Annotated in this window: 55 protein-coding genes, 1 tRNA gene, 1 riboswitch and 1 other annotated feature (2 of these 58 running past the window's edge); of the genes, 51 read left to right on the top strand and 5 right to left on the bottom strand. The window is 40.5% G+C overall.

From position 1 onward, the window contains the following. From polA to FIU87_RS15410, 17 genes are all read left to right on the top strand, one after another. A protein-coding gene (polA, locus tag FIU87_RS15490) for a DNA polymerase I (RefSeq protein ID WP_152445420.1) crosses the window boundary here: on the top strand, positions 1-1,774 show its 3' portion. The gene continues 857 nt to the left of window position 1, outside the view; 1,774 of the gene's 2,631 nt are visible here — the last part of the coding sequence; its start codon lies off the left edge, out of view; its stop codon occupies positions 1,772-1,774. Positions 1,775-1,793: 19 nt separating this feature from the next. Continuing rightward, positions 1,794-2,621 (top strand): DNA-formamidopyrimidine glycosylase, encoded by an 828-nt coding sequence (gene mutM, locus FIU87_RS15485; RefSeq protein WP_152445419.1) that lies wholly within the window; start codon positions 1,794-1,796, stop codon positions 2,619-2,621. A gap of 67 nt (positions 2,622-2,688) precedes the next feature. Beyond that, entirely contained in the window at positions 2,689-3,327 is a 639-nt protein-coding gene (ytaF, locus tag FIU87_RS15480) for a sporulation membrane protein YtaF (protein WP_152445418.1), read from the top strand. 197 nt (positions 3,328-3,524) lie between these two features. After that, positions 3,525-4,127 carry a dephospho-CoA kinase gene (gene coaE, locus FIU87_RS15475; RefSeq protein WP_152445417.1) on the top strand — a complete coding sequence of 201 codons (603 nt, stop codon included), beginning with the start codon at positions 3,525-3,527 and terminating at the stop codon, positions 4,125-4,127. Positions 4,128-4,239: 112 nt separating this feature from the next. After that, positions 4,240-5,271 carry a glyceraldehyde-3-phosphate dehydrogenase gene (locus FIU87_RS15470; RefSeq protein ID WP_152445416.1) on the top strand — a complete coding sequence of 344 codons (1,032 nt, stop codon included), beginning with the start codon at positions 4,240-4,242 and terminating at the stop codon, positions 5,269-5,271. Positions 5,272-5,724: 453 nt separating this feature from the next. Continuing rightward, positions 5,725-6,099, top strand: coding sequence for an adenosylmethionine decarboxylase (gene speD / locus FIU87_RS15465; RefSeq protein ID WP_010195679.1), 375 nt, complete (start codon positions 5,725-5,727; stop codon positions 6,097-6,099). A gap of 123 nt (positions 6,100-6,222) precedes the next feature. Next, the gene (locus FIU87_RS15460; RefSeq protein ID WP_152446603.1) at positions 6,223-6,621 is read left to right on the top strand and encodes a cytosolic protein; all 399 of its coding nucleotides are present in this window, start codon (positions 6,223-6,225) and stop codon (positions 6,619-6,621) included. Between the two features lie 24 nt (positions 6,622-6,645). Continuing rightward, complete coding sequence (nrdR, locus tag FIU87_RS15455) at positions 6,646-7,110, top strand: transcriptional regulator NrdR (RefSeq protein WP_152445415.1); 465 nt, start codon at positions 6,646-6,648, stop codon at positions 7,108-7,110. A gap of 81 nt (positions 7,111-7,191) precedes the next feature. Further along, entirely contained in the window at positions 7,192-8,625 is a 1,434-nt protein-coding gene (locus tag FIU87_RS15450) for a replication initiation and membrane attachment family protein (RefSeq protein ID WP_152445414.1), read from the top strand. 285 nt (positions 8,626-8,910) lie between these two features. Continuing rightward, positions 8,911-9,810 (top strand): diacylglycerol/lipid kinase family protein, encoded by a 900-nt coding sequence (locus FIU87_RS15445; RefSeq protein WP_152445413.1) that lies wholly within the window; start codon positions 8,911-8,913, stop codon positions 9,808-9,810. Positions 9,811-9,908: 98 nt separating this feature from the next. Continuing rightward, positions 9,909-10,745 carry a sporulation protein YtxC gene (gene ytxC / locus FIU87_RS15440; protein ID WP_152445412.1) on the top strand — a complete coding sequence of 279 codons (837 nt, stop codon included), beginning with the start codon at positions 9,909-9,911 and terminating at the stop codon, positions 10,743-10,745. A 555-nt stretch (positions 10,746-11,300) separates the two neighbouring features. Further along, complete coding sequence (gene thrS, locus FIU87_RS15435; RefSeq protein ID WP_152445411.1) at positions 11,301-13,232, top strand: threonine--tRNA ligase; 1,932 nt, start codon at positions 11,301-11,303, stop codon at positions 13,230-13,232. Between the two features lie 330 nt (positions 13,233-13,562). Next, positions 13,563-13,713: a sequence feature (ribosomal protein L20 leader region), on the top strand. Positions 13,714-13,760: 47 nt separating this feature from the next. Then, a complete protein-coding gene (infC, locus tag FIU87_RS15430) occupies positions 13,761-14,279 on the top strand; it encodes a translation initiation factor IF-3 (protein WP_152445410.1) in 519 nt (172 codons plus the stop codon). Positions 14,280-14,300: 21 nt separating this feature from the next. Then, positions 14,301-14,501, top strand: a complete 201-nt coding sequence (rpmI, locus tag FIU87_RS15425; RefSeq protein WP_010195692.1) for a 50S ribosomal protein L35 — start codon at positions 14,301-14,303, stop codon at positions 14,499-14,501. Between the two features lie 26 nt (positions 14,502-14,527). Beyond that, complete coding sequence (gene rplT / locus FIU87_RS15420) at positions 14,528-14,887, top strand: 50S ribosomal protein L20 (protein ID WP_152445409.1); 360 nt, start codon at positions 14,528-14,530, stop codon at positions 14,885-14,887. 72 nt (positions 14,888-14,959) lie between these two features. Beyond that, positions 14,960-15,268: a DUF1294 domain-containing protein gene (locus tag FIU87_RS15415; protein WP_253905438.1), complete on the top strand. Its 309-nt coding sequence runs from the start codon at positions 14,960-14,962 to the stop codon at positions 15,266-15,268. Positions 15,269-15,330: 62 nt separating this feature from the next. Next, entirely contained in the window at positions 15,331-15,918 is a 588-nt protein-coding gene (locus FIU87_RS15410; protein WP_152445408.1) for a TVP38/TMEM64 family protein, read from the top strand. 25 nt (positions 15,919-15,943) lie between these two features. Here FIU87_RS15410 and FIU87_RS15405 read toward each other — a convergent pair whose 3' ends face one another. Next, positions 15,944-16,330: a sigma-w pathway protein ysdB gene (locus FIU87_RS15405; protein WP_152445407.1), complete on the bottom strand. Its 387-nt coding sequence runs from the start codon at positions 16,328-16,330 to the stop codon at positions 15,944-15,946. Between the two features lie 113 nt (positions 16,331-16,443). On the opposite strand from FIU87_RS15405, the gene FIU87_RS15400 reads away from it, so the two are divergent. The 3 genes from FIU87_RS15400 (at position 16,444) to FIU87_RS15390 (ending at position 19,314) form a co-directional block, all read left to right on the top strand. Beyond that, positions 16,444-16,932, top strand: a complete 489-nt coding sequence (locus FIU87_RS15400) for a dUTP diphosphatase (RefSeq protein WP_152445406.1) — start codon at positions 16,444-16,446, stop codon at positions 16,930-16,932. Between the two features lie 70 nt (positions 16,933-17,002). After that, positions 17,003-18,088, top strand: a complete 1,086-nt coding sequence (locus FIU87_RS15395; protein ID WP_152445405.1) for a M42 family metallopeptidase — start codon at positions 17,003-17,005, stop codon at positions 18,086-18,088. Between the two features lie 263 nt (positions 18,089-18,351). After that, on the top strand, positions 18,352-19,314 hold the full coding sequence (locus tag FIU87_RS15390; protein WP_152445404.1) for a nuclease-related domain-containing protein: 963 nt from the start codon (positions 18,352-18,354) through the stop codon (positions 19,312-19,314). A 38-nt stretch (positions 19,315-19,352) separates the two neighbouring features. Here FIU87_RS15390 and sspI read toward each other — a convergent pair whose 3' ends face one another. Beyond that, positions 19,353-19,559 (bottom strand): small acid-soluble spore protein SspI, encoded by a 207-nt coding sequence (gene sspI, locus FIU87_RS15385; RefSeq protein ID WP_152445403.1) that lies wholly within the window; start codon positions 19,557-19,559, stop codon positions 19,353-19,355. A gap of 119 nt (positions 19,560-19,678) precedes the next feature. On the opposite strand from sspI, the gene FIU87_RS15380 reads away from it, so the two are divergent. From FIU87_RS15380 to pheT, 3 genes are all read left to right on the top strand, one after another. After that, positions 19,679-20,431, top strand: coding sequence for a TrmH family RNA methyltransferase (locus FIU87_RS15380; RefSeq protein WP_152445402.1), 753 nt, complete (start codon positions 19,679-19,681; stop codon positions 20,429-20,431). Positions 20,432-20,966: 535 nt separating this feature from the next. Then, positions 20,967-22,001: a phenylalanine--tRNA ligase subunit alpha gene (pheS, locus tag FIU87_RS15375; RefSeq protein ID WP_152445401.1), complete on the top strand. Its 1,035-nt coding sequence runs from the start codon at positions 20,967-20,969 to the stop codon at positions 21,999-22,001. Between the two features lie 15 nt (positions 22,002-22,016). Further along, positions 22,017-24,431 (top strand): phenylalanine--tRNA ligase subunit beta, encoded by a 2,415-nt coding sequence (pheT, locus tag FIU87_RS15370; protein ID WP_152445400.1) that lies wholly within the window; start codon positions 22,017-22,019, stop codon positions 24,429-24,431. A 661-nt stretch (positions 24,432-25,092) separates the two neighbouring features. Here pheT and rnhC read toward each other — a convergent pair. Further along, positions 25,093-26,049 carry a ribonuclease HIII gene (gene rnhC, locus FIU87_RS15365; protein WP_152445399.1) on the bottom strand — a complete coding sequence of 319 codons (957 nt, stop codon included), beginning with the start codon at positions 26,047-26,049 and terminating at the stop codon, positions 25,093-25,095. An 84-nt stretch (positions 26,050-26,133) separates the two neighbouring features. On the opposite strand from rnhC, the gene zapA reads away from it, so the two are divergent. From zapA to FIU87_RS15300, 13 genes are all read left to right on the top strand, one after another. Continuing rightward, the gene (gene zapA, locus FIU87_RS15360) at positions 26,134-26,412 is read left to right on the top strand and encodes a cell division protein ZapA (RefSeq protein ID WP_152446601.1); all 279 of its coding nucleotides are present in this window, start codon (positions 26,134-26,136) and stop codon (positions 26,410-26,412) included. A gap of 7 nt (positions 26,413-26,419) precedes the next feature. Next, positions 26,420-26,962: a CvpA family protein gene (locus tag FIU87_RS15355; protein ID WP_152445398.1), complete on the top strand. Its 543-nt coding sequence runs from the start codon at positions 26,420-26,422 to the stop codon at positions 26,960-26,962. A 127-nt stretch (positions 26,963-27,089) separates the two neighbouring features. Next, positions 27,090-28,817, top strand: coding sequence for a DNA polymerase/3'-5' exonuclease PolX (gene polX, locus FIU87_RS15350; RefSeq protein ID WP_152445397.1), 1,728 nt, complete (start codon positions 27,090-27,092; stop codon positions 28,815-28,817). 21 nt (positions 28,818-28,838) lie between these two features. After that, the gene (locus FIU87_RS15345) at positions 28,839-31,196 is read left to right on the top strand and encodes an endonuclease MutS2 (protein ID WP_152445396.1); all 2,358 of its coding nucleotides are present in this window, start codon (positions 28,839-28,841) and stop codon (positions 31,194-31,196) included. Between the two features lie 14 nt (positions 31,197-31,210). Then, a complete protein-coding gene (locus FIU87_RS15340; protein ID WP_152445395.1) occupies positions 31,211-31,618 on the top strand; it encodes a DUF350 domain-containing protein in 408 nt (135 codons plus the stop codon). A 296-nt stretch (positions 31,619-31,914) separates the two neighbouring features. Beyond that, the gene (locus tag FIU87_RS15335) at positions 31,915-33,603 is read left to right on the top strand and encodes an AMP-binding protein (protein ID WP_152445394.1); all 1,689 of its coding nucleotides are present in this window, start codon (positions 31,915-31,917) and stop codon (positions 33,601-33,603) included. A gap of 171 nt (positions 33,604-33,774) precedes the next feature. Next, a complete protein-coding gene (locus FIU87_RS15330; protein WP_152445393.1) occupies positions 33,775-34,362 on the top strand; it encodes a fatty acid metabolism transcriptional regulator FadR in 588 nt (195 codons plus the stop codon). Positions 34,363-34,395: 33 nt separating this feature from the next. Further along, on the top strand, positions 34,396-35,169 hold the full coding sequence (locus FIU87_RS15325; RefSeq protein ID WP_152445392.1) for an enoyl-CoA hydratase: 774 nt from the start codon (positions 34,396-34,398) through the stop codon (positions 35,167-35,169). A gap of 63 nt (positions 35,170-35,232) precedes the next feature. Continuing rightward, entirely contained in the window at positions 35,233-36,006 is a 774-nt protein-coding gene (locus FIU87_RS15320) for an electron transfer flavoprotein subunit beta/FixA family protein (RefSeq protein ID WP_152445391.1), read from the top strand. A 207-nt stretch (positions 36,007-36,213) separates the two neighbouring features. Next, on the top strand, positions 36,214-37,191 hold the full coding sequence (locus tag FIU87_RS15315; RefSeq protein ID WP_152445390.1) for an electron transfer flavoprotein subunit alpha/FixB family protein: 978 nt from the start codon (positions 36,214-36,216) through the stop codon (positions 37,189-37,191). A 238-nt stretch (positions 37,192-37,429) separates the two neighbouring features. Beyond that, positions 37,430-37,744, top strand: a complete 315-nt coding sequence (trxA, locus tag FIU87_RS15310; protein WP_060664845.1) for a thioredoxin — start codon at positions 37,430-37,432, stop codon at positions 37,742-37,744. Between the two features lie 206 nt (positions 37,745-37,950). Beyond that, a complete protein-coding gene (uvrC, locus tag FIU87_RS15305; RefSeq protein WP_152445389.1) occupies positions 37,951-39,723 on the top strand; it encodes an excinuclease ABC subunit UvrC in 1,773 nt (590 codons plus the stop codon). A gap of 69 nt (positions 39,724-39,792) precedes the next feature. Next, positions 39,793-39,978, top strand: a riboswitch (Lysine riboswitch). 138 nt (positions 39,979-40,116) lie between these two features. Then, positions 40,117-41,358 (top strand): aspartate kinase, encoded by a 1,242-nt coding sequence (locus FIU87_RS15300; protein WP_152445388.1) that lies wholly within the window; start codon positions 40,117-40,119, stop codon positions 41,356-41,358. Positions 41,359-41,714: 356 nt separating this feature from the next. Here the strand turns inward: FIU87_RS15300 and FIU87_RS15295 are convergent, their stop codons facing one another. Beyond that, positions 41,715-42,146: a YslB family protein gene (locus FIU87_RS15295; RefSeq protein WP_152445387.1), complete on the bottom strand. Its 432-nt coding sequence runs from the start codon at positions 42,144-42,146 to the stop codon at positions 41,715-41,717. Between the two features lie 352 nt (positions 42,147-42,498). Between FIU87_RS15295 and FIU87_RS15290 the strand changes: the two genes are divergently transcribed. The 14 genes from FIU87_RS15290 (at position 42,499) to clpX (ending at position 55,289) form a co-directional block, all read left to right on the top strand. After that, entirely contained in the window at positions 42,499-43,107 is a 609-nt protein-coding gene (locus FIU87_RS15290) for a succinate dehydrogenase cytochrome b558 subunit (protein WP_152445386.1), read from the top strand. Positions 43,108-43,136: 29 nt separating this feature from the next. After that, positions 43,137-44,894, top strand: a complete 1,758-nt coding sequence (gene sdhA / locus FIU87_RS15285; protein ID WP_152445385.1) for a succinate dehydrogenase flavoprotein subunit — start codon at positions 43,137-43,139, stop codon at positions 44,892-44,894. A gap of 2 nt (positions 44,895-44,896) precedes the next feature. After that, positions 44,897-45,661, top strand: a complete 765-nt coding sequence (gene sdhB / locus FIU87_RS15280) for a succinate dehydrogenase iron-sulfur subunit (RefSeq protein ID WP_172971171.1) — start codon at positions 44,897-44,899, stop codon at positions 45,659-45,661. A gap of 254 nt (positions 45,662-45,915) precedes the next feature. Next, on the top strand, positions 45,916-46,383 hold the full coding sequence (locus tag FIU87_RS15275) for an acyl-CoA thioesterase (RefSeq protein ID WP_152445383.1): 468 nt from the start codon (positions 45,916-45,918) through the stop codon (positions 46,381-46,383). A 112-nt stretch (positions 46,384-46,495) separates the two neighbouring features. Beyond that, positions 46,496-46,720, top strand: a complete 225-nt coding sequence (gene gerE / locus FIU87_RS15270; RefSeq protein WP_047972062.1) for a spore germination transcription factor GerE — start codon at positions 46,496-46,498, stop codon at positions 46,718-46,720. Positions 46,721-46,967: 247 nt separating this feature from the next. Next, positions 46,968-47,423, top strand: a complete 456-nt coding sequence (locus FIU87_RS15265; protein ID WP_253905437.1) for a MarR family winged helix-turn-helix transcriptional regulator — start codon at positions 46,968-46,970, stop codon at positions 47,421-47,423. A 9-nt stretch (positions 47,424-47,432) separates the two neighbouring features. Then, the gene (gene racE, locus FIU87_RS15260; protein ID WP_152445382.1) at positions 47,433-48,242 is read left to right on the top strand and encodes a glutamate racemase; all 810 of its coding nucleotides are present in this window, start codon (positions 47,433-47,435) and stop codon (positions 48,240-48,242) included. A gap of 299 nt (positions 48,243-48,541) precedes the next feature. Further along, positions 48,542-49,612: a GerMN domain-containing protein gene (locus FIU87_RS15255; RefSeq protein ID WP_152445381.1), complete on the top strand. Its 1,071-nt coding sequence runs from the start codon at positions 48,542-48,544 to the stop codon at positions 49,610-49,612. 95 nt (positions 49,613-49,707) lie between these two features. Continuing rightward, on the top strand, positions 49,708-50,292 hold the full coding sequence (locus FIU87_RS15250; protein WP_152445380.1) for an XTP/dITP diphosphatase: 585 nt from the start codon (positions 49,708-49,710) through the stop codon (positions 50,290-50,292). A gap of 21 nt (positions 50,293-50,313) precedes the next feature. Further along, entirely contained in the window at positions 50,314-50,817 is a 504-nt protein-coding gene (locus FIU87_RS15245) for a metallophosphoesterase (protein ID WP_152445379.1), read from the top strand. Positions 50,818-50,973: 156 nt separating this feature from the next. Next, a tRNA-Arg gene (locus FIU87_RS15240) sits at positions 50,974-51,050 on the top strand. A 165-nt stretch (positions 51,051-51,215) separates the two neighbouring features. Further along, complete coding sequence (locus tag FIU87_RS15235) at positions 51,216-52,214, top strand: tetratricopeptide repeat protein (RefSeq protein WP_152445378.1); 999 nt, start codon at positions 51,216-51,218, stop codon at positions 52,212-52,214. A 182-nt stretch (positions 52,215-52,396) separates the two neighbouring features. Further along, entirely contained in the window at positions 52,397-53,683 is a 1,287-nt protein-coding gene (tig, locus tag FIU87_RS15230) for a trigger factor (RefSeq protein WP_152445377.1), read from the top strand. A 340-nt stretch (positions 53,684-54,023) separates the two neighbouring features. After that, a complete protein-coding gene (clpX, locus tag FIU87_RS15225) occupies positions 54,024-55,289 on the top strand; it encodes an ATP-dependent protease ATP-binding subunit ClpX (RefSeq protein ID WP_152445376.1) in 1,266 nt (421 codons plus the stop codon). Positions 55,290-55,340: 51 nt separating this feature from the next. On the opposite strand, the gene FIU87_RS15220 is transcribed toward clpX, so the two are convergent. Beyond that, a complete protein-coding gene (locus FIU87_RS15220) occupies positions 55,341-55,910 on the bottom strand; it encodes a tubby C-terminal domain-like protein (protein WP_152445375.1) in 570 nt (189 codons plus the stop codon). 153 nt (positions 55,911-56,063) lie between these two features. On the opposite strand from FIU87_RS15220, the gene lonB reads away from it, so the two are divergent. Then, positions 56,064-57,671 carry the 5' portion of an ATP-dependent protease LonB gene (gene lonB / locus FIU87_RS15215; protein ID WP_152445374.1) on the top strand. It continues 75 nt past the right edge of the window, so 1,608 of the gene's 1,683 nt are visible here — the first part of the coding sequence; the start codon lies at positions 56,064-56,066; the stop codon falls past the right edge of the window.

Here is a 57,671-nt window from a genome sequence, read left to right as displayed (position 1 = left end):
TGAAACGGATGAAGAAGTAACAGAGGATTTAGAAGACATTAAATTTGATGTGTTAGAAGAGGTAAAAGAAGAGCATTTTGCCAAGGAAAACTTCCTGTTGGTGGAGGTGCTTGACGAAAACTATCACCGAGCCGATATTCAAGGTGTTGCCCTTGTGAATGAAACAGGAAACTACTTTATCCCAACAGAGGTTGCCTTAAAATCGGAAGCATTTGCATCTTTTGCAGCGGATGCAAAGAAAAAGAAAGCGGTCTTTGATGCCAAACGGGCAATCGTGGCATTGAAATGGAAGGGAATTGAGTTGAATGGAATTGATTTTGACTTAATAATCGCTTCCTACATTGTAAATCCTTCAGAAACATCTGCGGATCTTGCAGACATTGCTAGAAAGCAAGGATACTATCAAATTGAGACAGATGAAGCAGTATACGGAAAAGGGGCAAAGCGGTCGATTCCTGATCAGGATAAGGTAGCCAATCACCTTGTTCGTAAAACCCTGGCCATGCAGGAAATGAAGGAGAACTTTATACATGAATTAAAGGATAACGAGCAGCTAGAGCTATTTGAAGAGCTTGAGATGCCACTGTCCCTAGTGTTAGCTGAAATGGAAGCCATGGGAATCAAGGTGGACAAAGATCGCTTAGAAGAGATGGGCAAGGACCTTTCTGAAAAACTGGACGAAATAGAGCAGAAAATTCATGAGCTTGCTGGTGAGCCGTTTAATATCAATTCTCCGAAGCAGCTAGGCGTTATTCTTTTTGAAAAGCTGGAGCTGCCGCCAGTCAAAAAAACAAAAACAGGCTATTCAACCTCAGCAGATGTTTTGGAAAAGCTAGCAGATAAACATGAAATCATTCAGCAAATCTTACATTATCGCCAGCTTGGAAAATTGAAGTCTACCTACATCGAGGGCTTGCTTAAGGTTATTCATACCAACACAAACAAAATTCATACCCGCTTTAATCAAGTATTAACACAGACAGGAAGACTAAGCTCCATTGACCCGAATTTACAAAACATTCCTATCCGTCTTGAGGAAGGCAGAAAAATCAGAGAGGCGTTTATTCCCTCCAATGAGGACTGGCTCATTTTTGCTGCAGACTATTCCCAAATTGAGCTTCGTGTACTCGCTCATATCGCAAATGACGAAAAGCTAATCCAGGCATTTAAAGAAGACGCTGATATTCATACAAAAACCGCCATGGATGTGTTTCATGTTTCAAAGGATGAAGTAACGTCGAATATGCGACGTCAAGCTAAAGCAGTTAATTTTGGAATTGTTTATGGCATCAGTGATTATGGACTTTCCCAAAGTTTGGGGATTACTAGAAAAGACGCCAAAACCTTTATTGACCGATACCTTGAAAGCTTCCCTGGGGTAAAAGAGTATATGGAAGAGAGCGTCAGGGAAGCTAAGGATAAAGGATATGTAACCACCCTTTTACATCGACGCAGGTATTTACCAGAAATTACAAGCAGCAACTTTAATTTGCGTAGCTTTGCCGAACGAACGGCAATGAATACCCCAATACAGGGAAGCGCTGCGGATATTATTAAAGTGGCGATGATTCGCATGGCTGAGAGATTGGAAAAGGAAAATATGAAAGCAAATCTGCTGCTGCAAGTACACGATGAACTTGTTTTTGAAGCACCACAAGAGGAAGTGGAAAAGCTCAAAAAAATAGTGCCTGAAGTAATGGAACAAGCAGTGGAATTAAAGGTACCGCTGAAGGTAGATTACTCCTACGGTTCCACATGGTACGACGCTAAATAGATGGCAGGAGGTGTCACGGATGCCAGAACTTCCAGAGGTCGAAACAGTGAGAAAGACGTTGGTACACCTTGTACAAGGAAAAAAAATCAAAGAAGTAAAAGTCCTTTGGCCAAAAATGATCAAAGAACCAGATGACGCCGCCATTTTTGAACAGATGCTCATTGGACAAGAGATACTTGAAATCGGCAGAAGAGGGAAGTTTCTGCTATTTTACACAAATCATTATTGCATGGTTTCCCATCTCAGAATGGAAGGAAAGTATGGTTTGTTTCAAAAGGAAGATCCTTCTAATAAACATACACATGTCTTCTTTTATTTTGAAGATGGTACAGAGCTGCGCTATCAGGATGTTCGTAAGTTCGGTACCTTACACCTTTATGAAAAAGGGAAGGAATTTACTGCAAAATCACTCGTAGGTCTGGGGCCTGAACCATTTGATGAGACTTTTACTCTTGCGTTGCTTAAGGAACGGCTTGCAAAAACAAATAGAAACATTAAAGCTGCTCTTCTTGATCAAACTATCGTGGTAGGACTTGGCAATATCTATGTGGATGAAGCACTTTTTCGGGCAGGAATTCACCCTGAACGAATTGGGAAACACCTGACGGAGGAAGAGCTAGAAAAGCTGCAAAAGGAAATTGTCCTAACATTGCAAGAGGCAGTCGAAAAGGGTGGAAGCACCATCCGCTCCTATGTTAACTCCCAAGGGCAAATTGGCATGTTTCAGCTCGAGCTTTATGTGTACGGACGCAAAGGAGAGCCTTGTAGAAAATGTGGCAATGCTATTGAAAAAACGGTGGTAGCAGGAAGAGGAACGCATACCTGTCCAACTTGCCAGCCTAAATAAAACTTTCACACACATCGAATGGGCTCCTGCCATATACTATCGTAGTGATAGTTAGGGAGGAGCTTAGATGATACCATACATCTCACTGATTCTATTAGCCTTTGCAGTAAGCCTGGATAGCTTTAGTGTTGGTTTGACTTACGGCCTAAGGAAAATGCATATGCCGCTCAAATCCATCAGCATCATCGCATGCTGCTCAGCTGTTACACTTTTATTTGCTATGTCTGTTGGCACGATCCTGATGAATTTTCTCTCGCCTGCTTTTGCAGAGAAGGTTGGTGGCGGTATTCTTATCATTTTAGGCATGTGGGTTCTGTACCAGTTCTTTAAAGCAGGAACTGCAGAAGAATCGATTACTGTAGATGAGAGAATATTGTTTAACTTGGAAATAAAATCGCTCGGTGTGGTGATTAACATCCTCAGAAAACCAACAGAAGCTGACTTTGACCGTTCTGGTTCCATAAACGGGTTAGAGGCTTTTTTTCTTGGTATTGCGCTCTCACTGGATGCATTCGGAGCAGGAATTGGAGCAGCACTCTTAGGGTATTCTCCTGGGATTATGGCCGTTTCTGTAGCTGTCATGAGCTCCTTGTTTGTGATTACAGGGATCAAGCTCGGCAGAATCTTCTCCACTGTATCCTGGATTAGCAAGTTCTCCATTTTACCAGGAGTGCTATTGATTGTTATTGGTATTATAAAAATTTAACCGATTCGTTGTTTTTAAGTAGAACATAGCTGTTGATTGGAGCAAAAGGCGTAGACTCCTGAGGGGGATGAAACAGCAATCTTGAGACCTCTTAAAGTAAGCCGAGGAGCCTAAAGGTCGCCCCTGAAAGCTTTTGCCTTTTGCGGAAATCAACAGTTTTGCTACTTGACATAAACAATCTCAAAGGAGGGATGGACATGCCAACAATCATTGGCCTTACAGGCGGGATTTCAAGCGGAAAAAGCACGGTAGCTACGATGTTAAAGGACATGAGAATTCCTATTGTTGATGCAGACCTAGTCGCTCGCGAAGTAGTGGAAATAGGGACAAATACATATAAAAAGCTAGTTCAGGAATTCGGGGAAGACATCCTTAACAGCGATAAAACGCTGAATCGACCTAAGCTTGGAAGTATTATTTTTCAAAATCAGGAAAAACGAGAAAAACTCAACAGCATTATGCATCCTGCAATAAGGAAGAGTATGATAGATCAAACTGCTTCGTACATAGAAAACGGTCATCAAGCAGTGGTCATGGATATTCCATTATTATTTGAAAGCAAGCTTACGCACCTAGTAGATAAAATCTTACTGGTTTTTGTTAATGAAACAAACCAACTAGATCGCCTGATGAAGCGAAATGATCTAACGGAAAAAGAAGCACTGGATCGAATTCGGTCTCAGATGCCTTTAAAGGAAAAAGTAAAATTAGCCCATGCTGTTATTGATAATAATGGCTCCATTCATCATACGGAAAAACAACTTCAGCAAATTTTAAAAGATTGGCATATCCAAATATAGGGATGTGCCCTTTTTTTATTTTTTGGATGACATATAGAATTTAATTATGTTATACTAATTGCAGGATAATACAACAATAAGTATAACATATATACAGAAAAGGGGAATTGACATGAAGGCAAAGGTTGCAATTAATGGATTTGGACGTATAGGGAGAATGGTATTTAGACGTGCCATCCAGGAAGATGGAATGGATATTGTTGCAATCAATGCGAGCTACCCTGCAGAAACATTAGCTCACCTTATAAAATATGACACTAACCATGGTCGCTTCGATGCCGATGTATATGCACAAGACGATTCTTTAATCGTAAATGGTAAGCGCATACAATTGGTAAATAACCGTAATCCTGAAGAGCTTCCATGGAAAGAAATGAATATAGACATTGTAATCGAAGCAACTGGAAAATTTAATTCTCGTGACAAAGCAGCACTTCATCTGCAAGCAGGAGCAAAGCGTGTGGTGCTCACAGCACCGGGGAAAAATGAAGATGTTACCATCGTGATGGGTGTAAATGAAGAAGTGCTGGATATGAGTCAACACTTTGTCATTTCTAACGCGTCATGTACAACGAATTGTCTTGCACCAGTTGTAAAAGTGTTAGATCAACAATTCGGAATTGAAAACGGTCTAATGACAACGGTTCATGCCTATACAAATGATCAAAAAAATATTGACAATCCGCATAAGGACCTTCGCCGTGCAAGAGCTTGTGCACAATCGATAATCCCTACTTCAACAGGTGCAGCAAAAGCATTATCTCTTGTACTTCCTCACCTAAAAGGGAAGTTGCATGGGATGGCACTGCGTGTTCCAACACCAAATGTTTCACTTGTTGACCTTGTTGTCGATTTGAAAAAACCAGTAACCGCAGAAGAAGTAAATGATGCATTTCAAGCAGCAGCGATTGGCTCTATGGACGGCGTATTAAGTGTTACTATGGAACCATTAGTTTCTGTAGACTTTAACACAAACCCACATTCTGCGATCGTTGATGGACTATCCACGATGGTAATGGGAGAAACAAAAGTAAAAGTTCTTGCTTGGTATGACAATGAGTGGGGTTATTCTTGCCGCGTAGTAGACCTAGTAAACTATGTAGCTGAAAAAATGGCAGAATCCAACGAAGTAATGGCAGGTTAATAGAAAAAGATAGTGAACAGGGAGGGAAATAAAGAATTTTCCTCCCTGTTTTTTTTTGTTCTCAAGCTAAAAATTGGAGCAAAAGGCATAGACTCCTTAGGGAACTTAGCGACAGGCTTGAGACCACACAGGGCGCAGCAAGAGGAGGCTCAAGGCCGCCTCAAGGAAAAGAAGCCTTTTGTGGAAATCAATTGCGATTAATACATAATGCCTTCTTTTGAACTATTCGACACCAACATGTAAATTTTGCAAGAAAAAAAGTCAAAAATGCCTGTTGCAAAACTAAAAAATAACAAGTATACTATTTTTCGTGAACTTCTTGAAACGATAATGTGGCTACTTAAAGGGTTAGGACCTCTCTGGACTAACTTTCCCCCGTGGTGGTAATACATTCATCAATCTTCACCTTCAGGATTCATGTACTTCTAAAACTTGTAAAAGGGGGAACGTGAGATGGAAACAGTAGGTCGTCACGTTATTTCAGAACTATGGGGTTGCGATTTTGACAAATTGAATGACATGGATTACATCGAAAAGACATTCGTTGATGCTGCATTAAAATCTGGTGCAGAAGTAAGAGAGGTTGCATTTCATAAATTTGCACCTCAAGGAGTAAGCGGGGTTGTCATTATTTCTGAGTCTCATTTAACAATCCACAGCTTTCCTGAGCACGGATATGCAAGCATTGATGTTTATACATGCGGAGAATTAGATCCAAACATTTCAGCAGATTATATTGCAACTGCACTAAATGCTCAAACACGTGAAACAATTGAACTTCCACGTGGAATGGGACCTGTTCAAGTAAACAAAGCAAAAGCTCTTTAAAATTATAACTAAATGCATTAAAATAAAAAGAGGTGTATAGCATGCACCTCTTTTTATTATACGCAAAAAACACCATACATATATTTTAGACAAGATAAGGGGTTGGCAGAAAACTTGAGTGCAATGCAGAAATTTAGAGAACTGCTAAGCAATCATGCAGAAACAAGGGAAAATCACCCTAATGAAGAGCTGCGCAGTCGTTATTATAAAGTCACCAGTAAAAATGCGATAAAATCTCTCCAGGAAATGTTTCAAGCAATGGACGGAGTCAAAGTGAAGTCCGTATCAGAGGAGCATGGCGAGCTTGCTGTTCAAATAATCAAAGGAAAAAAAGCTTTTATCATTGTGACCATTATCTCTGTCCGTCCATTTGAAACCGCCGTTGATTTTTCCGTTACAACGGATACTAAGCTCCTACCGTTTGATTTTGGCTATAGCACGAACGTAATTAAAAACATGTATGAACGGATTGATAAAACGATGATCTACATTGGATCTGGCCTTCATTCGGAAACGAAGTAGATTGGAAACGGAGTTGAAGCCATCATGAAATGTCCGACGTGTCACCATAACGGTACAAAAGTATTGGATTCCCGACCTGTTGAGGAAGGCCGTTCCATTAGGAGAAGAAGAGAATGTGAATCTTGCTCCTATCGTTTTACGACTTTTGAAAAAGTGGAAGAGATACCGCTTATTGTTGTAAAAAAAGAAGGAACAAGAGAAGAATTTAGCAGGGAAAAGGTCTTAAGAGGATTGATTCGAGCATGTGAAAAAAGACCGGTCGCATTAAAACAATTAGAAGACATTGTCATAGAAGTTGAAAAGGAATTAAGAAATATCGGAATATCTGAAGTGAAAAGCGATATCGTCGGTGAAATGGTAATGGAGCGACTATCAAAAATTGATGAGGTAGCATATGTCCGCTTTGCTTCCGTTTATCGTCAGTTCAAAGATATCAATGTTTTTTTAGATGAACTAAAAGAAATAATTGAAAAAGAAAGAAACGAATAAAGCGTACAAGCCACGTCCAAGAGAGAGGAGTAGTATTAGCCTCTCTTTTTTACACTAAAAAAAGAAAGGTAAGGTTGTTTTATGTCTGATCGTCATTGGAAAGAGCTCGTCCCTGTAGACCGTTATATTGTTCGGTCTAATGGTGTGTTACAGCCCTTTGATCGCAAAATACTAACAAAGCTATATCAGCCTTTGCTTGGCTATCGTGGTTTCAGCCTGTATATGACCTTGTGGAGTGAGCTAGAAGACGATTGTCTCACGGGAGTAGAAGCTACCCATCATAGCATCATGACTACCATGCAATGCAACCTTAAAGACATTCATCAAGAACGGATGAAGCTTGAAGGGATTGGCCTATTGAAAACTTTGGTAAAAGAAGAGGACCATATTCGTACGTTTATTTATGAATTACAACCACCACTTGCGCCAGAAAGCTTTTTCTCCGAGCCGATGTTAACTATCTACTTATACAATCGGTTAGGCAAAACAAAATATGCCAATGTCAAAAAATACTTCTCCGATCAAGCGATTCCACCTGATGAATTTATGGAGATTACACGAAGCTTTAGTGACGTTTTTCAATCCGTTCAATCAGAGGGTCTTGCCTTTGCATCTAGAGAAGAAACAATGGAAGAGCTGCCTCTAGGAGAGGGAGAAGAATGGCTGGATCGGAAAAAAGGTCAGGAGCCTGTGGTTGCCGAAAAGCAGTTTGATTTTGAGCTCTTTTTTGCAGGTCTATCTGAGGTAGTCATTCCGAAAAAGTCCATTACTTCAAAGGTAAAAGAGGCGATTAGCAAGCTTTCCTTTATTTATTCCTTAGATCCAATGACCATGAGAGATTTGATGATGAATGTTATCGATTCTGAGGACAAAGTGGATTTAGAGAAGCTTCGAAAAGCTGCCAGAGACTGGTATCAGCTTGAATACCACAATACCCTGCCAAAGCTTGTGGAAAAAACGCAACCACTCTATTTAAAACAGTACTCCGATAAAAAGCCAACGACAAAGGACGAACAGCTTATCCAGCAGCTCGAAAATGTTTCACCAAAGCAAATGCTGACAGATCTCTCCAACGGAGCGGAGCCTTCTGTATCAGATCTCCATATCGTGGAGGATGTGATGTTTAAACAGCAGTTAACCCCAGGCGTTGTCAATGTGTTGCTATATTATGTACTTTTAAAAACAGATATGAAATTAAATCGAAAGTACATTGAGAAGATTGCTAGCCACTGGACTAGGAAGCAGGTCAAAACAGTCAGTGAGGCAATGGAACTTGCTAAAGAGGAGCACCGTCAATATCAAAACTGGGCAGACACAAAGTCATCCTCATCAGGTAGTGGGCAAAAAGCAAAAACGAGTAAAACGAATAGAAACAGATTTGTCAGTGAAGAGACTAGAGACGTGGAAACAAAGGGAGAATCAGAAACCTATCAAGAAGTAGAAGAAAATGAAAAAGAAGAGCTTTTTGCACGTTTGGCAAAGCTTAAAGAAAAAAAGAAAAAACTCGATTCCTAAACAACACCATATTCGTGGTGTTGTTTCTTTTTAGAAGGTTCTTTACTAAAAAATTGTTTGCTATAAACTAGGAAAAAATCGACTTTAAGACTTTTTCCATTCATTTATTCGAAGAAAAGTTGCCTCCGATTTAAAACTTCCTCCACAAAAAGAGCACGACAGCAACGTCGATCAAGTGTTGCTTAACTATACTCTGTAGCCACATAGTGTGCGAAAATAGACTTTTAGAATGATGTTAATACTAAGGAAAATGGGTATAGATTAGTGAGAGGGGGGAGTGTCGAAATGAACAAAGTTGCTGTTATTGTAAACCCAAATGCTGGGAACGGAAAGCTTTTAAATCACCTAGATGAAATAGAGGGGAAATTGCGTTCCGTTTTTCAGGAGGTCTCCATTTATCGGACGAAACAAGAAGGAGAAGGAGCGAAAATAGCCCGAAAAATTGCGAGCTCCACAGACCTTCTTATTGCAGCAGGTGGAGATGGTACCGTACACGAACTAATCAACGCAATCTCCCCCTTAGAGGAACGTCCCGTTTTTGCTGTGATTCCTGCTGGCACATGCAATGATTTCTCTCGAACGCTTGGAATGTTTCAGCACCCATTAAAAGCGGTAGAGCAAATTGTGGAGCAGCGTGTCCTAAAAGTAGATATTGGAAAAAGCGAGGATGCCTATTTTTCTAACTTTTGGGGAATTGGCCTCGTTTCCAAAGTTGCTGATAGAATGGAAAGTAGCACAAAACAATTGCTAGGGAGACTCTCCTATTATATAAGCGCTGGCCAAACAATGTTAGAAGAAGAGCCCATACATATAAAAGTAGAAAGTGCAGAACAATTCTATGAAGGAGCTGCGGTGATGATGCTTGTTGGAAATGGAGCATTTTTAGGTGGGATCCAATCATTTTTTCCAACTTCCGATATTCAAGATGAGCATTTTGACGTACTGATCGTCAAGGAAACATCGCTTTCCCACCTTTGGACATGGATACAAACTCGCTTTCAAAAAGACTTGCCACTTCAAAACCAAGATAACTTAATTTTTTTTCGAACAAAAGAACTTAAGGTAGCTGCTTCGCCACAACAAAAAATAGATACGGATGGAGAGTCTCGATTTAGGACACCTGCAGTCATAACCATTTTGCCAGCTCATTTGGAAGTAGTAGTTGGAGAATATCCTATAACTTGATGTGAAAAGCAATCCTTCGTTAATTTTTCATAAATTATACATTTTTACCCTTTGCCCCCCATATATATAGAATCAGGTGTACCAAAGGGGGGACAAACTTGTTTGAGATTTCCTTTCGAAATGAAACGGATGCAAGAGCGGTTTACAAAAGCTTGATTCACAAAAGTCCTGAAAGTGATTCTATCCTTTCTTTACATAAAGAAAAACTAGTTGTGGAATCAGAGGATGCACGTTATATAAAGAGCATTTTAATGCCTGTCATGAAGCACTACATTCAAAAAATTAAGGGAAAAGAATGGTTACTTTCCATACTCGAAAACACCTACTACTATAAAGAGGTAGAAGAGCAGGAACAGATATTATGTATCCTCCAGTCTATCCTATTAGGGGAGAGGCCTGATATTCCTAATCTTTCCCACCCTGAAAAATGCGATGCGGTGTTAGAACAAATCATGGAGTCCTTTTTCCAAAAGCCAGTATCCTTTTCTTTTGACTCTTTTTTAACGTTTAGACTAAAGCAATATTTTGAAAAGCTTCACACTTACCTCGAGGCTGCGATTGATGAATACAAGCTAGAACAAGAATATCAATCCTTCGTGCACCAGCTTAGAGAAATGCTTGTAAGCACAGAGTCAAAGCTAGATGAACTTCATCTTGTTTATCAATACCACTTTGATTTTTACGATAAAACCTTTACTCATATACCAAGAAGCCAATTAATCAAATATATGAACAGAACTCATTTTAATAGTTATTCCTACTACATCGATTCTGTCGTACTAGCCCCGCTTGTATCGATTGCTCCAAAAAAATTATTTCTCTATACAGATAATACCGAGCACCAGTTAGTAGAAACGATTAGAAACATTTTTGATGAAAGAGTAAATGTTTTACCTTTTCAATACTTTGGGCATAATAAGTGTAAAATTGATTAATATGTGTACTTGATTTTCTTGTATGTGGAGAATATAATTACCTACATAATCAATTTTAATCTTATATTCTAAAAGTATGGATAAGGACATAAGTGTTTTAATACGGTCTATTAGAGAGGGAAGTCATCGGCTGCAAGCTTCCTGACACGATTAAGCCACTTACCACCTTTGAACTTCAACAGTGAACCTAGCAGTAACTGTTGACGGGAGATCCCCGTTATTTGTAATGAAGCCATCTATTTTTTTTCAGTAGATGGGAACTTGGGTGGAAACACGGATATTAAACTCGTCCCTTATTTTGATAAGGTACGGGTTTTTTTATTTTATTTTGGTTTCTTTAATGCTAAAAGCAGATTTTATGAAATTTCTAGCTGTTGATGGTAGCAAAGGTGGAGACTCTTCTTGGTAATGAGGCGAAAGACTGGTGACCTCACAAGCGCAAAGCCTAAGGAGGCTTACAAATCGCCCATCAGGACGCGGAGCCATTTGCGGAAATCAATAGCGTCGTTAAAATGAGCTTTTACATGATAAAATTTTAATGAAGAGGTGACAGGGATGTCGGAATTAATGAAAATCACTTTTCCAGACGGAGCGGTAAAGGAGTTTGAACGCGGTACAACAACAGAAGATATCGCTGCATCTATTAGCCCTGGTCTGAAAAAGAAAGCAATCGCCGGTAAACTAAATGGAGAGCTACTTGACCTCCGTACGCCTATTGAAAACGATGGAGAAATCGGTATTATCGTTCAAGATTCAGAGGAAGCCCTAGGAATTATGCGCCACAGCACTGCGCATTTAATGGCACAAGCAATCAAACGATTGTATGGCAATGTAAAGCTTGGAATCGGACCAGTTATCGAAAATGGATTCTACTATGACATTGACATGGAGGAATCCCTAACGCCTGCTGATCTTCAAAAGATCGAAAAAGAAATGAAGAAGATTGTAAGTGAGAATCTTGATATCGTCCGAGTGGAAGTTTCCAGAGAGGATGCCCTTCGCCGTTACGAGGAAATTGGAGACGAATTAAAGCTCGAGTTAATTCGCGAGCTTCCAGAAGGCCAAACAATCTCCATCTACGAGCAAGGAGAATTTTACGATTTATGCCGTGGAATTCATGTGCCATCAACAGGAAAAATTAAAGAATTCAAGCTTTTAAGTATTGCAGGAGCTTATTGGAGAGGCGACAGCAAAAACAAAATGCTACAGCGTATTTACGGAACTGCCTTTTTCAAAAAAGCAGAGTTGGATGAGCACCTTCGCCTTCTAGAAGAAGCAAAAGAACGTGACCACCGTAAGCTTGGAAAAGAGCTGGATCTGTTCTTCAATTCTCAAAAAGTAGGCCAAGGTCTTCCCCTTTGGTTACCAAAGGGTGCGACAGTCCGTCGTGTCATCGAGCGTTATATCGTCGACAAAGAAGTCGAGCTAGGCTATGACCATGTGTATACTCCAGTAATGGGAAGTGTGGAGCTGTACAAAACTTCCGGTCACTGGGACCACTACCAGGACGGGATGTTCCCACCAATGGAAATGGACAACGAACAATTGGTGCTACGTCCAATGAACTGTCCACATCACATGATGGTCTACAAAAACAGCATCCACAGCTATCGTCAGCTTCCTGTTCGTATTGCCGAGCTTGGCACGATGCACCGCTATGAAATGTCCGGTGCACTTGCAGGACTTCAGCGTGTTCGTGGAATGACGCTAAATGATGCCCACATCTTTGTTCGTCCAGATCAAATTAAAGATGAGTTAAAGCGAGTAGTCAATCTTGTTCTAGAAGTATACAAAGATTTCGGCTTAGACGATTATTCCTTCCGTCTTTCTTATCGCGATCCAGAAAACAAAGAAAAATATTTTGATGATGATGCGATGTGGGAAAAAGCGCAGAGCATGTTAAAAGACGCGATGGATGAGCTTGGCTTAGACTATTACGAAGCAGTAGACGAAGCTGCATTCTACGGGCCGAAGCTTGACGTTCAAGTTCGCACAGCTTTAGGAAAAGACGAAACACTTTCTACTGTTCAGTTAGACTTTTTATTACCAGAGAAATTTGACTTAACGTATGTAGGAGAAGATGGAAAACAACACCGTCCGGTTGTCATCCACCGCGGGGTTGTCTCCACAATGGAGCGTTTTGTAGCCTTCCTTATTGAAGAGTACAAAGGAGCATTCCCAGCGTGGATCGCACCTGTTCAAGTCCAAGTGATCCCTGTTTCACCGGATGCCCACTTTGACTATGCAAAAGAAGTGCAGGATCTCTTAAAATCAAAAGGAATCCGTGTGGAGATGGATGAGCGCAATGAGAAGATTGGCTACAAAATCCGTGAAGCACAAATGCAAAAGATACCGTACATGCTAGTACTTGGGGATAACGAAATCCAGGACCGTGCAGTAAACGTCCGCAAATACGGCGAACAAAAATCAGAAACAATGCCTCTAGAGGACTTTGTGGATGAATTGGTGAAGCTTGTAAAGAAATAAGCATGCGATAAGACTTTGTTAAGTATTGTTGATGATAACAAGTTCCCCAGCTGTTGATTGGAGCAAACTGCGAAGACTCCTGCGGGAATAAGCGCGTCTCGGGAGACCCCGCAGGGCTACAAGCCCGAGGAGGCTCCCGGGACCGCCCCGCGGAAAGCGAAGCAAGTTTGCGGAAATCAACAGCGACATCAAAAGGGTATTTTTAAAAAAGTATTGCGCAAGATCTTTTTATCTGATAGAATTTAAAACGTTGTTTCATTTAGATACGAATCTTGACAATCAATCATCATTAATGATATATTTAACAAGGTCAAAACAGAATACTTGTTTGAGAACAAGAAGAAGCACCCGCTTCTCACCTGATCGACGCGAACGCAGTAACATGCAACAGGCAGTTGGCAGGTTTTACGACAATGATTTTTCTTTTACTATTGTAATCGTAAAGTGTGGGTGTGTTGTGCATCCGCACTTTTTTGTTTGTAAAATTGTTCGTCAAACGGTGTTCGGAATAAACCTTGGAGGTGGCTAATTATTAGCAAGGACATGATGGTAAACGAGGGCATTCGTGCTCGTGAAGTTCGTCTAATCGGTCAAAATGGAGACCAGCTTGGAATTAAGTCAAAAGTAGAAGCGCTTGAGATTGCAACGCGTGCTAACCTTGACTTAGTAATGGTTGCGCCTAATGCGAAGCCTCCTGTATGCCGAATTATGGACTACGGAAAGTTCCGTTTCGAGCAACAGAAGAAAGAAAAAGAAGCGCGCAAAAACCAAAAGGTTATTAGCTTAAAGGAAGTTCGTTTAAGTCCTACTATTGATGAGCATGACTTCAACACGAAGCTTCGCAATGCAATCAAATTCCTTGAAAAAGGAGACAAAGTAAAAGCATCCATCCGATTCAAAGGACGTGCGATTACACATAAAGAAATCGGTCAGCGTGTGCTAGATCGTTTCTCAGCTGCATGTGCAGAAGTATCAACAGTTGAGTCTCATCCAAAAATGGATGGACGCAGCATGTTCTTAATACTGGCACCAAAAAACGAAAAGTAATTCATATGAGGAGGAACTCCAATGCCTAAAATGAAAACTCATCGCGGATCAGCGAAAAGATTCAAGAAAACTGGATCTGGTAGCCTAAAGCGTTCTCACGCATACACAAGTCACTTATTCGCTAACAAGTCCCAAAAGCAAAAGCGTAAATTACGTAAGTCAGCTATGGTCAGCAAAGGTGATTTCAAACGCATCCGTCACATGTTAGACAACTTAAGATAATATTTTTTAATTAGGAGGTATTCATAATGCCAAGAGTTAAAGGCGGAACAGTAACACGCCAACGTCGTAAAAAAGTCATTAAATTAGCTAAAGGTTATTTCGGTTCTAAACACACTTTATATAAAGTAGCAAACCAACAAGTAATGAAATCCTTAATGTACGCTTACCGCGATCGTCGTCAAAAGAAACGCGACTTCCGTAAGCTTTGGATCGCTCGTATCAACGCAGCGGCTCGCATGAACGGACTTTCTTACAGCCGTCTAATGCACGGATTAAAAGTAGCTGGTATCGAAGTTAACCGCAAAATGTTAGCTGAGCTAGCAGTTAGCGATGAAAAAGCATTTGCTGAATTAGCAACTGCTGCTAAAAACAGCTTAAACAAGTAATAGAGAAAGAGGCTATCATTGGGTAGCCTCTTTTTCTATTCCTTGTTTTATTGTAAAATCGTGATAACATAGATGGCAAAAGCCTATGCACATAACGCTCACTTGGAGGATATGATGGAAGTACTAATCGGCTATTATCTTTTTATGAATATACTTGGATTCATCATCATGAAGGCAGACAAACAACGAGCGATAGAGCATCGTTGGAGAGTGCCTGAACTTCATCTTTGGGGAATAGCCATGCTTGGTGGAGCGCTAGGAGAATGGATGGGCATGACAACATATCGCCATAAAACAAAGCATCTCTCGTTTCGTGTTGGTCTTCCTAGCATGACCATTATCCATATTGGCTTATGGGGATATTTTCTGTTTGTCCAATAAGGTAACATAATCCATCGCAGCTAGAATAAAATGAAGTAAATACTGCAAGGGAGGCAAGCTATATGGATGAAAAATTGGAAGTGTTATTTATCGTCATTGAAAACCATTGGCTCCTCGCCTCTCTAGGATTTTTGCTTTTTCATATCCTGAGACAAATTCTGTTCATCCCTGTTATTATCATTTGTATTGCAGGTGGTGCGCTATTTGGAGGCCTCCTTGGAAGTATCTATTCCATCATCGGCCTCACACTATCCAGTTTGTTTTTCTATTGGCTTTATCAGCAATTCCCTAAATTTTTTGCAAGGATTCTCGCAATGAAAGAAAGAGTCTTCGGTAATCGTGCAAACTTCAGTGTTGCACAAATAACAGTTATGCGCCTCATCCCATTTATCCACTTTCACCTTTTATCACTTTGTTTAATTGAAACAACGAAAAGCTTCCCCAAATATGCCAAAGCTTCCTTAATCTGCAATATTCCTCTTGCCATCATCTATACCATTTTCGGCCAGGTTATTACAGAGTTCTCTCCTAAAACGATGATAGTCGTGCTTGTTGTTCTTTTCCTTACCATGCTCATCATGAGGAAAAAAGTAGTGGTGATGAAATGGGAACAGTTTTTTCAAAAAGAAAAGCAATATAAAAGAGGCTGATCCCAGGAGGTGGGAATCAGCCTCTTTAGCTTTCTTTTAGAAATTCCTTAATCGGACTTTTCCAATCAATAATGGCATTGGGATACACTCGTCTTATTTCCTTTTGAATAAACTCAAAATCGTGCTTTTTCAACCCTTGCAGCATTTCTGAATTTTTTGGCCAAATAAATATAGAAATGACCTCAAATGCATTATCCGTTGTACCTAAATACTTTTCTCCTTCAAACATGACGCCTTTATAGGTAACAAGAAAGTTTTTTCTAACGTTATTTTTTTGGTCAAGCATGAAGAAATTCTTCTTTTCATGTGCAAGTTCGAGCTTTCTTTTAGGGTTTAGAAGAAATTTTACAATGGTATAAACGATGAAAATAAAAAGGGCTAATAGTGCAAGACGAATGAGAATCATCAACATGTTTGCTTACTCCTTCGCAAAATAAAAAGTTATATTATAAAATACCTTATGTACGTATAAGCAAACATAAAGGTTTCATTTTTTAGAAAAAAATAATAAAAAAGGCGGTACATATGGATATTTCATTGTTAATGACGTTCCAAAAGGAACTCGATGAGAGAATTGAAACCAAGCATGGACTTGTAAAAGAGGAACTAGTGGAGAAAAAAATTCTAGCTTTACTAGTGGAGCTAGGGGAGCTTGCCAACGAAACTCGTTGCTTTAAATTCTGGAGTGAAAAGCCTCCTGCAGAGCGGAAGGTAATTCTTGAGGAGTATGTAGATGGTGTGCACTTTATTCTCTCGCTCGGAATCACCTTTCAATTTCAGGAAGAGCTTGTTACTGGAATAGCAAGACAGTGTGATTCTCTCTCCGACCAATTTAACCTAATGTATGAACAAATCTCATCCTTTCGAAAAGAACAAACAGAAGAGAATTTTGTCGTCCTATTTGATACCTACCACACGCTAGGAGAAATGCTAGGTTTTCATTGGGAGGAAATTGAGCAAGCTTATCTTGAAAAGAATAAAGTTAACCATCAGCGCCAGCAAGAGGGTTATTAATCCTTTTTACATTAGTGAGACTTTTCTGTATAATAATCTTGGAGTGAAACTATGAAGGGGGCCGAAATAATTGACGAAATTAGATGAAACCTTAACGATGCTCAAGGACCTGACAGATGCAAAAGGGATTCCGGGCAACGAAAAAGAACCACGAGACGTAATGAGAAAATACATAACGCCATATGCGGATGAAGTAATGACAGACGGACTTGGCAGCTTAATCGCCAAAAAAATTGGAAAGGCTGATGGTCCGAAAGTAATGGTTGCCGGTCACCTTGATGAGGTCGGCTTTATGGTAACACATATCGATGACCGTGGCTTCCTGCGCTTCCAAACAGTTGGTGGCTGGTGGAGCCAAGTAATGCTTGCACAGCGCGTAACAATTGTAACTAGTAAAGGCGATGTTACAGGAGTGATTGGCTCAAAGCCTCCTCATATCCTGCCAGCAGAAGCGCGCAAGAAACCAGTAGACATAAAAGACATGTTTATCGACATCGGTGCTTCCAGCCGTGAAGAAGCCCAAGAATGGGGAGTACGCCCAGGGGATCAAGTGGTACCTTACTTTGAATTCACTGTCATGAATAATGAGAAGATGCTTCTCGCTAAAGCTTGGGATAACCGTATTGGTTGTGCGATTGCCATCGATGTATTGAAATACCTAAAAGACGCTGACCTTCCAAACGTAGTTTACGGTGTTGGAACTGTTCAGGAAGAAGTAGGCTTACGTGGAGCCAAGACATCCGCCAATTTGATTCAGCCTGACATCGGCTTTGGTGTGGACGTTGGAATTGCTGGTGATACACCAGGAGTAACCGAAAAAGAAGCACTAAGCAAAATGGGCAAAGGACCACAAATCATTTTATATGATGCTTCCATGGTGTCACATAAAGGACTTCGTGATTTTGTAACAAATGTGGCGGACGAAATGGAAGTTCCATATCAATTCGACTCTGTTGCGGGCGGCGGAACGGACTCCGGTGCGATTCATTTAACTGCACAAGGAGTACCAGCGCTATCCATCACAATCGCAACGCGCTACATTCACTCTCATGCTGCGATGCTACACCGTGACGACTATGAAAATGCGGTGAAGCTGATTGGTGAGGTTATTAAGCGCTTAGACGCGGACACAGTCGCTAAGTTGACGTTTGATTGATTTGAGTTAGGCGGCCGCTCACATTTTTGTGGGCGGTTGTTTGTTAGAATGGAGCAAGTTACCTTGGGGAAAATGGGAGAACTCGATAAAAAGGGGATTGGCATCAACTCGGGGTGTTTTGGCACGAACTCGCCATGTTTTGGCATGAATTTGATGCATTTTGGCACGAACTCACTACATTTCGGCATGAACTTCTAAAAATTCATGATCGCAGTTTCTATATTATGGTAATATTGAACAGAATACACTTTTAGGAGGGAAAAATGATCATAAAACCACTTGAAAAACCGTTAACCATCCGAAAATTAGAAGCTTTACTGAGAAGAATTGATCAAAATCACCCCAAAAGACCGCTAATTGAGCAAGATTTGGCAAAAAGGATGGCAGGATACAAAGGTGAGCTTTCCATGGAGTATCATTTATCATTTTTGGATGAGAACAAATATTTTATCTTTCATTCATTAAGGTTAGAATCAACAAAAAATTATCACTTTCAAATGGACGTCCTCGTCTTAACCTCTAAATACTTCCTCATTTTAGAAATTAAAAATATCATCGGCCAGGTTTCCTTTGAAAAACACTTTGATCAATTTCTACGTACATTGAATGGCATGGAAGAGGGTTTCTACAATCCTCTAGATCAAGTGAAAAAGCAGAAATTAAGATTAGCGGAATTTTTAGAGAACCAAAAAATAAAGCTACCTTCAATCACACCCTTTGTATGCTTCACAAATCCCCAAACAATTATCAGAGCAGATTCCCGCGTTAAAGCCTCACACTCCATCATGCATGCGCACAACCTTTTCTCTAAACTAGAAGAAATAGATCAGAAATTCGATTCCCCCATCTTTACTGAAAAAGAATTATTAAAAATATCACGAAAATTATTAAAGAAGCATTGCGAAGAAGATATCAACATCCTTGAACGTTTTGATATCAAGCCAGATGAGATAATAGAAGGGGTACATTGTCCCAACTGTTTCAACATTTCGATGAAACGAAGAGGTGGATCTTGGGTTTGTAAACACTGTAAACACGAAACTAAAGATGCTCATAAACAAACTTTGGAAGACTACTTATTACTTTTCGGGACAAACATTACGCATCAACAATTAAAAAAATTCCTCGGGTTAGCTTCGGATTCAACAACTTCTAAAATTATTTATTCTTTAAAACTCTCTCATTGCGGCTCAAAATATAAGAGAACCTACTTCCTCCCAAAATAAAAAAACAGCCCCCAAAGGAGCTGCTCTTCCATCCAATACTATTTCAAGCCATCCTCAAGCGTAGAGAGCATTTCGGACTTTTCCTGCTCAGAAGAATTTTCCCAAATCACTTCAAACAACACGCCTAAACCTGGAAGCATCTTTTCTTCGCCTTTATTAATGGCATCTAAGATTGTATCTCTAAGCTGGTCTTGGGAATTTCCTTCCACATTTTGACGAATCGCGTGGCGTAAATTTAAATTCATTCAAATCACCTCGTAGGAAAAATAGTATCATTTGATATCCTGTCCTGCCCTGACTTTAATTATGTAAAAGAAATGCGTATAATAGCAGTATCTAGCGTTGATAAAGGAGAAAGTAACTGTTGAAACATATTGAATCAGTAAAAAATAATAAAGTAAAGCAGTGGAAAAAACTGCACAAGAAAAAAGAACGGGAAAAGAGCGGCACCTTTATAATTGAAGGCTTTCATCTTGTCGAAGAAGCCTTAAAAGTAGACAATCTGGTTGAAGAGATCATCATTTCAGAGGATCGTTCCCTTCCTAAGAATTGGAATCTGCAACACGTCGACTTAACCTATGCAGTTCCTGCTGTGCTAAAGGAATTAAGCGAAACAGAGACACCACAGGGAGTAGTTGCAATCTGCCGCATTCCCACACCACCGGAGCACCCGATTAAAGAAAAAATATTAATGCTTGATAATGTACAAGATCCAGGCAATGTGGGTACCATGATAAGAACGGCAGATGCAGCAGGAATGGATATGGTTATTTTAGGAGAAGGCTGTGCGGACCTTTACAGTGGAAAAGTGATTCGTTCCACACAAGGCTCTATTTTTCATTTGCCAATCATCCAAGGGGCACTTCCCACTTATATAGATGCTTGCAAGCAGCATTCCATACCGATATACGGGACTGCTCTTGAGAATGGTGTTTCCTATCAACAGGTTACCCCGTCACCCTCCTTTGCCTTAATCCTTGGTAATGAAGGAAAAGGAATGACAAAAGAGCACTTGGAAGCAACAGACCAAAACCTTTATATTCCGATCCGTGGTCAAGCTGAATCCTTAAATGTCGGAGTGGCAGCCGGAATATTAATGTATTATTTACACGGATAGAGTTGCAACATCAACATGTTTTCAATATAATATAACAATAGTTACATATGTACAAAACAGTGACAGAGGCAAGTAGCTCATGTTAGACCTTACTAGGGATAAAATGCCGTAGACTGAAAGCATTTTAAAGGAAGACAGAGTGAACATTTCACCTCTTGAGTTGGCACTTGGACCAGCAGATAATACCGCTGTAAAGGTGTACCGGCGAATAGCCGTTATGTTAAATTGAGCGAACAAAAATTCTGTATTTTTGTTAACTAGGGTGGTACCGCGAATATAACTCGTCCCTTCTTTATAGAAGAGGCGAGTTTTTTTATTTGTAAAACCTGTTTTCGCAAACTTCATTGCTCTCGGTACAGTTGAAATCTCCGTAATCCAAGTTGCTGTCGTGTTCTTTTCGTGGAGGGAGATTTAAAGATGTGACAACATCCATTGCTCTTATGATTAGAAAAAGTCCTAATACCGACTTTTTCTTGGGTAATTGGAACATTTTTTAGAAAAGAGCTTTGTAAAAAAAATCAAGGGAGGAATCAACATGGAAGAAAGATTAAAGGAACTTGAAACGCTTGCCATTGAGCAGGTAGAACAAGCACAAGACTTAAAGGCACTTAATGAAGTTCGAGTGGCGTACCTTGGGAAAAAAGGTCCCATCACAGAGATTTTAAAAGGAATGGGGAAGCTTTCAGCAGAAGAGCGCCCGAAAATGGGAGCACTTGCAAACGTCGTTCGTGGCAATGTTGCCGAGAAAATTGAAGCGAAACAAGCTGAGCTTGAAAAAGCGGAAGTAGCGAAGAAGCTTGCATCGGAAACAATCGATGTCACGTTACCTGGCCGTCCCGCTCCAACAGGAAATCCTCACCCGCTTACAAAAGTAATCGAAGAAATTGAGGATCTGTTCCTAGGAATGGGCTACACCATTACAGAGGGACCCGAAGTGGAAACGGACTACTACAACTTCGAAGCACTGAACCTGCCAAAGGATCACCCCGCTCGCGACATGCAGGATTCTTTTTACATTACAGAAGAGGTCCTTTTAAGAACGCAAACTTCCCCTGTTCAAGCAAGAACAATGGAAGCGAATAAAGAAAAAGGACCAATAAAAATTATCTGTCCTGGTAAGGTGTATCGCCGTGACGATGACGATGCGACCCACTCTCACCAGTTCACACAAATTGAGGGACTTGTTATTGACGAAAATATCAGCATGAGCGACCTGAAGGGAACGCTTGAAACATTTGCGAAAAAGATGTTCGGGGAAGATCGTGAAATTCGTCTGCGTCCTAGCTTTTTCCCTTTCACAGAGCCTTCAGTTGAAATTGACGTAACATGTGCAAAATGTGGAGGAAAAGGCTGCAGCATGTGTAAAGGAACTGGCTGGATTGAAATTTTAGGTGCTGGCATGGTGCATCCACGCGTGCTTGAAATGTCTGGTTATGATTCGAAAAAATATCAAGGCTTTGCTTTTGGAATGGGACCTGAGCGTATTGCGATGCTTCGATACGGCATTGACGATATTCGCCATTTCTACACAAACGATCAACGTTTCGTGAAGCAATTCAATCGAGTTTAAGAGGAGGGGAAAAACATGTTAGTATCTTATAATTGGTTAAAAGATTACGTAAATATAGATGATATTTCTGCTGAGGACCTGGCAGAGAAGATTACAAGAAGTGGGATTGAAGTGGAAGGCGTGGAAGTGTTGAACGACGGTATTCAAGGTGTTGTCGTTGGTCACGTTTTAGAAAAAGAACAGCATCCAAATGCGGATAAATTGAACAAGTGTCAGGTGAACCTAGGGAACGGCGAGACTGTGCAAATTGTCTGTGGAGCGAAAAATGTAGACAAAGGCCAGAAAGTAGCAGTTGCTACAGTTGGAGCAGTTCTTCCTGGTAATTTTAAAATAAAGCGTGCAAAGCTTCGCGGAGAAGAATCCAACGGAATGATTTGTTCCTTGCAAGAATTGGGGATTGGTTCAAAGCTTGTAGCCAAAGAATTCTCTGAGGGGATTTTCGTGTTCCCAAGTGATGTCGAAGTTGGGACAGATGCATTAGAATACTTAAACCGTAATGACAAAGTATTAGAGCTTGGACTTACCCCAAACCGTTCGGATGCATTGAGCATGCTAGGTGTGGCGTATGAAGTGGGAGCAATCCTTGGTCGTGACGTAAAATGGCCATCTACTGACTATGTTGCAAACAATGAGAATGCTTCTGATTATATTTCTGTAAATGTAGATGCTCCTGAAGATAATTCCTTATATGTTGCTAAAGTAGTGAAAAACGTAAAAATTGGTCCCTCTCCGCTATGGATGCAAGCTCGTTTGATGGCAGCGGGAATTCGCCCTCATAATAACGTGGTCGACATTACGAATTACATTTTATTAGAATATGGTCAGCCATTACATGCGTTTGATTATGATCGTCTTGGCAGCAAGGAAATCCTTGTTCGTCGTGCTCGTAAGGATGAAAAGATTACAACGCTCGATGATGCAGAACGCACGTTAACAGAAGATCACCTAGTTATAACAAATGGAGAGGAACCTGTGGCACTAGCTGGTGTAATGGGGGGAGCAAATTCAGAGGTTCAATCTGACACAACAACCATCCTGCTTGAGTCTGCATACTTCAATGGCGTGACTGTTAGAAAGGCTTCGAAAGACCATGGTCTTCGTAGTGAAGCAAGTGCACGCTATGAAAAGGGCATCGATCCTAATCGGACACGTGAAGCAGCAGAAAGAGCGGTTGCTCTTATGGAAGAATATGCTGGTGGTGAAGTGGTAAGCGGTTCTGTAGAAGTGAATACCTTGAAAGTAGAAGCTGCGGTAGTTACTACTACTGTTGAAAAAATTAATAGCGTACTTGGGACTTCTATCACTGCTGAGGAAGTAAAAGAGATTTTCACGAAGCTGAAATTTGATGTGTCAGAAGACAATGGTCGCTTTACAGTAACAGTACCAACTCGTCGTGGAGATATCACGATTGAAGAGGATCTTGTAGAGGAAGTAGCGCGTTTGTTCGGATACGACAACATTCCAACAACCTTACCAGTAAGTGCAGCAACTCCTGGGGTATTAACACCGTATCAAGCAATGCGCCGTAAAGTTCGCCGTTACCTTGAGGGGGCAGGGTTGATTCAAAACATTACGTACTCGTTGACAAGTGAAGAGCGTGCGAAGCAATTTGCCCTTGAGGATGGTAAAGCGATTCGCCTTGCAATGCCGATGAGTGAAGAAAGAAGTACCTTGCGGTTAAGCCTTGTACCACATCTTTTAGAAGCACTTCAACACAATATCGCTCGTTCCTTGCAAGCGAATGCTGTATATGAAATTGGTTCTGTTTTCATTGGAAAAGACGATGCTGTACTGCCGGAAGAAAAAGAACGTCTCGCTGGTGCCTTAACAGGTGTATGGCAACAACAACCATGGCAAGGTGAGAAGAAAACAGTCGACTTCTTTGTGGCGAAAGGAATTTTGGAAGGAATGTTCTCGATGCTAGGTGTGAGTGATGCTATTTCTTACACTCGTTCCGAAAAAGACGGCTTACATCCAGGTCGTACAGCCGAGATTTTGCTGAACGGAGAGAGCGTTGGTTTCATCGGCCAGCTTCACCCAGAGAAATTAAATGAACTGGACCTGCCGGAAACATACGTTTTCGAGCTTTCCTTAACCGCTCTACTTGGAGAAAGTGTGGGCGAAATTCAATACGAAGCAATTCCACGCTTCCCATCCATCAGCCGTGACATTGCACTTGTCGTAGATCGCAGTGTAGCTGCCGGAGAATTACAAGCAGTCATTAAAGCAACAGGTGGCTCGCTACTTAAGGAAGTTCAGGTATTTGACGTATATGAAGGAGACAAAATCGACACTTCCAAAAAATCCGTTGCTTTTGCCCTTCGTTACTATCACCCAGAGCATACCTTAACAGACGAAGAAGTAACAAAGGTTCACAACAAAGTCCTAAAAGCAGTCGAAGAAAAATTCGCAGCTGTATTAAGAAGCTAACTGACACTAAACAGGATTCCGAAACTGGGAATCCTGTTTTTTTATGTTAAGGCTGCGTTAAAGAATGTTGATAATGAGTAGTTTCTAGCTGTTGATTGTAGCAAAGGCGGAGACTCCCGCGGGAATGAAGCGAAAGACTTGCGACCCCACAGGCGAAGCCGAGGAGGCTCCAGCACCGCCCCGCAGGACGCGGAGCCATTTGCGGAAATCAACACCGTCGTTTAACAGAGCTAATGTTAAAAGAAAAAATAGGAAAATGGAAGGATTTATACGAACAAGTGTTCTGTTTTTGTGCGGAAATGGTATAATGAAGTGGACAGTATAAAAGGAACGGGTGGTGCGGTGAATCCCTGTGGAGAACGGGGGTGACCGTATGGGTGATATGCAGCTTTTTCTGACAACAGGACTCTTCCTCTTTGCGTTTGTAAATTTGGTAATTGTGTTAATAAAGGAAATGACAAAAAAATAACCCACCCGTGACTTCTAATTCGCTGTTAGGCAGTCGGGTGAGTTACTAGTACGTTCGACTCCACAGTAGCCGTGCTTCTGCGGAACTTATACTGTTAAAGTCAAAGTGCGCCAACACTTTGGCTTTTTCCTAATGTGTATAAACGAATTATAGCATAAGCCATGGCTGTTTTACGAAAGTTTTTCTGTTTCCTTACGACATTACGAGTTTTTTAGCCTTTTGTGTATTGGCAAAGTGTACTTTTGCTACCTGATTTAAAAAGGACTCGCCATGTGTCTTGATTAATTTGGCTGCTACTTGATCCACTTTAGGACCTGCCCCTTTTGGAATCACTATGCCGGCAATTTCTCCAAGCTTGTCCATTTCCTTTAAGAAGGAATACCTTGCAATGATGGATGCTGCTGCTACTGATAGATGTAGTCCCTCTGCTTTTGTATGAAAATACACATTCTCACGCACAATCTTTTTTTGTTGTGCGATATGGCGATAATAAATTCCCGATTCTGCGAATTGATCAATTAAGATCGCATCAGGCTTTTCCGGTCCAATTTTATCCAAAACATGCTGCAGTGCTTTGTTATGTAAAAGTGCCTTTATCTTTCCTTGTGACATTCCACTTTGTTGTAGCTCATTATATTTTTCATTATGCAAAACAAGCAAGCTGTATGGAACATGTGGAAGGATGGCTTTTGCAATTCGGATAATCTTTTCATCTGTTAACGCTTTGGAGTCCTGAACACCAAGCTCCTTTAATCGTCCCATCTGTTCTTTCTTCACATATGCCGCGCAAACCGTGATTGGACCAAAATAATCACCAGTACCGACTTCATCAGATCCAATGACCGATAAATGGGCAAAGCCATCTGGCAATGAGGATGCTTTCTTGTTTCCAGAAGAAGTGACAACCGCCGCTTTTTTAGAAGCTGAAGGTGGGGTGCTTCCACCGAAGCTTTTCCAAATCTCTGCTTCTTGTTCGGCTCCCTTTCCTTGAAATAAGACTTTTCCAGACTTATAAGCCGTAATCGTGCATTGCATCGATTTTGCAGAAAAAACAGCCCCTGGAGGCAATTTATCTACCATACCCTCTTCATAAAAGCTTTTCATTTTGTTTAAAATATCACTAGAAACCTCAAGGACCTGATTTGACAAAACATTCACTCCTACTACAAAATTTTACAATTTTCCATGTTTCTTTTCCACTTTATCACGTTTCATGGTATTATTAAGATTAGGATTTTAGGAAATGGGGGCATCCGCGTGTCAGAGCATAAAACTCGCACAACTGTCGACATATATGGACAACAGTACTCAATTGTTGGTACAGAAAGTATCAGTCACATTCGACTTGTTGCTTCCATTGTCGATGAAAAAATGAGAGAAATCAATTCTAAAAATTCCAATCTGGACATCAGCAAACTGGCAGTCCTCACTGCAGTTAATGTTGTACATGATTATATCAAATTAAAAGATGAATACGATACATTACAAAGAGATTTAAACAAAAAGGGTTGAATGTAGAATGCTAGACATCATCATCATTGGTTTATTTATATTAGGGTTAATTGTTGGAATCCGTCGTGGGTTCATTATGCAAATTGTTCATTTATCTGGGTTTATAGCAGCATTTGTTGTTGCCTATCTTTTCTATGCAGATCTTGCCCCGAAATTAAAGCTATGGGTACCGATGCCAAGCTTTGGAGATGCAGAGACCTCCATGTTTTTTGAAACGATAAGCCTCGATACAGCCTACTACAGAGCAATAGCATTTGCGATTTTGTTCTTTGGAACAAGAATTGCTGCGCAAATTATAGGCTCCATGCTTGATTTCCTTTCCCATTTACCAATTTTAAAGCAAATGAACAGTTGGGCAGGGGCATTGCTTGGCTTTGTGGAAGTATACCTCATTGTGTTTGTCTTTTTGTATATCAGTGCATTAGTACCGTTAGAAATTGTCCAAACACATATAAGCGACTCTTCTATGGCCAAAGGTATCGTAGAAAACACGCCGATATTCTCTGAAAGATTACGAGAATTATGGACAGGCTATATGGCAAGAGGATAAAGAATTGAGGATCACATTCTTCTGGAATGGTGATCCTTTTTTTGTCCTACCCCCATATTGTACATTTATGCAGATTATTTGTATGATTCTAATAGGATAAGTTTACATATAAGGTCAGGTGAAAAAGATGAACAAAAAACAAATCGTCAAATGGCTCGAGACCATCGCAACGTATATGGAGTTAAAGGGGGAAAACACCTTTAAAGTTTCCGCCTTCAGAAAAGCAGCACTTTCTTTGGAAAACGATGAAAGAAGCATCTCGCAAATAGATGATTTCACCAAAATTAGTGGAATTGGAAAAGGAACTGCGGCTGTGATTCATGAAATACTGGAAACGGGTCAATCTTCTGTCCTAGAAGAGCTTCAAAAAGAAGTACCCGAAGGCTTAATTCCGTTGTTGAAGCTTCCGGGACTTGGTGGCAAAAAAATTGCGAAACTTTATCAGGAGTTAGACGTAATAGATATAAGTACGTTGAAGGCAGCTTGTGAGGCAGGAAGCGTGCAGGGATTAGCTGGCTTTGGGAAAAAAACCGAAGAGAAAATTCTTGCAGCCATTGAGGAAGTAGGGAAGAGACCTGAGCGACTTCCAATCTCCTTTATGACACAAATTGCTGAAGAAGTAGAACTTTTTCTAGACTCTATGGATGGGATGGAGAAGTACTCGAGAGCTGGTAGCCTTCGCAGGTATAGAGAAACAATTAAGGATTTGGATTTTATTATTGCAACACAAGAGCCAGCTAAGGTGCGTGACCAATTAACTAAAATGGACAGAGTGTCTGAAATTATCAGCAATGGAGATACAAAAGTATCCATTGTTCTTAGCTATGACTATGATGTATCGGTCGATTTTCGTTTAGTGGAACCTCAAAGCTTTCCAACTACGCTTCACCATTTTACAGGCTCAAAGGACCATAACGTCCGAATGAGGCAGCTTGCAAAGGAACGTGGAGAGAAAATCAGTGAATATGGCGTGGAAAATATTGAAACGGGTGAAGTTAGCTATTTCCGATCTGAGGAAGAATTCTTCCATCATTTTGGTTTGCCTTTTATCCCGCCTGAAATAAGAGAAGATGGCACGGAAGTGGACGAGGTGCTGGAAAATGGAGAAATCCCTTTAGTGTCATTGCATGATATTAAAGGAGATTTGCATATGCACTCAACGTGGAGTGATGGTGCAAACACGATAGAAGAAATGATTGAAGCTAACCGTGCCAAGGGCTATAAATACATGGCAATTACAGACCACTCGCAATATTTAAGAGTGGCCAATGGTTTAACACCTGAAAGATTACGCCAACAAAAAGAAGAAATACGAAAATGGAACGAAAAATACGATGATATCACCATTCTCTCAGGAGTGGAAATGGATATCTTACCAGACGGGTCCCTCGATTATGATGATGAATTGATGGAAGAGATGGATATTGTTATTGCTTCCATTCATTCAAGCTTTTCGCAAAAGCAGGAAGTAATCATGGAACGATTGAAAACGGCTTTAGAAAACTACCATGTTGACATTATCGCTCATCCAACAGGCCGCATAATAGGACGCCGTTCAGGTTATGACGTGGACATGGAAATGTTAATCACGCTAGCAAAGGAAACAAACACAGCCTTAGAGCTAAACGCCAATCCAAATCGATTGGATCTTTCAAGTGACTATGTAAAACTTGCTCAAGATGCCGGGGTGAAACTGGTGATTAATACAGACGCTCACAGCATCGAGATGCTTGACCATATGGAAGTTGGCGTGGCTACTGCAAAAAAAGGTTGGATACGAAAAGAAAATGTTATTAATACATGGGACGCAGAAGAATTGAAGAAATTTCTAACACGGCACCATAAGGAAGACTAGACAGAAGGGAGTTATGGTAACGTGCAACCGAGAGTACTAAAGGTATTGGAATTTAATAAAGTAAAAGATAAGCTGGCTGGATTTTCTGCTTCTTCTCTGGGACGAGAAAAAGTCTTACAACTTATGCCCTCGATTGACTATATGGAAGTTGTAAAAAGTCAGGAGCAAACAGATGAAGCAGCAACCGTTCTCCGCCTTAAAGGAGAGGTGCCTCTAGGTGGTATCACCGACATAAGAGCACATGTAAAACGTGCTGAAATAGGAGGGACGCTCAATACACAAGAGCTCCTTGATATTGCAGGTACCATCTATGCAGCACGAAAACTTGACCGTTTTGTGGAAACATTATTGGAAGAAGAACTTTATATCCCTATTTTGAAAAATTACATGGACCAGCTTGTCATCTATCCAGAGTTAGAGCGGAACATAAAAAATTGCATTGATGAGTATGGCGAGGTATTGGATGGTGCAAGTGAAAAATTAAGAGGAATCAGGCAGCAGCTTCGGTCCACCGAATCTAGAGTGCGGGAAAAGCTAGAAAGCATGATCCGCTCTAGCAACGCGCAAAAAATGCTATCTGACTCGATTGTTACGATTCGCAATGAACGCTACGTTATCCCTGTTAAGCAGGAATACCGCGGAGCATATGGTGGAATTGTACATGATCAATCTTCCTCTGGTGCCACCTTATTCATCGAACCTCAACAAGTGGTTGATTTAAATAACGTTCTCCAAGAAGCGAAAGTAAAAGAAAAGCTTGAGATTGATCGTATCCTTGCTGAACTATCTGCAGAGGTAGCAGAAGTAGCACGTGATTTAATGGAAAATGTCAGCATTCTTGCAGAAATAGATTTTATGTTTGCGAAAGCAAAATATGCCAAACACATACGCGCGACAAAGCCAAAAATAAATGATAAGAGAATTGTGAGACTCGTTCAAGCGAGACACCCGTTAATACCAGGTGACGAAGTAGTTCCCAATACGATTGAATTGGGAAAAGACTATACATCCATCGTGATAACAGGTCCAAACACAGGAGGAAAAACAGTTACCTTAAAAACGCTAGGATTGTTGCAAATCATGGCGCAATCAGGCTTGCAAGTTCCAGCCCAGGATGGCTCTGAAGTGGGAGTATTCTCTGCTGTCTATGCAGATATTGGCGATGAGCAGTCGATTGAGCAAAGCTTGAGTACTTTTTCCTCCCACATGGTAAACATTGTAGACATTCTGAAAAAAGTAGATCATAACAGCCTTGTATTATTTGATGAGCTAGGAGCGGGAACAGACCCGCAAGAAGGAGCAGCACTAGCCATCTCCATTTTGGATGAAGTATACCAGCGTGGTGCATGTGTAATTGCAACCACTCACTATCCAGAGCTAAAAGCGTATGGATATAACCGAGAAGGGGTCGTGAATGCCAGTGTTGAATTCAATGTGGATACACTAAGTCCGACCTATCGACTACTTATCGGCGTTCCTGGTAGAAGTAATGCTTTTGAAATTTCTAAACGTCTTGGACTTGAGAATGATGTGATTCAACGTGCAAAAGAGTTTGTTAGCGAAGACAGCAATAAAGTGGAGAATATGATTGCCTCTCTTGAAGCATCGCAAAAAAGAGCAGAGGCAGAATGGCAAGAAGCAGAACAGATTCGAAAAACCTCTGAAAAGCTTCATGAAGAACTGGAACAACAAATGCAAGCTCTCGATGAACAACGAGACAAGCTAATGGAAAAAGCAGCAGAGAAAGCAGAAAAACTTGTAGAACAAGCAAAACAAGAAGCAGAACAGGTCATTCGTGAGCTGCGGAAAATGAGAATGGAGCAGCATGCCCATGTGAAAGAGCATGAGTTAATCGATGCTAAAAAACGTCTGGGAGATGCGGTACCAACTGTCAAAAAATCAGCTTCCACCAAAAAGCAAGAAGTAGCAAATCAAACTCTAGAGCCAGGTGATGAGGTGAAAGTGCTTAGCTTAAATCAAAAAGGTCACCTTGTGGAGAAAACAGGCGAGAAAGAATGGCAAGTTCAGATTGGCATCATGAAAATGAAGGTGAAGGACAAAGACATTCACTATATTAGTAGGCCAAAGCCTGTCGAAACAAAGCCATTAGCCACCATTAAAGGCAAGGATTATCATGTCAGTCTTGAACTTGACTTGCGAGGAGAAAGATTCGAAAATGCCTTGATGAGAGTAGAGAAATATTTGGATGATGCCGTTCTTGCAGGCTATCATAGAGTGTCGATTATTCATGGTAAAGGCACAGGAGCGCTTCGAGTCGGCGTTCAAAATTACTTGAAAAATCATCGTTCTGTAAAAAATCATCGATATGGAGAAGCCTCTGAAGGCGGTATAGGCGTAACGGTGGTAGAACTAAAATAGAAAGGGAGCCTGATATGGTTGGATTTTGGGAGAATGAACTCGTAAGGACAGCAGCAAACTTCAGTGTGGTAGTGTTGTGTCTTGTTCTATTTTTAGCAGTTTTTGAGCTTGTAACGAAATATAAAAACATGGAAGAACTGAAAAAAGGCAATTTGGCAGTTGCCATGGCAACAGGCGGAAAGGTTCTGGGAATCGCAAATATATTTCGATATTCTATCAGTGACCATGATTCCTTGCTTACGATGATAGGCTGGGGAGCGGCAGGCTTTGTCCTTTTATTGCTTGCCTATTTCATCTTTGAATTCTTAACACCAAGCTTTAACATTGATGAGGAAATCCGACAAGACAATAGAGCAGTAGGCTTAATTTCTCTTGTCATTTCCGTGGGCCTGTCTTTTATCATAGGTGCAAGTATCGGATAAGGAGAAAACACAATGGAAACATTAGCAAAAGTACTAATAGCGCTCTGCGCAGTCTTTATTTTAATTGGCATTATTTATTTGTTTATCGCCTAAGTGAAAATGATAGTTTTGAGTGTGGAAAGTGAGAAGAAAAGGGTATCCCTTTTCTTCTTTTTTCGCCTTTTTTCTGAATGGTCATTCAATTTTTTTCGAAAAAGTCAAAAAAGTGTTATAATTTTCACGTGATTGCTGATATACTATAACAAATAGATGTGGGCCTTTTGTAGTAGTACAGGCCAATAAAGGGAGGGAATGAAATGGAGCAAGAAGTGAAAAAGCCGTGGCTGTCACTGTATCCAGAAGAAATACCTCATGAGATTAACTTCGAAGAGAGAACGTTGCAATCCTATTTAAAACAAGCTGCCGAAGAGTTTCCAGCTAAAACGGCAATCAGTTTCCTCGGAAAAAAACTTACGTTTGAAGAAGTCTATGATCAATCTTTAAAACTGGCAAACTACTTAAAAGGACTAGGAATAGAAAAAGGTGACCGGGTGTCGATTATGCTTCCAAATTGCCCGCAAGCAGTGATTAGCTATTATGGAGTATTATTTGCTGGCGGAATAGTAGTGCAGACAAACCCGCTTTACATGGAACGAGAACTCGAATATCAGCTCAATGATTCAGGATCAGAAATCATCATTACATTAGATATTCTTTATCCAAGAGTGACAAAAGTGAAAGCGCTGACAAAACTAAAACATGTAGTGGTTACTGGTATTAAAGACTATCTACCATTCCCCAAAAACATGATTTATCCATTCGTTCAGAAAAAACAGTATGGAATTGTTGTAAAAGTAGAACACAGTGGGAATAACCATTTGTTAACAGAGGCAATTAAACAATCAGAAGCATTGACGATTGATATTCCAATTAATCCGAAAGAGGATCTTGCGCTTCTTCAATATACAGGGGGCACAACTGGGTTTCCAAAAGGAGTAATGCTCACCCATTACAACCTTGTTTCCAACACGTTGATGAGTGTGAAATGGATGTATCGATGCAAAAGAGCGCAGGAAAAAGTTATTGGAATCCTCCCATTTTTCCACGTGTATGGCATGACAGCAGTAATGAATTTATCCATCATGCAGGCATTTGAAATGGTGTTACTTCCAAAATTCGATCCAGAAACAACACTCAAAACGATTCAAAAGGAGCGACCAACCTTATTTCCAGGAGCTCCAACCATCTACATTGCCTTATTGAATCATCCTGATATTAAAAAGTACGACCTATCATCTGTAGATTCATGTATTAGCGGATCTGCTGCTCTGCCGGTTGAGGTACAGGAGCAATTTGAAAGGGTAACAGGTGGAAAGCTTGTAGAAGGCTACGGATTGAGTGAGGCGTCACCTGTGACACACGCTAATTTTCTTTGGGATGAGAGGGTATCAGGGAGTATTGGAATTCCTTGGCCTAACACAGAGTCAGTGATTCTTTCAATGGAAACAGGAGAGATTGCTCCTGTAGGAGAGATTGGCGAAATTGCTGTACGCGGACCTCAAATCATGAAAGGCTATTGGAACCGTAAAGAGGAAACGGAGGCTGTTCTTAGAGATGGATGGCTATTAACAGGTGACCTTGGTTATATGGATGAGCGCGGTTACTTTTATGTAGTGGACCGTAAGAAAGACATGATTATTGCAGGAGGATTTAATATTTATCCTCGTGAAATAGAGGAAGTACTATATGAGCATGAGCAAATTCAAGAGGTAGTCGTTGCAGGTATACCTGATGCCTATCGCGGCGAAACAGTAAAAGCCTATATTGTGAAGAAACAAAATGCGACCTTGACAGAGGAAGAGCTTGATCAATATGCCCGCAAGCATCTGGCAGCGTACAAGGTGCCAAGGCTATACGAGTTCAGAGACGAACTGCCAAAAACCGCAGTTGGGAAAATTTTAAGAAGAGCGCTTGTGGAAGAAGAAAAACAAAAAATCGCAAAATAAGCGATGAAATATGAGTCGGAGAGGACAGACGGACCTTCCTCTCCGAATGTATTTTCCAAATGGTATTACAAGTGTAATTATGATAAGATATTAATTGACAGTTAATTGAGGGTAAAGTATTATGAAAATATGAATGATTGTTCATTCATTTTTTCAAAAGGAGCGAATAGGTTGAAACAACAAAAACCTAAATATAAGCAAATAATAGATGCAGCTGTAATTGTCATTGCAGAAAATGGCTACCACCATGCGCAAGTTTCTAAGATTGCCAAACAGGCTGGAGTCGCTGATGGCACCATCTATTTATACTTTAAAAACAAAGAAGATATTTTAATTTCTCTGTTTCAAGAAAAAATGGGTCTGTTCGTTGAAAAGATTCGTCAAGAAATTGCAGGAAAATCGACATCAACAGAGAAATTATTAACATTGATCACAAAACATTTTTCGATGCTAGCAGCAGATCACCATCTGGCCATTGTGACTCAGCTTGAGCTCCGGCAATCAAACCTTGAGCTCCGCCTGAAAATCAATGATGTGTTAAAAGAATATCTCCAACTGTTAGATGAAATTTTAACAACCGGAAAAGAATCTGGCGAGCTTCGTGCCGATTTGGATGTCCGACTAGCCAGGCAGATGGTATTCGGCACGATAGATGAAACGGTCACAACTTGGGTGATGAACGATCAAAAGTATGATATCGCCGCCATCGCACCAAGAGTTCATGATTTATTAATTAAAGGGTTTGGAGCAACATCATAGCTTGCTCCACCCTTGACATAAGGAGGGGAAAAAATGGAGTACTTGCAATGGAATGTAGAAGATAAAATCGCAACCATCACGTTAAATAAGGCACCTGCAAATGCTTTATCTTCCGTAGTTTTGAAAGAGCTTACATTATTATTGGATGATCTGAAAAATCAAGAAGATGTGCGAGTGGTAGTTCTACACGGAGAAGGAAGGTTTTTCTCGGCTGGTGCAGACATTAAGGAATTTACTACGGTAGAGACAGGAGAAGCGTTTACAGAGCTTGCAAAATTTGGCCAAGATCTTTTTGAGAAAATGGAGAATTTCCCCAAACCTATTATTGCGGCAATTCATGGAGCGGCGTTAGGTGGAGGATTAGAGCTTGCTATGGGATGTCATATCCGAATTGTCACAAAGAATGCAAAGCTTGGATTGCCTGAGCTGCAGCTAGGGTTAATACCTGGATTTGCAGGTACACAGCGTTTACCAAGGTTAGTTGGCTCTGCCAAAGCTTTTGAAATGCTGTTCACAAGCGACACCATGACAGGAGAAGAAGCAGTGCAGTGGGGTCTTGCAAACAGAGCCGTCGATGAAGAAGTTTTAATGGATGAAGCTTTGAAGATGGCGAAAAAGATAGCGCAAAAAGGTCCAATCTCTGTTGCATCTGTTATTGAGCTATCTCGATACAATAAGCATCAGGAATTTTATCAAGGCGTGGAAAAAGAAGCACAATTATTCGGTAAGGTTTTCACCTCTGAAGATGGCCAAGAAGGAATCACAGCATTTATAGAAAAAAGAGCACCAGAATTCAAAGGAAAGTAATTTTTTTACAATATAAAATCTGAAAATTACTAATTAAAATAATGTTTAAACGGAGGTATTGTGATGAATATTTTTGTATTGTTAAAAAGAACATTTGATACAGAAGAAAGGCTGACTGTATCCAATGGCAGCATAAATGAAGACGGAGCGGAATTCATTATCAACCCATATGATGAGTATGCGGTTGAAGAAGCCATCCGCGTGAGAGATGAACATGGTGGAGAAGTAACGGTAGTAACTGTTGGAACAGACGAAGCGGAAAAAGAGCTTCGCACAGCGCTTGCAATGGGTGCTGATAAAGCAGTACTCATCAACACAGAAGACGATGTAGAAAACGGAGATCAATTTACAACAGCTAAAATCATTGCAGAATTTCTAAAGGACAAAGAAGCGGACTTAATCATCGGTGGTAACGTTGCAATTGACGGTGGCTCCGGACAAGTAGGACCTCGTGTAGCTGAGCTTCTAGACATCCCGTACGTAACAACGATTACTAAATTAGAAATTAGTGGCGGAACAGTTTCTATCGTTCGCGATGTGGAAGGGGACTCCGAGGTAATTGAAACGTCACTTCCGCTTTTAGTAACAGCTCAACAAGGGTTAAATGACCCGCGTTATCCATCACTTCCAGGAATCATGAAGGCGAAGAAAAAGCCGCTAGAAGAATTAGAACTAGATGACCTTGACCTTGATGAGGATGATGTAGAAGCTAAAACAAAAACATTAGAGATTTATCTTCCACCGAAAAAAGAAGCTGGCCGTGTGCTACAAGGAGAATTGGAAGATCAAGTAAAAGAGCTAGTTTCTGCGTTAAGAAACGAAGCAAAAGTAATTTAATTTATATAAAAACCTTTCTAGCTGTTGATTGTAGCAAGGCAGAAACTTCCGAGGCAATAAAGTGGTTGACTGGAAATCCCACAGGCGCAAAGCCCAAGGAGGCTTACAAATCGCCCCGCAGGACTCGGAGCCATTTGTGGAAATCATCAGCGTAGTTGAAAAGAATTTTTAAAATAGAGACAGAGACAAGGACAGGAGGAGACAAACATGGCAAGAAAAGTGTTAACACTAGCAGAAGTACGTGATTCGGCATTGCGTAATGTTTCATTTGAGGCGATTGCAGCAGCAAAAACAGTAGCAGAAGGTGGCGAGGTTGTCACAGTACTAGCAGGGGAAAGTGTTGGATCTTTAGCACAGGAATTAATTGCATACGGAGCGGATCGTGTTATCACCGTGGAACATGCAAATTTGAAAGCGTACACATCAGATGGCTATTCTCAAGCTCTAATGGCGGTAATTGATGCAGAGCAGCCTGAAGGAATTGTTTTTGGTCACACAGCACTTGGAAAAGACCTTTCTCCAAAGCTTGCTTCTAAATTAAATTCCGGGTTAATTTCCGATGCTACAGAGGTAGAGGAAGTAGGAGGAAACCTTGTTTTCACAAGGCCAATCTATTCCGGAAAAGCTTTTGAAAAGAAAATCGTAACAGATGGCATCATTTTTGCTACAATCCGTCCTAACAATATTGCAACTCTTGAAAAAGATGAAGCCCGCACAGGAGATGTATCCTCTCTTGATGTTGATGTGAAGGATCTTCGTACGATCATTAAAGAAGTAGTTCGAAAAGCAACAGACGGTGTAGACCTTTCTGAGGCAAAAGTTGTGGTTGCAGGTGGCCGTGGGGTAAAAAGTGAAGAGGGCTTTGAACCATTAAAAGAGCTTGCAGATGTTCTAGGTGCAGCAGTTGGTGCATCTCGTGGTGCGTGTGATGCCGACTATTGTGACTATTCACTGCAAATCGGGCAAACAGGAAAGGTGGTAACACCTGACCTATACATTGCATGCGGAATTTCTGGAGCTATCCAGCACTTAGCTGGTATGTCCAACTCAAAAGTGATTGTCGCAATCAACAAAGACCCTGAAGCGAATATCTTCAAGGTTGCTGACTACGGAATCGTAGGAGACTTATTTGAAGTAGTGCCTCTATTAACTGCAGAATTTAAAAAGCTGTTGGTAACAAACTAATACCAATAACGAGTGAAGCAGCCAGGCAGTTTTAAACGCCTGGCTGCTTTTATGTTTGATACAAAATAAAATCCTGTAAATCAGGAAAAGATATAGTGAAGCATATAATTAGCATCACCAAATGGTAAGTGCTATACTTTACCTATAATAAATATCTCTGGAGGAAATTACCTTCTGACAGAGACTTGATTAACTGCATATATTGTTAATCGAGAGAAAAGGTTTAGGAGGAATAATAATGGCAATTACAAATGCAACAGACCAAAACTTTACCCAAGAAACTAGCGAAGGCTTAGTTTTAGCAGATTTCTGGGCACCATGGTGTGGCCCTTGTAAAATGATCGCTCCAGTTCTAGAAGAGCTAGACCAAGATATGGGCGACAAAGTGAAAATCGTGAAAGTGGATGTAGACGAAAACCAAGAAACTGCTGGTAAATTCGGCGTAATGAGCATCCCAACTTTACTAGTAATTAAAAACGGTGAAGTAGTAGATAAAGCAGTTGGATTCCAACCGAAAGAAGCATTAGCGGAGCTATTAAACAAACACGCTTAATGTTTTGCTAAAAAAGTCTGGCCTATTGGCTAGGCTTTTTTTGTATTGAAAAGGAGAAAATAATTTTATCCGCGAAACAGAGGGACTTTTTCGCCACGTCTCTTCCTCTACAAAAAATAAAGCAACACTATTCCTAATGGAACATACGTACGAAAAAAGGTATAATGAAAAAAGAAGCAAAACTTAGGTTGGAAGGAGTTTTAATTATGAACCATTCAATAAAAGAAAAACTGGCAATTCTGCCTGACCAACCTGGGGTCTATTTAATGAAAGACAGACAAGGAACCATCATTTATGTTGGAAAGGCGAAGGTTCTCAAAAACCGAGTCCGTTCTTATTTTACGGGGAGTCACGATGGTAAAACCTTGCGTCTTGTTAATGAAATTGAGGACTTTGAATATATCGTTACCTCCTCCAATATTGAAGCGCTTATTTTAGAACTGAATCTTATTAAAAAACACAACCCAAAATATAACGTCATGCTCAAGGATGACAAGCGTTATCCTTTTATTAAAATAACCGCAGAAAAGCACCCAAGACTGTTAATTACCCGCAAGGTCACCAAGGATAAGGGGAAATACTTTGGTCCCTATCCAAACGTCCAGGCGGCTAATGATACGAAAAAGCTGTTAGATCGTATTTATCCTTTACGTAAATGTGTCACATTGCCTGATAGAGTATGTTTATATTATCATATGGGCCAATGCCTCGCGCCTTGTGTGGAGCATGTTTCTCAGGAAACCAATAAAGAAATGGTAGACGGGATCGTAAAGTTCCTCAACGGAGGGTACAAAGAGGTAAAGGTTGAGCTTACCGACAAGATGATGCAAGCTGCAGAAAAAATGGAATTTGAGCGCGCTCAGGAGTTTCGTGATCAGATTCTAAGCATCGAAGCGACGATGGAAAAACAGAAAATGGAAATGAATGATTTTGTCGATCGGGATGTTTTTGGATATGCCTATGATAAAGGCTGGATGTGTGTGCAAGTGTTTTTCATACGTCAAGGCAAATTAATCGAGCGAGATGTTTCTCTCTTCCCAATTTATAACGAACCTGAAGAGGATTTCCTTACTTTTCTAGGACAGTTTTACTCCAAGCAGCACCATTTCGTGCCAAAAGAAGTGATGCTTCCTATTAATATTGATGTGCAGGTGGCAGAGGAACTTTTGCAAACCAATGTGCTTCAGCCTCAAAGAGGGAAAAAGAAACAATTAGTCGATCTTGCTGATAAAAATGCCAAGGTTGCTCTTGGTGAGAAGTTTCAATTAATTGAACGAGATGAAAGTCGAACCATTAAAGCGGTGGAGAATCTTGGTAAGATACTTGGTATCCTTACACCGCATAGAATTGAGGCCTTTGATAACTCCAACATCCAAGGTACAGACCCTGTCTCAGCAATGGTCGTGTTTATAGACGGCAAGCCAGAAAAACGAGAGTATCGAAAATATAAAACAAAGAGTGTGCAAGGCCCCGATGATTACGAATCTATGAGAGAAGTAGTCAGAAGAAGGTATACAAGAGTGCTAAGAGAATCGCTACCCTTGCCAGATTTGATTGTCATAGATGGTGCCAAGGGTCATATGAGTGCGGTTCGAGATGTTTTAGAGAATGAACTGAATATGTTTATCCCAGTAGTCGGACTAGCTAAGGACGATAAGCACCGTACTAGCAATCTCCTCGCAGGAGAAGACGCCATGATTGTTCCACTTGAGAGAACAAGTCAGGAATTTTATCTTTTGCAACGTATTCAGGATGAGGTGCACCGTTTCGCGATTACATTTCACCGCCAAATTAGAAGTAAAAGTGTGTTTCAATCGATACTAGATGAGATATCAGGAGTAGGAGCGGCAAGGAAAAAAGCTCTGATGAAGCATTTTGGTTCTGTTGCGAAGATGAAGGAAGCAACCGTGGAAGAAATACAGGCTGCAAAAGTACCGAGACCGATTGCTGAGGAAATTTTTAAAAAACTTCGTGAATAAGTGTTGTAAGGCATAGAATTGTCTGTTATAATCACTATTAATTTCATAATGTGCCACTTCAAATTTTGAAGTGATGATAGAGGTGCGAGCTTCATAAGTATGTAGTCGGAGAAGAAAGAGCTTCCGTGAAGATTACAGAAAGGGGAGATCGCCGAAGTAAAAAAAAGTCTCTTTTTCTTTTTTTTACTGGTTCTGCGTTTAAGAAATGTAGGACTGTCAGGTTGTCTTTGTGCTACCTGGAGAGCTATCTCACCGCGTGAACGGATATGTTATTTTTTGCCAATCACAGCAATGAGACTTTAGCTCATTGCTGTTTTTTGTTTTTAAGAACAGTTTTTAGCTGTCTATCTTGTTACATTATGATGAAATAATCACAAAAAAGGAATGGTGTGCATGTCAACAATCGTCGTACAAAAATTTGGAGGTACATCCGTAGGCTCTGTTGAACGAATTCAACACGTGGCCGGACGCGTAATCAGGGAAGTGGAAAAAGGACATAAGGTGGTAGTTGTTGTTTCTGCTATGGGAAAAACGACCGATGAATTACTTACACTTGCCAATGCCATCAATCCTCATCCAAGTAAGCGGGATATGGATATGCTTTTAACGACGGGAGAACAAATCACGATTTCACTCTTGGCGATGGCCCTTCAGGTGAGAGGCCATGAAGCAGTTTCCTTAACAGGCTGGCAGGCTGGAATTCGAACGGAGCCTGTTCATGGAAACGCGAGAATTACACATATTGAAACAGACCTGCTAGCGAGCTACCTTGATGCAGGAAAAATTGTCATTGTTGCCGGATTTCAAGGAATTACGGCAGCCAACGAGATTACGACACTCGGCCGTGGCGGATCGGATACGACTGCTGTTGCATTAGCTGCAGCCTTAAAGGCAAAGAAATGTGATATTTATACAGACGTAACCGGTGTTTTTACCACTGACCCACGTTTTGTCAAGAACGCTAGAAAGCTTTCTGCTATTGCTTATGATGAAATGCTAGAACTTGCAAACCTCGGTGCCGGAGTCCTTCATCCACGAGCAGTGGAGTTTGCCAAAAACTATGGAGTACAGCTTGTTGTAAGATCGAGTATGGAAGAAGAAGAAGGAACGATTATTGAGGAGGAAGTTTCCATGGAAAAAAATCTAATGGTTAGAGGAATCGCATTTGAAGATCAAGTTACAAGAATAACAGTATGTGGATTGCCAAACGAACTACATACCTTATCTACCATATTTACGACCCTTGCACAGCATAACCTAAACGTTGACATCATCATACAAACAAGTATGGATAAAGACACAACCAATATTTCTTTTTCAGTCAAAACTGTAGATGTGAAAGAGACGCTGGAAGTTCTAAATGAATACCAGGATCGTCTTGGATTCTCGTCAATTGAACAGGAGAGCGGTTTAGCGAAAGTATCTATCGTCGGCAGTGGGATGGTTTCCAATCCTGGGGTTGCAGCAGAGATGTTTCAGGTCCTAGCGACAGAAGGAATTCATGTTAAAATGGTTAGTACCTCAGAGATAAAAGTATCCACGGTAGTGGATGTAGCGGAAATGGTACGCGCAGTAGAAGCATTACATGTTGCGTTTAAACTGGGAGAAGAGTCTGTTGAGCGTGTGTTAAGCTAATAAAGTTCAAGAAAGCGTCCTATACTTAGGGCGTTTTTTACTTTTTTCAAAAAGCTCTTTTCTAAAAGATTGTTGCTAAAACCTAAGAAAAAGTCGCCTTTAAGACTTTTTCTAATTTTTATTTGAAGAAAAGTTGACACGTATTTAAAAATTCCTCTACGAAAAAAGCACGACAGTAACGTTGATTAAGTGTGTCTTATTAATAAGTAAGTACCAACTAAAAAAAAACAGCCCTGAAATGACAGGGGCTGGATCATCTAACCGTCGAAATGGGTTGCCACCCTTAAGGTAGTCAAGCTTCCGGATTATATTCCGGAGACCACCCTGGAGGCAGCAACAAGCTTTTAGAAAAGAGCCTATTTATCCCATTGAACGGTAATCTGTATCTCTTTTTTCTTTCTTTGTTCTTCTACTGCTTCGGCATTTTTGCTTTTTTGGCGTTGAATTTGTTCGGCGATAAAGCCGGCTTCTAGTTGAAATGTCGCGTCTTTATTTAATTCAAGACGGCGATCAATCATCTCGCCACGAATTGCAAACTTCATTTCGTATTTGCTCTGCTCCACTAATTCTAGTTCACCCCAACCAGCTTCTTTAAAAAACTGGGAGATCCCTTCATGGGTGTCAATCGTAAATTTGCGGGCGAGTAGCTTACCTGCCCAGTAGATGATTTGGTTATGATCTTTACCTAATAGGTCAGGGAGAAGCATGTCACGAATTAATTCATATCCGAAAATAGGAACGTGCAATTGTTGGTCGATTACTTCTTGTTGGTTATTCGATTCTGTCATTTGGTTCCCCTCTTTCTCTAAGACCATTATATACTATTAGAACATCTTAATAAATAAAACGTATGGAGCATTTTTATTCTAGTAATATATTTTTATATTTTTCAGATAATTACTAAGGTTTACCGTTTTTATAAAAGTGCATTTTTTGGCCACGTTTTCTTGACGCTTCCAATATAGGGGAGTAAAATAAATGTGTCACATATTTGTCGAGATATCTGCAAAGGCTTTCATTTTATTGAAAGTTTCAAAATCGAGTTGGGGAGTTCGATGATTTTTCTACTATAATAGATAGTGAAAAAAAGAACTTACTAGCATCACGTTGATTTTTTTATTTGAAAAAGGGGGTTTAGTGATGGCAACAGAACGTGAATTTTTACTTCGTAGACTCCATTCGTTACTAGGAGTCATTCCTGTTGGTCTTTTCCTCGTTCAGCATTTGGTGATTAACCATTTTGCGGTTTACGGGCAAGAGAACTTTAACAAAGCGGCACACTTTATGGAGAGTTTGCCTTTTCGTTATGCGCTTGAAATTTTTGTAATCTTTCTTCCAATCATTTTCCACGCGGTTTACGGGTTGTATATTGCATTTACAGCAAAAAACAATGTAAGCAATTATGGATTTGTGCGTAACTGGATGTTTGTACTCCAACGTTTTACAGGAATCATTACATTAATTTTTATCGTATGGCATGTATGGGAAACGAGAATCGCAGCTGCTTTAGGAACGGATGTAAACTTTGATATGATGGCTAGCATTCTTTCTAGTCCATTTATGTTAGTGTTCTACATTGTTGGTGTAATTGCGACAATTTTCCACTTTGCAAACGGACTATGGTCCTTCTGTGTAAGCTGGGGAATTACAGTAACTCCTCGTTCTCAACTAATTGCAACCTACGTAACGATCGGAATCTTCTTTGCTTTATCTTTCGTAGGCTTACGTGCAATCTTCGCATTCGTATAAACAGCAACTAATTAAGGAGTGAGTTACATATGAGTAAAAAAGTTATCGTGGTCGGCGGCGGCTTGGCGGGCTTAATGGCAACCATTAAAGCCGCAGAAAAAGGCGTGCCGGTTGATCTATTTTCATTAGTACCAGTTAAACGTTCTCACTCAGTTTGTGCCCAAGGTGGAATTAACGGGGCAGTAAACACAAAAGGAGAAGGAGATTCTCCGTGGGAGCATTTTGATGATACCGTTTATGGTGGGGACTTCTTAGCAAACCAACCACCTGTAAAAGCAATGTGTGAAGCAGCACCTGGAATCATTCACTTACTAGACCGTATGGGTGTAATGTTTAACCGTACCCCTGAAGGATTACTTGACTTCCGTCGTTTCGGTGGAACGCAGCATCACCGTACAGCATTCGCTGGAGCAACAACAGGACAACAGCTATTGTATGCGCTTGATGAGCAGGTTCGTCGTCATGAGGTAGCTGGCCTAGTTACAAAATATGAGGGCTGGGAATTCCTTGGTTCTATCGTAGATGACGAGGGAGTTTGCCGCGGAATCGTAGCTCAAAACCTAACATCCATGGAGATCGTTTCTTTCCCTGCGGATGCCGTCATTATGGCAACTGGAGGCCCTGGAATTATCTTTGGTAAGTCTACAAACTCTGTTATCAACACAGGCTCTGCAGCATCCATCGTTTATCAACAAGGAGCGTATTACTCTAACGGGGAATTTATCCAAATTCACCCAACTGCGATTCCTGGAGATGACAAGCTTCGCCTCATGAGTGAATCTGCTCGTGGAGAAGGTGGACGTGTTTGGACTTACAAAGACGGAAAGCCTTGGTACTTCCTAGAGGAAAAATATCCTGCATACGGAAACCTTGTACCTCGTGATATCGCCACTCGTGAAATTTTTGATGTGTGCGTAAACCAAAAGCTTGGTATTAATGGAGAGAACATGGTGTACTTGGATCTTTCTCATAAGGATCCAAAAGAGCTTGACATTAAGCTTGGTGGGATTATTGAAATCTATGAAAAATTCATGGGTGATGATCCTCGTAAAGTTCCAATGAAAATCTTCCCTGCTGTTCACTACTCTATGGGTGGACTATGGGTAGACTATGATCAAATGACGAACATTCCAGGTCTATTTGCAGCTGGAGAGTGTGATTATTCTCAGCATGGTGCAAATCGCCTCGGAGCAAACTCACTGCTTTCTGCGATTTACGGTGGTATGGTTGCCGGTCCAAAAGCAGTCGAATATATGAACGGATTAGAAAAATCCACAGATTCTCTTTCTTCCTCTCTTTTTGAGCGCTATGTAAAAGAAGAAGAAGCAAAGTGGAACAACATTATGACCATGAATGGTACAGAAAATGCCTATGTGCTTCATAAAGAGCTTGGCGAGTGGATGACAGACAACGTAACAGTTGTACGTTACAACGACAAGCTACAGCAAACGGATGCAAAAATCCAAGAGTTGCTTGAACGCTATGACAATATCAATATTAATGACACTGCAAAATGGAGCAACCAAGGAGCGGCATTTACCCGTCAGCTTCAACATATGCTACAACTTGGACGTGTTATCACGCTTGGTGCTCTTAACCGTGATGAAAGTCGTGGAGCGCACTATAAGCCTGACTTCCCAGAGCGTAACGATGAGAAGTTCTTAAAAACAACGATGGCGAAATTCACCGGTCCTAAATCCGCACCAGAACTATTCTATGAAGAAGTGGATGTTAGCCTAATTCCGCCACGTAAACGTGACTACTCGAAGAAAAAAGGGGGTAAATAATGATGGCTGAACAAACGAAAACAGTATTGTTTAAAGTGAAGCGTCAGGATGGCCCTGAGGGAGCCCCTTATTTTGAGGAATTTGAATTACCATACCGTCCAAATATGAATGTAATTTCTGCACTGATGGAAGTTCGTCGTAATCCGGTAAACAAATCTGGTAAAGATACCACGCCAGTTAACTGGGATATGAACTGTTTGGAAGAAGTATGTGGAGCATGTTCGATGGTCATCAACGGCAAGCCACGTCAATCCTGTACCGCGCTTGTGGATCAATTGGAACAACCGATTGTGCTTGAGCCAATGAGTACCTTCCCGGTTGTGCGTGACCTTCAAGTCGACAGAAGCCGTATGTTTGATTCCTTGAAAAAGGTCAAAGCATGGATTCCAATCGATGGAACGTACGATCTTGGACCTGGTCCTCGTATGCCAGAGAAAAAGCGTCAATGGGCATATGAGCTTTCCAAATGTATGACTTGCGGTGTTTGCTTAGAGGCATGTCCAAACGTGAACAGCAAATCAGACTTTATCGGTCCAGCCCCACTTTCCCAAGTGCGCCTATTTAACGCGCATCCAACGGGAGAAATGAATAAATCAGAGCGCCTAGAAGCGATCATGGGAGATGGAGGCCTTGCAAACTGCGGAAACTCACAAAACTGTGTGCAGTCCTGCCCAAAAGGTATTCCTCTTACAACATCTATTGCTGCGCTTAACCGTGACACAACAGTGCAAATGTTTAGAAGCTTCTTTGGAAGTGACCAAGGATAACAAATATAGAACGCCTCTTTTAGTCATGAAAGAGGCGTTTTTTTTCAAAAAAGCTAAATTATAGATGAATGTTTATGATAGGTAGTTCCTAGCTGTAGATTGGAGCTATCAGTTCTCGGAAATGAAGCCGATGGACCCGAGACCCCATAGGCGCAGCAGAAAAGGCTCACAACACGCCTCGCGGACGCGAAGCTGTTTTGCGGAAATCTACAGCGATATTTCACCTGTTTTTCAAACAAAGGGGAGGATTTGAGATGAAGAAAACTGCTTATATTGAAGATTTACAAGAATGGATGAATGAATTCTCATTCAGTCACCCGTTAAAGGTGCGATTCTCAGAAACAGATATGTTCGGCCATATGAACAACACTGTTCCTTTTGTTTATTTTGAAGAAGCCCGTATCGAATTTTTCAAAAGCTTGGGCTTTATGCAGGACTGGACAAAGCCTGGAAGCAATACTATTCCTGTTGTTGCAGATCTTCAGTGTGATTTTCTCTCTCAGGTATTTTTTGGAGAGAGCTTGGAAATATGCGTAAAAGCAAATGAAGTAGGAACCTCTTCCGTTGATTTGCATTATCTAGGGAGAAGAGGGGATGGAACGCCTTGTTTTGTGGGAAGAGGACGCATGGTACAGTTAAACAGGTTGACCGGAAAAGGGGAAGCTTGGAACGAACAGCAAAGAAAGCAGTTCCAATCAAAAGAAATGATGAAAAAATATTAAAATCCTGCACTTTCTCTGGAACTCCCGCCCTTCATCTAACATATTATACCATGACTAAATATACACCCATCCGCTAGTTCAGCTCTGGCTAAGGCAAGGAGGGTTACAATTATTGAAGGAGAAAGAGTTTCAACCAAAGCCATTGCTTACCAAAAGAGAAAGAGAAGTATTTGAGCTGTTAGTTCAGGATAAGACAACAAAGGAAATAGCTGGTGAGTTGTTTATCAGTGAAAAGACAGTTCGGAACCACATTTCAAATGCTATGCAAAAGCTGGGAGTAAAGGGGCGTTCCCAAGCAGTTGTCGAGCTTCTTCGCATGGGAGAATTAGAGCTTTAACTTAACGTGCCGACTATCCATCAAACAAAATCGTTATGAATGGTAGTCGGTTGTTTATTGGAATCAAAGCTGATAGACCTTCCATAATACCCACTATTTCCATAAGGACAAATATGTTTCTATCCCTTTACTTCTTGCTTTTTATATGAAAACATAAGAAAATAAACATACTACACTAAAAAACGACATGACATCTTATGTTTTGCAATAGATAAAAAATAATAAAAGGGAAGAAAGAGGGTCGAGAATGACAAATTCTAATGAAGCAGTAATGCAGGACCATGAAGTAGTAGCAGAGATTGAAAAATCATTAAGATACATAGCGACACTTGTTAAACAAAAGGGTCGCGAGATTCTAAGCAATTATACCATTACTCCTCCTCAGTTCGTTGCATTGCAATGGCTGATGGAAGGCGGCGACATGACCATAGGTGAGCTTTCAACAAAAATGTATTTAGCATGCAGTACGACAACAGATCTTGTGGATCGTATGGAGAAAAATGAGCTTGTTCAGCGCGTGAAAGACCCAAATGACCGCCGAGTGGTACGCATCCATCTTTTAGAAGAAGGGGAACGCATTATTGCCGAGGTAGTCAAAAAACGTCAGGATTATTTGCAAAACATACTAAAGAACTATTCCAAAGATGAAATTTTCATGTTAGAAAAGTGTTTAGCACGATTACATCTAGAAATGAAAGAATGAGGGATATAGTTGCAAAGACCAATTGGAGTAATTGATTCAGGTGTTGGCGGCTTAACCGTTGCAAAAGAAATCATGAGGCAGCTTCCGAAAGAGCGCATCATCTATCTTGGAGATACCGCCCGCTGTCCTTACGGGCCAAGGCCAGTAGAAGAAGTGCGTACGTATACCTGGGAAATGACGAACTACCTTTTAACACACAATATAAAAATGCTCGTTATAGCCTGTAACACCGCTACAGCAGTTGTGCTAGAGGAAATCAGAGAACAGCTTAATATTCCTGTTATTGGGGTGGTAGATCCAGGTGCACGCACTGCTCTTAAGGTGACACAAAATTACCAAGTCGGTGTAATTGGCACAGTTGGAACAATCAACAGCGGTGCCTATGCAAATGCACTTCGAGCCATCAACAACGAAGTGCAGGTGGAAAGCCTAGCTTGCCCGAATTTTGTGCCCCTTGTGGAAAGTGGGGACTTTGAAGGAGAAAGAGCAAAGGATATAGTTGAAGATACTTTGCACATGTTCAAAGGTTCAGATATCGACACTTTAATTCTTGGCTGTACGCATTACCCGCTACTACGGCCAACTATTCAACAGGTAATGGGAGAGCATATTCAGCTCATCTGCTCAGGTGATGAAACGGCAAGGGAAGTTAGTACCATCTTGAATTTCAAACGCCTTTTAAACCGAACCGAACTAATGGAAGACCATGAATTCTATACGACCGGCTCCAAAGAATTATTCAAAAAAATCGCAAGCAAACTATTCGAACAAAAAATCGAAAACGTTACTACCATAGTGTTAGATCCGATTGGTATCTAAACTAAACAGCTCATTTATATGGGCTGTTTTTTTGTGCTTTTTAAAATGGGAAAAATAGTTAGTCATTCTAGCTGGAGAGTGGAGCAAAAGGCTTAGACTCCGTTTGATGAAGCGATAGACTAACTCAAGACCCCGCAGGTGAAGCAGAGGAGACTTACCGTTTGCCCCTTAGGACGCGGAGCCGTTTTGGGGAATTTTACAGCAGTGTTAAGTAAACAAAAACTTTTTCCCAGTGCTCGGTCTATTTTTACGAAAGGCTCGTATACATATTAGTACAAACCGTCATGGGAGGGAAACGTATGTCTAAAAAGGTGAAAATTACGGCTGCTGGCTTGCTTGTGACTTCTGTATTACTATCAGGTTGTGGATTATTTGGAGGAGACGAGGAGGCAGGCAAAAATCAAGATATCCAAAAAGATGTCTCATATGTGGATGATGTAGAAAATCAAGATGGAACAGATACAGACGGAACTTCTGGTGAAGAAAAAGCCGTATCTGAAAAAACACAAAGAGAACTATACTTGATTGACAGCAATGGCTATGTTGTTTCACAAACGTTGGAGCTGCCAAATACAGAATCACCAGCAAAACAAGTGCTAGAACACTTAGTTGCTGGTGGTCCAGTGGAAAATATGCTGCCAAATGGTTTCCGAGCAGTTCTTCCTGCCGGCACGGAAGTAGATGTAAATTTAAAGGAAGATGGCACCATTGTTGCGGATTTTTCAAACGAATTCACAACCTATGATCCTGCCGATGAAAAGCGAATCCTTCAATCTATAACATGGACATTAACTCAATTTGAAAATGTGAACAAAGTACAAATTATGGTGAATGGCTACGAGCAGGAAGTGATGCCTGTCAACCGCACGCCAATAGGTGAAGGAGTAAGCAGAGCAAACGGAATCAACTTCCAGACAGCGAACGCACTTGACCTGATGAATACAAAACCGGTTACGCTGTATTTTATGGCTGAAAGCGATGAAGGGGAGCCGTATTATGTTCCAGTTACTACAAGGTTACATCTCGATGGAAAAGACAAATATTCCGCGATTGTGGAGGCTTTAATAGCAGGACCTGCGCACACCTCCAACCTAACAAATGATCTGACTAATGGTGTCGCATTATTAGATGATCCAAAAATGGAGGAAGGAAATCTTGTACTAAACTTTAATGAAGCAATTTTAGGAATGGAAGGTAGAGTTGTTTCCAAAACAATCGTCGATGCCCTAGTGTTAACGTTAACAGAGCAAGCTGGTGTAGAAAGTATCGCCATCAATGTGAACGGCGAGGGAGATTTAATGGCAACAGACGGCACCAATGTCTCTGAGCCTGTTTCTCGTCCTGAAAAAGTGAATACAGGAAGATTTTAATAGATAGTTTTTGATATACTATTCATGAAAGTTAGAAGAGGCGAGAGATTGCCTCTTCTTTGTTTATATTTTTTACATAAAAGGAGAAAATTCTAATGAAGGAATTAATTATCGCAACAAATAATCAAGGAAAAGTAAAAGATTTCAAAACTTTGTTAGAGCCATTAGGATATGAGATAAAATCACTAGCAGATTTTCCAGAAATACCGGAAATTGAAGAATCAGGAACTACTTTTGAAGAAAATGCACTTCTTAAGGCGCAAGCCGTAGCCAACCACCTTGGGAGAATGGTCCTTGCTGATGATTCTGGATTAGAAGTAGATGCATTGAATGGAGAACCTGGGGTGTACTCTGCACGCTATTCGGGTATGGATAAAGATGATGTTCGGAACTATCAAAAAGTGTTAGATAAACTACAAGGAATTCCGAAACATCAGCGAACAGCAAGGTTTGTTTGTGTTCTCGCAATTGTCGATCCGAAAGGGGAAAAGTTCACGGTCCGAGGAACCTGTGAGGGATTCATAGCAATGGAACCTGCAGGAGAAAACGGATTTGGCTATGACCCTGTTTTTTTTGTGGAAGAAAAACAAAAAACGATGGCACAGCTGACAAAGGGGGAAAAAAACGAAATCAGTCACCGTGCAAATGCATGGAAGAAACTAATCAGCCACTGGAAATAGCATCCGACTAGGAGTGAAAGTATGAAAGTTTTAATCGTAAGTGATAACCATGGTGAGGAAGAGATATTACAGCAGCTGAAAGCACGCCACAAGGATGAGGTAGAGTTGTTCCTTCATTGTGGAGATTCAGAACTGCCCTTTTCAAGTGAAGCCATGATTGGTTATGACGGAGTAAGAGGTAATTGTGATTTAGATACAGATTATCCAGAAAAGCTGATAAAAGAACTGTCTGGTAATCGGATATTTATAACACATGGCCATCTATACCAAATTAAGTCCTCGCTTCTGCCATTGAAATACGCAGCAGAAGAAGAGGGTGCAACGATTGCATGCTTTGGACACTCCCATATTGCAGGAGCAGAATTTATGGATGGAATTTTATTTATTAACCCAGGAAGCATAGCTTTGCCACGTATGACAAAGGAGAAGACCTATGCTATAATTGAGCTGAAGGAATCTGTATTTTTCGTACATTACTATAATGAAAAGGGAGAAAAATTGTCCTCTCATACCTTTGAAAAATAGAGAAGAGAGGGATTTCCCTCTCTTTGTGTTCTTTTTTAAATTATAGAAGAAAAGTTTTTAAAAAGTGTTGACTTTAAAATGTGTATCTCATATAATAAATCTTGTCGCTGCAGATAATTAGTAAATTTTTCTTTTACATAATTAATATTTTATAATGTCCCAGTAGCTCAGCAGGATAGAGCAACGGCCTTCTAAGCCGTGTGTCGGGGGTTCGAATCCCTCCTGGGACGCCATTTTAATTAAACGCCATGTGCATTTTTATGAGTATTCTTTTTTATAAGAGTATTGATAAAAACGCGCATGGTGTTTTTTATTGGTCCTATCTCCATATCGCTTGTGCTCGCAATTAAACATTGATAAACTTGTTTCAATCTTATACGTCAGGACGGCAAAACAAGATGAAAAACAAAAAAATTGTGGAGTTCCCAAATTTAAAGCATCGTCTTTTAGAAAAAGCAATGGAGACGATGAAAGAGAAAAAGTTTCAGGAAGCGTTAGAGCTCTTCTTGCAAGCACGAGAAAATAACTATGCATATGCGGAAGTGGAGCTTGGAATGGTCGTTTGCTATATGGAGCTTGGTCAATTAACAGAGGCCAAAAACCGATGCAAAAAAATGCTCCAGGAGGATATAGGGGATTATTTTCATGTTCTGCAAATTTACATAACTATTTTGATTCAGCTTAAAGAATACGAGGAAGTAAAAACAACGATTGAAGCGATTTTGGAGGAGGACAAACTTCCTGCTCAGTATGCTCAAAGCTTCTACCAGCTTTTAGAGTTTGCAAGAAAAATGTTACCTCAAGGAAAGGAACAGGTAGAGTTTGAGCCAGAGTATGGAGAGGATGAACGGCTGCATTTACAAGATGCGTCCACGCAAAAGCAATTTGAAATCATTCAATCGCTCAAACAACGAAATATTAGACCGCTTATTCCAGAAATACAAGATTATTTAAAAGAAGAGCTGCATCATCCAGTGCTGAAAACCTTTCTTGTACATATTTTAAAAGAGCAAGGCTGGGATAAAGAAATGGAAATAGTAAAGCTTGGTCAAAGAGTAGACTTTAATCCTACTTCCTTAAAAAGTGGAGAAGAAGATCCATTCCTAAACAAGGTCATCACAATTTTAGAGGATAAGGTCGAAAGTGAAAATCCCACATTGTTCGAAAGTTTAAAGGAGATGCTTGTTCGGATACATACTGTTTTGTGTCCTTTATCCTTTGATCCTGATCATCCTGCAGCATGGGCTGCTGGTCTTCATAGTGTGGGTGGGGAGATGTTTGGTTTAGGTTTGAATGATGAAGATTTAGGAGATGAATATAGTGTTTTACCCTTAGAGTTACTACAGGTGAAAAAAGCGATCACAAAGCTTGAAGATTTTTCATATCTCCGTTTATGAGGCTATCTGTTGAACTCATGCAAGTTTGTGTTATAATGTAAGGGTTGTAAATTTTATATACTATTAGATTTACCAGCAAATTTAAAGAAGACAATTTACCACCTTGAGTGGTCAAGCAGATTAGATAATAAGGCGCGTTTTTTTATTATCTTTTTTGAAAATAGATGTTGGAGGGAAAATTTATGTCTGCTAAATGGGAAAAGTTAGAAGGAAATCAAGGCGTATTAACAGTGGAAGTAGATGCGGAAACAGTTAATAAAGGTCTTGACGCAGCGTTTAAAAAAGTAGTTACAAAGGTAAATGTACCAGGATTCCGTAAAGGGAAAATTCCTCGTGGCATGTTCGAGCAACGCTTTGGTGTAGAATCTTTATACCAAGATGCGCTTGATATCATTCTGCCAACTGCTTACTCTAACGCAGTAGTGGAAGCTGGAATTGAGCCAGTTGATCAACCAGAAATCGATATCGAAACAATCGCTAAAAACGAAAAGCTTGTTTTCACTGCGAAAGTAGTTGTGAAGCCAGAAGTAAAACTTGGAGAGTACAAAGGCTTAGAAGTGGAGCGTCTTGATGCAAATGTAACAGATGAAGATGTAGAAGCGGACTTAAAAGGCCTTCAAGAGCGTCAAGCAGAGCTTGCTGTTAAAGAAGAAGGAACAATTGAAAATGGCGACACTGTTGTTATGGATTTCGAAGGCTTTGTTAACGGTGAAGCATTTGAAGGTGGAAAAGCAGAGAACTACTCTCTAGAAATCGGTTCTGGCACATTCATTCCAGGCTTTGAAGAGCAATTAGTTGGTCTTGCAGCTGGAGCGGAAAAAGAAGTAGAGGTTTCTTTCCCAGAAGAATACCACGCTGAAGAGCTTGCTGGTAAGCCTGCAGTATTCAAAGTAACAGTACACGAAATCAAAACAAAAGAGCTTCCTGCACTTGACGATGAGTTTGCGAAAGATGTAGACGAAGAAGTGGAAACACTTGAAGAACTTAAAGCAAAAACAAGAACTCGTTTAGAAGAAGCGAAAAAGACAGAAGCGGAAAACCACCTTCGTGACACAGTAGTAGAAAAAGCTGCTGCAAACACAGAAGTGGAAATTCCAGAAGCTATGGTGAAAACAGAAACTGACCGTATGGTTCGTGAATTCGAACAACGCTTGCAAATGCAAGGAATGACAATGGATCTTTACTTCCAATTCTCTGGTCAGGACGAAGAAGCTCTTCGTACACAAATGAAAGAGGATGCAGAAAAGCGTGTGAAAATGAACTTAACGCTTGAAGCAATCTCTAAAGCAGAAAACATCGAAGTAACAGATGAAGAAGCAAACGAAGAAATCGAAAAAATGGCTGGCATGTACAACATGTCTGTAGACCAAATCAAGCAAGCATTAGGAAGCTTAGAAGGTCTAAAAGAAGATTTAAAAATTAGAAAAGCAATTGATTTCCTTGTAGAAAATAGCAAAGATGTTGCATAATAGTAAGTAAGAGACAAGGCGCGACTTGATCGTGCCTTGTTTTGTACCATTAGGACTGTTTTTTCCATCATTTCCATTCATCTCTGTGTTAGTAATAGACATACATGGTTACAATAGTACGGACTAAACCCTAAAGGTATCCATACATATCATAAGTGTAATTATTAGTAAAGCCAGGCTTAAATGTGGTAAAATGCAGTACATAACTAATTTTTTGGATGTAGGGTTTCGTAGGCAAGAAGATCAAATAGCGATGGCAAAAATATGCCGCACCAGATTTTCTCATTACTTAAGACCAGCTGATGGATGGGAAAAGAGAAAGGATAAGGGGTGAAACATTATGTTTAAATTTAATGATGAAAAAGGACAATTAAAATGTTCTTTCTGTGGAAAAACTCAGGATCAAGTTCGTAAACTAGTTGCTGGTCCAGGTGTATACATATGTGATGAATGTATTGAGCTTTGTACGGAAATTGTGGAGGAAGAGTTAGGTACGGAGGAAGAAGTAGAATTTAAAGATGTACCAAAGCCTAAGGAAATCCGTGATATTTTAGATGAATATGTTATTGGTCAGGAATCAGCGAAGAAGTCACTGTCTGTTGCTGTGTATAACCATTACAAGCGGATTAACTCCAACAGCAAAATCGACGATGTAGAGCTAGCAAAAAGTAATATTGCCATGATCGGACCAACAGGAAGCGGGAAAACCCTTCTTGCCCAAACTCTAGCTAGAATCCTTAATGTTCCATTTGCAATTGCAGACGCGACTTCTCTTACAGAAGCTGGTTATGTAGGGGAAGACGTTGAAAACATTTTGCTTAAATTAATTCAAGCTGCCGATTATGATGTGGAAAAAGCTGAAAAAGGAATCATCTACATTGATGAAATCGACAAGGTTGCTCGTAAATCCGAAAACCCGTCTATCACTCGTGATGTTTCTGGAGAAGGTGTGCAACAAGCACTGTTGAAAATTCTTGAAGGTACGGTTGCAAGTGTTCCTCCACAAGGCGGACGTAAGCACCCACACCAAGAATTCATTCAAATTGATACCACAAATATCCTGTTCATTTGTGGTGGTGCTTTTGATGGCATTGAACAAATCATCAAGCGCCGTCTAGGTAAAAAAGTAATTGGATTTGGGACAGCTGAAAAAGCGGACGATTTAGAGCAAAAAGAACTTCTATCTAAAGTTCTTCCTGAAGATTTACTACGCTTTGGGCTAATCCCAGAATTTATTGGGCGTCTTCCGGTAACGGCAAGCTTAATGCCGCTTGATGAGGATGCGTTAATTGAAATTCTTACAAAACCAAAAAATGCCCTAGTAAAGCAATATCAAAAAATGCTTGACCTTGATAATGTGGAGCTAGAGTTTGAGGAAGGCGCATTGTCTGAGATTGCCAAAAAAGCAATTGAACGCAAAACAGGCGCACGTGGCCTTCGTTCCATCATTGAAGGGCTTATGCTTGATGTGATGTATGAGCTGCCTTCTCGTGATGATATCAAGAAATGTATTATCACAGCAGAAACGGTTGCCGATAATGTATCACCAAAGCTGATTTTAGATGATGGATCAGAATTAAAAGAAGACGAAAAGACGTCTGCATAATAAATAAGAAGAGCATTTCCTTAATATAAGGAGTGCTCTTTTTTTGTTTTGCTAATCTGACATTTGCATGTGTGTTACCCAAACTATGGTTGAGATTTCCAAAGGTGTGAGTGGAGAATCCTCTTTGATATGAAATTGATAACATGGCCTTGGAAGCGCATTTACCCGTTCGATTTCAACCATTAACCGCTGTTCTTTTTTTATATATGTAAAACGATTCATGAAATCCTTCTCAATCATGTAGTGTTCATCCTCTGTTTGATAAGAGAAACGTCCATTTGGTTTTATTTTTGAGATATCCTTAAGGGAGCTTGTGGACACTCTACCAGAAGCATTTATGTGATGTATATCCCATTTGACTTTCAATAAGTTTTCCTTGAGAGGTCTTTCTAGTATTTTGATTTCCTCTCCATCCTTTGCTGAACCCTCCACATCCCTTTTTCCTAAGAATGCAAGCACGCCTTCAGAAAGAATGGGGATTGGGAGATTAGAAAGGACATATATCCATTTTTTTCGAAAGCTTCTGTTAAACGTGGCAATTTCTAATTCATTTTCCTGCAAAATTGGCACGGATTTTGCGGAATATTTCAAGATAGGTAAAGAAAATTTGTAGACCTTCAAAAACAAACACCTCCTTCTTACTCTACGAAAAAACGACTGAAAAGTTTCGTGAAAAACCTATTTTAACCAAATCCTAAATGTTGGTTTATTCCCAAAATCAGGGGAGATACTATCCATTAAATCACATACATCATGAAATGCAGGAGGGGTACTATGTCTTTTACAGGAATCGCACTGTTTATACAGCTTTTCTTCGGCGTCATCATCGGGCTGTATTTTTGGAACCTGCTGAAAAACCAACGTACACAAAAAGTTACTATTGATAAAGAATCTAGAAAAGAAATGGATCAGTTAAGAAAAATGAGAAGCATCTCCTTGTCGGAACCACTGGCTGAAAAAGTAAGGCCAACAAGCTTTAAAGAAATTGTCGGTCAAGAAGATGGTATTAAAGCCTTAAAGGCGGCCATTTGTGGTCCTAACCCACAGCATGTCATCATTTACGGACCTCCAGGCGTTGGTAAAACTGCTGCTGCAAGACTTGTGCTAGAAGAAGCAAAAAGAAATCCAAAGTCCCCATTCAGAGGGAATGCCGTTTTCATTGAACTAGATGCCACCACTGCACGCTTTGATGAAAGAGGCATTGCTGATCCATTAATCGGTTCTGTTCATGATCCAATCTATCAGGGTGCTGGAGCAATGGGGCAGGCTGGTATCCCGCAACCAAAACAGGGAGCAGTCACACATGCTCATGGTGGCATGCTGTTTATTGATGAAATTGGAGAGCTTCACACGATCCAAATGAACAAATTACTAAAGGTACTAGAGGACCGAAAAGTATTCCTAGAAAGTGCCTATTATAGTGAAGAAAATCAGCAAATCCCTAGTCATATTCATGATATTTTTCAAAACGGACTGCCAGCAGATTTTCGTCTAGTTGGGGCAACGACAAGAACACCAAATGAAATACCACCGGCTATTCGTTCAAGATGCATGGAAGTATTTTTCCGTGAGCTAGAAAAAGAAGAACTGGAAGCTGTGGCAAGAAATGCGGCATCCAAAATTAATATGTTTGTTGAAGAAGAGGGAATCAAGCTACTTGCATCTTACACAAGAAATGGTCGAGAAGTGGTAAATATGATGCAGATTGCTTGTGGCCTTGCCATTACAGAGGATAGAGACACAGTCAAAGTGGCAGATATCGAATGGGTGGTACATTCTAGTCAATTAGCTCCAAAATACGAAAATAAAATTAAAAACGAGCCGCAACCAGGTCTAGTGAACGGCCTTGCAGTTTTTGGTCCAAACTCAGGTGCTCTTCTTGAAATTGAGGTAACCGCGATTCCAACAGAGGAAAAGAAGGGTACGGTGAACATTACCGGAATTGTGGAAGAAGAGAGCATGGGCAACCAAGGAAAATCGGTTCGCCGAAAAAGTATGGCTAAGGGCTCAGTGGAAAATGTTATTACAGTTCTGAGAAAGCTTGGTGTTCCTGCAGCGAATTACGATATTCACGTCAACTTTCCTGGTGGCATACCAATAGACGGTCCATCTGCAGGAATTGCAATGGCAACAGGGATTTACTCTGCAATTTTTAAAATACCAGTAAGTAATGTTATTGCGATGACAGGTGAAATTAGTATCCACGGAACGGTTAAGCCAATTGGTGGAGTGATTCCGAAAATAAAAGCAGCTAAACTAGCGGGAGCCAAATCAGTCATTATTCCAGCGGATAACATGCAATCCATCATTAAAGACATAGAGGGGATAGAAGTAGTTCCTGTAAAGGAATTTCAGGAAGTGTTAGACCTTGCCCTAATCAGA

The organism is Bacillus sp. THAF10, assembly GCF_009363695.1.
In the GTDB taxonomy this organism is placed as follows: Bacteria; Bacillota; Bacilli; order Bacillales; family Bacillaceae_I; genus Sutcliffiella_A.
The sequence above is the reverse complement of the archived record's forward strand: the minus strand, read 5'-3'. Positions and strand labels throughout refer to the sequence as shown.

Coding starts and splice junctions, on each gene's coding strand:
- mutM (WP_152445419.1), top strand. CDS start 1,794: ATGCCAGAACTTCCAGAGGTCGAAACAGTGAGAAAGACGTTGGTACAC.
- ytaF (WP_152445418.1), top strand. CDS start 2,689: ATGATACCATACATCTCACTGATTCTATTAGCCTTTGCAGTAAGCCTG.
- coaE (WP_152445417.1), top strand. CDS start 3,525: ATGCCAACAATCATTGGCCTTACAGGCGGGATTTCAAGCGGAAAAAGC.
- FIU87_RS15470 (WP_152445416.1), top strand. CDS start 4,240: ATGAAGGCAAAGGTTGCAATTAATGGATTTGGACGTATAGGGAGAATG.
- speD (WP_010195679.1), top strand. CDS start 5,725: ATGGAAACAGTAGGTCGTCACGTTATTTCAGAACTATGGGGTTGCGAT.
- FIU87_RS15460 (WP_152446603.1), top strand. CDS start 6,223: ATGCAGAAATTTAGAGAACTGCTAAGCAATCATGCAGAAACAAGGGAA.
- nrdR (WP_152445415.1), top strand. CDS start 6,646: ATGAAATGTCCGACGTGTCACCATAACGGTACAAAAGTATTGGATTCC.
- FIU87_RS15450 (WP_152445414.1), top strand. CDS start 7,192: ATGTCTGATCGTCATTGGAAAGAGCTCGTCCCTGTAGACCGTTATATT.
- FIU87_RS15445 (WP_152445413.1), top strand. CDS start 8,911: ATGAACAAAGTTGCTGTTATTGTAAACCCAAATGCTGGGAACGGAAAG.
- thrS (WP_152445411.1), top strand. CDS start 11,301: ATGTCGGAATTAATGAAAATCACTTTTCCAGACGGAGCGGTAAAGGAG.
- rpmI (WP_010195692.1), top strand. CDS start 14,301: ATGCCTAAAATGAAAACTCATCGCGGATCAGCGAAAAGATTCAAGAAA.
- rplT (WP_152445409.1), top strand. CDS start 14,528: ATGCCAAGAGTTAAAGGCGGAACAGTAACACGCCAACGTCGTAAAAAA.
- FIU87_RS15415 (WP_253905438.1), top strand. CDS start 14,960: ATGGCAAAAGCCTATGCACATAACGCTCACTTGGAGGATATGATGGAA.
- FIU87_RS15410 (WP_152445408.1), top strand. CDS start 15,331: ATGGATGAAAAATTGGAAGTGTTATTTATCGTCATTGAAAACCATTGG.
- FIU87_RS15405 (WP_152445407.1), bottom strand. CDS start 16,330: ATGTTGATGATTCTCATTCGTCTTGCACTATTAGCCCTTTTTATTTTC.
- FIU87_RS15400 (WP_152445406.1), top strand. CDS start 16,444: ATGGATATTTCATTGTTAATGACGTTCCAAAAGGAACTCGATGAGAGA.
- FIU87_RS15390 (WP_152445404.1), top strand. CDS start 18,352: ATGATCATAAAACCACTTGAAAAACCGTTAACCATCCGAAAATTAGAA.
- sspI (WP_152445403.1), bottom strand. CDS start 19,559: ATGAATTTAAATTTACGCCACGCGATTCGTCAAAATGTGGAAGGAAAT.
- pheS (WP_152445401.1), top strand. CDS start 20,967: ATGGAAGAAAGATTAAAGGAACTTGAAACGCTTGCCATTGAGCAGGTA.
- pheT (WP_152445400.1), top strand. CDS start 22,017: ATGTTAGTATCTTATAATTGGTTAAAAGATTACGTAAATATAGATGAT.
- FIU87_RS15355 (WP_152445398.1), top strand. CDS start 26,420: ATGCTAGACATCATCATCATTGGTTTATTTATATTAGGGTTAATTGTT.
- polX (WP_152445397.1), top strand. CDS start 27,090: ATGAACAAAAAACAAATCGTCAAATGGCTCGAGACCATCGCAACGTAT.
- FIU87_RS15340 (WP_152445395.1), top strand. CDS start 31,211: ATGGTTGGATTTTGGGAGAATGAACTCGTAAGGACAGCAGCAAACTTC.
- FIU87_RS15335 (WP_152445394.1), top strand. CDS start 31,915: ATGGAGCAAGAAGTGAAAAAGCCGTGGCTGTCACTGTATCCAGAAGAA.
- FIU87_RS15325 (WP_152445392.1), top strand. CDS start 34,396: ATGGAGTACTTGCAATGGAATGTAGAAGATAAAATCGCAACCATCACG.
- FIU87_RS15320 (WP_152445391.1), top strand. CDS start 35,233: ATGAATATTTTTGTATTGTTAAAAAGAACATTTGATACAGAAGAAAGG.
- FIU87_RS15315 (WP_152445390.1), top strand. CDS start 36,214: ATGGCAAGAAAAGTGTTAACACTAGCAGAAGTACGTGATTCGGCATTG.
- trxA (WP_060664845.1), top strand. CDS start 37,430: ATGGCAATTACAAATGCAACAGACCAAAACTTTACCCAAGAAACTAGC.
- uvrC (WP_152445389.1), top strand. CDS start 37,951: ATGAACCATTCAATAAAAGAAAAACTGGCAATTCTGCCTGACCAACCT.
- FIU87_RS15300 (WP_152445388.1), top strand. CDS start 40,117: ATGTCAACAATCGTCGTACAAAAATTTGGAGGTACATCCGTAGGCTCT.
- FIU87_RS15295 (WP_152445387.1), bottom strand. CDS start 42,146: ATGACAGAATCGAATAACCAACAAGAAGTAATCGACCAACAATTGCAC.
- FIU87_RS15290 (WP_152445386.1), top strand. CDS start 42,499: ATGGCAACAGAACGTGAATTTTTACTTCGTAGACTCCATTCGTTACTA.
- sdhA (WP_152445385.1), top strand. CDS start 43,137: ATGAGTAAAAAAGTTATCGTGGTCGGCGGCGGCTTGGCGGGCTTAATG.
- sdhB (WP_172971171.1), top strand. CDS start 44,897: ATGGCTGAACAAACGAAAACAGTATTGTTTAAAGTGAAGCGTCAGGAT.
- FIU87_RS15275 (WP_152445383.1), top strand. CDS start 45,916: ATGAAGAAAACTGCTTATATTGAAGATTTACAAGAATGGATGAATGAA.
- FIU87_RS15265 (WP_253905437.1), top strand. CDS start 46,968: ATGACAAATTCTAATGAAGCAGTAATGCAGGACCATGAAGTAGTAGCA.
- FIU87_RS15255 (WP_152445381.1), top strand. CDS start 48,542: ATGTCTAAAAAGGTGAAAATTACGGCTGCTGGCTTGCTTGTGACTTCT.
- FIU87_RS15250 (WP_152445380.1), top strand. CDS start 49,708: ATGAAGGAATTAATTATCGCAACAAATAATCAAGGAAAAGTAAAAGAT.
- FIU87_RS15245 (WP_152445379.1), top strand. CDS start 50,314: ATGAAAGTTTTAATCGTAAGTGATAACCATGGTGAGGAAGAGATATTA.
- FIU87_RS15235 (WP_152445378.1), top strand. CDS start 51,216: ATGAAAAACAAAAAAATTGTGGAGTTCCCAAATTTAAAGCATCGTCTT.
- tig (WP_152445377.1), top strand. CDS start 52,397: ATGTCTGCTAAATGGGAAAAGTTAGAAGGAAATCAAGGCGTATTAACA.
- clpX (WP_152445376.1), top strand. CDS start 54,024: ATGTTTAAATTTAATGATGAAAAAGGACAATTAAAATGTTCTTTCTGT.